The sequence below is a fragment of the Rhodothermales bacterium genome, from assembly GCA_040221055.1.
Lineage (GTDB): Bacteria > Bacteroidota > Rhodothermia > Rhodothermales > UBA10348 > 1-14-0-65-60-17.
The window spans coordinates 403,357-461,027 of the sequence record JAVJVN010000014.1; the positions used below are offsets into that span (position 1 = coordinate 403,357).

Annotated in this window: 40 protein-coding genes (2 of these 40 only partly in view); 30 read left to right on the forward strand and 10 right to left on the reverse strand. The window is 60.5% G+C overall.

Annotation, left to right across the window (positions count from 1 at the left end):
* The 7 genes from RIE53_09315 to RIE53_09345 form a co-directional block, all read left to right on the forward strand.
* Positions 1-1,629 carry the 3' portion of a class I SAM-dependent DNA methyltransferase gene (locus tag RIE53_09315; GenBank protein MEQ9104886.1) on the forward strand. The gene continues 399 nt to the left of window position 1, outside the view, so the window shows 1,629 of its 2,028 coding nt (coding positions 400-2,028); its start codon lies beyond the left edge, outside the window; the stop codon is at positions 1,627-1,629.
* Positions 1,626-2,543, forward strand: a complete 918-nt coding sequence (locus RIE53_09320; protein MEQ9104887.1) for a DUF5655 domain-containing protein — start codon at positions 1,626-1,628, stop codon at positions 2,541-2,543. The genes RIE53_09315 and RIE53_09320 overlap by 4 nt, the downstream gene beginning before the upstream one ends.
* Positions 2,544-2,629: 86 nt before the next feature.
* Complete coding sequence (locus RIE53_09325) at positions 2,630-3,850, forward strand: restriction endonuclease subunit S (protein MEQ9104888.1); 1,221 nt, start codon at positions 2,630-2,632, stop codon at positions 3,848-3,850.
* Positions 3,847-7,290, forward strand: a complete 3,444-nt coding sequence (locus tag RIE53_09330) for a type I restriction endonuclease (protein MEQ9104889.1) — start codon at positions 3,847-3,849, stop codon at positions 7,288-7,290. The genes RIE53_09325 and RIE53_09330 overlap by 4 nt, the downstream gene beginning before the upstream one ends.
* A gap of 68 nt (positions 7,291-7,358) precedes the next feature.
* Positions 7,359-9,869: a putative DNA binding domain-containing protein gene (locus tag RIE53_09335; GenBank protein MEQ9104890.1), complete on the forward strand. Its 2,511-nt coding sequence runs from the start codon at positions 7,359-7,361 to the stop codon at positions 9,867-9,869.
* Positions 9,870-10,234: 365 nt separating this feature from the next.
* A complete protein-coding gene (locus RIE53_09340; protein ID MEQ9104891.1) occupies positions 10,235-10,579 on the forward strand; it encodes an HNH endonuclease in 345 nt (114 codons plus the stop codon).
* A gap of 134 nt (positions 10,580-10,713) precedes the next feature.
* Positions 10,714-11,157, forward strand: coding sequence for a helix-turn-helix domain-containing protein (locus tag RIE53_09345; protein MEQ9104892.1), 444 nt, complete (start codon positions 10,714-10,716; stop codon positions 11,155-11,157).
* 199 nt (positions 11,158-11,356) lie between these two features.
* On the opposite strand, the gene RIE53_09350 is transcribed toward RIE53_09345, so the two are convergent.
* Positions 11,357-13,051, reverse strand: coding sequence for a multicopper oxidase domain-containing protein (locus RIE53_09350; protein ID MEQ9104893.1), 1,695 nt, complete (start codon positions 13,049-13,051; stop codon positions 11,357-11,359).
* Positions 13,052-14,106: 1,055 nt separating this feature from the next.
* Here RIE53_09350 and RIE53_09355 point away from each other — a divergent pair.
* Positions 14,107-14,418: a hypothetical protein gene (locus tag RIE53_09355; GenBank protein ID MEQ9104894.1), complete on the forward strand. Its 312-nt coding sequence runs from the start codon at positions 14,107-14,109 to the stop codon at positions 14,416-14,418.
* A gap of 127 nt (positions 14,419-14,545) precedes the next feature.
* Here the strand turns inward: RIE53_09355 and RIE53_09360 are convergent, their stop codons facing one another.
* Positions 14,546-18,604, reverse strand: coding sequence for an ATP-binding protein (locus RIE53_09360; protein ID MEQ9104895.1), 4,059 nt, complete (start codon positions 18,602-18,604; stop codon positions 14,546-14,548).
* A 162-nt stretch (positions 18,605-18,766) separates the two neighbouring features.
* On the opposite strand from RIE53_09360, the gene RIE53_09365 reads away from it, so the two are divergent.
* A complete protein-coding gene (locus RIE53_09365) occupies positions 18,767-19,600 on the forward strand; it encodes a hypothetical protein (GenBank protein MEQ9104896.1) in 834 nt (277 codons plus the stop codon).
* Positions 19,601-19,650: 50 nt separating this feature from the next.
* Here RIE53_09365 and RIE53_09370 read toward each other — a convergent pair whose 3' ends face one another.
* Positions 19,651-21,804, reverse strand: a complete 2,154-nt coding sequence (locus RIE53_09370; GenBank protein ID MEQ9104897.1) for a TonB-dependent receptor — start codon at positions 21,802-21,804, stop codon at positions 19,651-19,653.
* Between the two features lie 144 nt (positions 21,805-21,948).
* Here RIE53_09370 and RIE53_09375 point away from each other — a divergent pair, with 144 nt between their 5' ends.
* On the forward strand, positions 21,949-22,347 hold the full coding sequence (locus tag RIE53_09375; protein ID MEQ9104898.1) for a DUF2384 domain-containing protein: 399 nt from the start codon (positions 21,949-21,951) through the stop codon (positions 22,345-22,347).
* A gap of 646 nt (positions 22,348-22,993) precedes the next feature.
* A complete protein-coding gene (locus RIE53_09380) occupies positions 22,994-24,424 on the forward strand; it encodes an ATP-binding protein (GenBank protein MEQ9104899.1) in 1,431 nt (476 codons plus the stop codon).
* 3 nt (positions 24,425-24,427) lie between these two features.
* On the opposite strand, the gene RIE53_09385 is transcribed toward RIE53_09380, so the two are convergent.
* Complete coding sequence (locus RIE53_09385; protein MEQ9104900.1) at positions 24,428-25,903, reverse strand: SulP family inorganic anion transporter; 1,476 nt, start codon at positions 25,901-25,903, stop codon at positions 24,428-24,430.
* 164 nt (positions 25,904-26,067) lie between these two features.
* Here RIE53_09385 and RIE53_09390 point away from each other — a divergent pair, with 164 nt between their 5' ends.
* The gene (locus tag RIE53_09390; GenBank protein MEQ9104901.1) at positions 26,068-28,752 is read left to right on the forward strand and encodes a protein kinase; all 2,685 of its coding nucleotides are present in this window, start codon (positions 26,068-26,070) and stop codon (positions 28,750-28,752) included.
* 1 nt (position 28,753) lies between these two features.
* Here the strand turns inward: RIE53_09390 and RIE53_09395 are convergent, their stop codons facing one another.
* Positions 28,754-30,244 (reverse strand): Xaa-Pro peptidase family protein, encoded by a 1,491-nt coding sequence (locus tag RIE53_09395; protein ID MEQ9104902.1) that lies wholly within the window; start codon positions 30,242-30,244, stop codon positions 28,754-28,756.
* Positions 30,245-30,555: 311 nt separating this feature from the next.
* Here RIE53_09395 and RIE53_09400 point away from each other — a divergent pair, with 311 nt between their 5' ends.
* The 7 genes from RIE53_09400 (at position 30,556) to RIE53_09430 (ending at position 39,113) form a co-directional block, all read left to right on the forward strand.
* Positions 30,556-31,035 carry a hypothetical protein gene (locus tag RIE53_09400; GenBank protein ID MEQ9104903.1) on the forward strand — a complete coding sequence of 160 codons (480 nt, stop codon included), beginning with the start codon at positions 30,556-30,558 and terminating at the stop codon, positions 31,033-31,035.
* A 118-nt stretch (positions 31,036-31,153) separates the two neighbouring features.
* Positions 31,154-32,167: a hypothetical protein gene (locus RIE53_09405; GenBank protein MEQ9104904.1), complete on the forward strand. Its 1,014-nt coding sequence runs from the start codon at positions 31,154-31,156 to the stop codon at positions 32,165-32,167.
* A gap of 98 nt (positions 32,168-32,265) precedes the next feature.
* A complete protein-coding gene (locus tag RIE53_09410) occupies positions 32,266-32,604 on the forward strand; it encodes a helix-turn-helix transcriptional regulator (protein ID MEQ9104905.1) in 339 nt (112 codons plus the stop codon).
* Between the two features lie 37 nt (positions 32,605-32,641).
* Entirely contained in the window at positions 32,642-33,835 is a 1,194-nt protein-coding gene (locus tag RIE53_09415) for a HipA domain-containing protein (protein MEQ9104906.1), read from the forward strand.
* A gap of 92 nt (positions 33,836-33,927) precedes the next feature.
* Positions 33,928-34,800: a hypothetical protein gene (locus RIE53_09420; GenBank protein MEQ9104907.1), complete on the forward strand. Its 873-nt coding sequence runs from the start codon at positions 33,928-33,930 to the stop codon at positions 34,798-34,800.
* 114 nt (positions 34,801-34,914) lie between these two features.
* Complete coding sequence (locus RIE53_09425; protein ID MEQ9104908.1) at positions 34,915-38,100, forward strand: RNA polymerase sigma-70 factor; 3,186 nt, start codon at positions 34,915-34,917, stop codon at positions 38,098-38,100.
* Positions 38,097-39,113, forward strand: a complete 1,017-nt coding sequence (locus tag RIE53_09430) for a FecR domain-containing protein (protein ID MEQ9104909.1) — start codon at positions 38,097-38,099, stop codon at positions 39,111-39,113. Before RIE53_09425 ends, RIE53_09430 begins: the two co-directional genes overlap by 4 nt.
* Positions 39,114-39,146: 33 nt before the next feature.
* Here the strand turns inward: RIE53_09430 and RIE53_09435 are convergent, their stop codons facing one another.
* A complete protein-coding gene (locus tag RIE53_09435; protein ID MEQ9104910.1) occupies positions 39,147-39,647 on the reverse strand; it encodes a nuclear transport factor 2 family protein in 501 nt (166 codons plus the stop codon).
* Between the two features lie 105 nt (positions 39,648-39,752).
* On the opposite strand from RIE53_09435, the gene RIE53_09440 reads away from it, so the two are divergent.
* The 3 genes from RIE53_09440 to RIE53_09450 are packed head-to-tail and all read left to right on the forward strand — an operon-like array spanning position 39,753 to position 41,812.
* The gene (locus tag RIE53_09440) at positions 39,753-40,079 is read left to right on the forward strand and encodes a PadR family transcriptional regulator (GenBank protein MEQ9104911.1); all 327 of its coding nucleotides are present in this window, start codon (positions 39,753-39,755) and stop codon (positions 40,077-40,079) included.
* Between the two features lie 55 nt (positions 40,080-40,134).
* Positions 40,135-40,497 carry a helix-turn-helix transcriptional regulator gene (locus RIE53_09445; protein MEQ9104912.1) on the forward strand — a complete coding sequence of 121 codons (363 nt, stop codon included), beginning with the start codon at positions 40,135-40,137 and terminating at the stop codon, positions 40,495-40,497.
* 16 nt (positions 40,498-40,513) lie between these two features.
* The gene (locus RIE53_09450; GenBank protein MEQ9104913.1) at positions 40,514-41,812 is read left to right on the forward strand and encodes a type II toxin-antitoxin system HipA family toxin; all 1,299 of its coding nucleotides are present in this window, start codon (positions 40,514-40,516) and stop codon (positions 41,810-41,812) included.
* Between the two features lie 84 nt (positions 41,813-41,896).
* On the opposite strand, the gene RIE53_09455 is transcribed toward RIE53_09450, so the two are convergent.
* From RIE53_09455 to RIE53_09465, 3 genes are all read right to left on the reverse strand, one after another.
* On the reverse strand, positions 41,897-43,687 hold the full coding sequence (locus RIE53_09455) for a T9SS type A sorting domain-containing protein (protein ID MEQ9104914.1): 1,791 nt from the start codon (positions 43,685-43,687) through the stop codon (positions 41,897-41,899).
* Positions 43,688-43,718: 31 nt separating this feature from the next.
* The gene (locus RIE53_09460; protein MEQ9104915.1) at positions 43,719-44,081 is read right to left on the reverse strand and encodes a response regulator; all 363 of its coding nucleotides are present in this window, start codon (positions 44,079-44,081) and stop codon (positions 43,719-43,721) included.
* A 133-nt stretch (positions 44,082-44,214) separates the two neighbouring features.
* Positions 44,215-48,279, reverse strand: a complete 4,065-nt coding sequence (locus RIE53_09465; protein MEQ9104916.1) for a response regulator — start codon at positions 48,277-48,279, stop codon at positions 44,215-44,217.
* A gap of 381 nt (positions 48,280-48,660) precedes the next feature.
* On the opposite strand from RIE53_09465, the gene RIE53_09470 reads away from it, so the two are divergent.
* Genes RIE53_09470 through argH form a run of 8 tightly spaced genes read left to right on the forward strand, consistent with a single transcriptional unit; the run spans position 48,661 to position 57,320 of the window.
* Complete coding sequence (locus tag RIE53_09470; protein MEQ9104917.1) at positions 48,661-49,857, forward strand: argininosuccinate synthase; 1,197 nt, start codon at positions 48,661-48,663, stop codon at positions 49,855-49,857.
* Positions 49,854-50,942 (forward strand): hypothetical protein, encoded by a 1,089-nt coding sequence (locus tag RIE53_09475; protein MEQ9104918.1) that lies wholly within the window; start codon positions 49,854-49,856, stop codon positions 50,940-50,942. The genes RIE53_09470 and RIE53_09475 overlap by 4 nt, the downstream gene beginning before the upstream one ends.
* Positions 50,923-51,936 (forward strand): N-acetyl-gamma-glutamyl-phosphate reductase, encoded by a 1,014-nt coding sequence (gene argC / locus RIE53_09480; protein ID MEQ9104919.1) that lies wholly within the window; start codon positions 50,923-50,925, stop codon positions 51,934-51,936. Before RIE53_09475 ends, argC begins: the two co-directional genes overlap by 20 nt.
* Positions 51,933-53,150: an aspartate aminotransferase family protein gene (locus RIE53_09485; GenBank protein ID MEQ9104920.1), complete on the forward strand. Its 1,218-nt coding sequence runs from the start codon at positions 51,933-51,935 to the stop codon at positions 53,148-53,150. The genes argC and RIE53_09485 overlap by 4 nt, the downstream gene beginning before the upstream one ends.
* Positions 53,147-54,154, forward strand: coding sequence for an N-acetylornithine carbamoyltransferase (locus RIE53_09490; protein ID MEQ9104921.1), 1,008 nt, complete (start codon positions 53,147-53,149; stop codon positions 54,152-54,154). Before RIE53_09485 ends, RIE53_09490 begins: the two co-directional genes overlap by 4 nt.
* Positions 54,154-54,909, forward strand: coding sequence for an acetylglutamate kinase (gene argB / locus RIE53_09495; GenBank protein ID MEQ9104922.1), 756 nt, complete (start codon positions 54,154-54,156; stop codon positions 54,907-54,909). The genes RIE53_09490 and argB overlap by 1 nt, the downstream gene beginning before the upstream one ends.
* Positions 54,910-54,911: 2 nt before the next feature.
* Positions 54,912-56,003: a M20/M25/M40 family metallo-hydrolase gene (locus RIE53_09500; protein ID MEQ9104923.1), complete on the forward strand. Its 1,092-nt coding sequence runs from the start codon at positions 54,912-54,914 to the stop codon at positions 56,001-56,003.
* A 12-nt stretch (positions 56,004-56,015) separates the two neighbouring features.
* Positions 56,016-57,320, forward strand: coding sequence for an argininosuccinate lyase (gene argH, locus RIE53_09505; GenBank protein ID MEQ9104924.1), 1,305 nt, complete (start codon positions 56,016-56,018; stop codon positions 57,318-57,320).
* Here argH and RIE53_09510 read toward each other — a convergent pair.
* A protein-coding gene (locus tag RIE53_09510; GenBank protein MEQ9104925.1) for a DUF5916 domain-containing protein crosses the window boundary here: on the reverse strand, positions 57,317-57,671 show its 3' portion. 2,000 nt of this gene lie beyond the right edge of the window; 355 of the gene's 2,355 nt are visible here — the last part of the coding sequence; its start codon lies off the right edge, out of view; it ends in the stop codon at positions 57,317-57,319. The genes argH and RIE53_09510 overlap by 4 nt on opposite strands.

A 57,671-nucleotide genomic window follows, 5' to 3' on the forward strand; every position in this document is an offset into this window, starting at 1 on the left:
CTGGTGGTGGAGAAGTTCAATACGGTGGACCTCCACCCCGACCGGATTGACAACGCCACCATGGGCACGGTTTTCGAGGAACTCATTCGCAAGTTCAACGAGGCCCTGAATGAGAATCCTGGAGAGCACTTTACGCCGAGGGACGTGGTGCATCTCATGGCAGATGTCCTGCTGACAGGTGACGAGCAGCGCATCAAAACCAAAGGTCGCGTGGTGACGGTCTATGATCCCTGTTGCGGATCTGGCGGAATGCTGACCATCACCAAGAACCACATCCAATCCGTCAATTCGACGGCCGATGTCCACGTGTTTGGGCAGGAGGTCAATCCCGAGACGTACGCCATCTGCAAGTCCGACTTGTTCATGAAGTCGACGGATGGTCGGGACGGTGAAAATATCCGGTTTGGTTCGACGCTGCGGACGGACGAGCACTCCGGAATGACATTCGATTACCTTATTGCCAATCCGCCGTACGGGAAGGATTGGAAGGGTGACAAGCAAGCGGTCGAGGGTGAAGCCGAGCGGGGCATGGCAGGTCGGTTTGGTCCCGGAACGCCGCGGATATCGGACGGGCAGATGCTGTTTCTGCTGCATCTTGTGCACCATATGAAGCGCGGCGACAGTGGCTCGCGCACGGCCATCATCATGAATGGTTCTCCGCTGTTTACGGGCGATGCCGGGAGCGGCGAGAGTGAAATTCGGCGCTACGTCATGGAGGAAGATCTGGTAGAGGCGATAGTCGCCTTGCCAGAGCAGCTCTTTTACAACACGGGCATCGCCACGTACGTGTGGGTGCTTACGACCCGCAAGACGGCCGAGCGCAAAGGAAAGGTTTTGTTGGTCGACGCCACGTCGTTCTGGACGCCCATGCGCAAGAGCTTGGGCGACAAGCGCCGTGAGATTCCGCGCGAAAAGGCAGAAGAAATCACGCGGTTGCTATCTGCATTCAAAGAAGGCGAATACTGCCGCGTGTACCCGACGACCCATTTCGGATTCCGAAAAATCACAGTCGAGCGTCCGCTGCGACTCAATTTTCAAGCATCGGATGATCGGAAAGCCCGAATCCGGGAAGAAAGGACGTTCCAGCGCTTGGCAGAATCCAAAAAGAAAGGGCCAGCAGCAGAAAAGGAGATACTTGAGGGACGCCTGATTCAACTGCAAATTGAGGCCGCGCTTCATGATCTGCCGGACACCCTCTTCAAGAGTCGAAAGGCATTTCTCAAGGAATTGAATTCAGCGGCGAAGCGCCACGACGTGAAGCTCGCGGCTCCCATCAAAAAGGCAATCCTCTCGGCCCTTTCTGAGCAGGACGATACGGCCGACATCTGCCGCGACAAGAATGGCGACCCCGAACCGGACACCAATCTGCGCGACACGGAAAGCGTGCCGTTGTCTGAAGACGTTCAGGAGTATTTCGAGTGCGAAGTTCTGCCCCACGTCCCAGATGCGTGGATTGATGAGTCCAAACGGGACACGCGCGACGGCGATGTCGGCTTGGTGGGCTACGAGATCAACTTCAACCGGTATTTTTACAAATACACGCCTCCAAGGCCACTGGAGGAGATCGAAGCAGATATCAAGACCATCGAGCGGGAGATACTTGAATTGCTTCGGGAGGTGACGGGATGAGCGATATCAAACTGTTTGCAACCAATGGCGGGAACGTCAGGGAAATACCTGGAACATCCACGGCCCTTGAAAAATCGCTCCAGACCCTCATCGAAAACCATCTTGCGACGTTTCTACAGATGCGCTTCGTGGCATCGGAATACTCAACGGGTGTCCGACACGGCGGACGCATTGATACGTTGGCGCTCGACGAAAACGGCTGCCCTGTGATTATTGAATACAAACGAGCCACGAACGAAAACGTGATCAACCAGGGCCTGTTCTATCTGGATTGGCTCATGGATCACCAGGCCGAATTCGAATTGAAAGTCCAGAAGGAACTCGGGCAAGAAGCGATGGACTCCGTGGATTGGTCTGCACCACGACTGGTGTGCATTGCCGGCGGATTCACCAAATACGATGAGCACGCGGTCCAGCAAATGAATCGGAACATTGAGCTCATCCGGTACCGGCGTTTTGGAGACGAACTGCTGGCCTTCGAAATGATAAATGCAGTCACAAGTACAGGTCAGGGCGTCGATGCCGTTGGGAAATCTCCCAGCTCAACTTCCAGTAAGCCGAAGACGGTGCTCGATAATCTAGCGATGATGGACCAGGAGCGTTCCGACCTGTTCGATGCGTTGCGCTCGTATGTCTTTGCTCTCGGAGACGACGTCCAGGAAAAAACACTCAAGCATTACATCGCATTCAAGCGGCTGTCCAACTTCGTCTGCGTTGGATATTGGCCAACTACGAGGGCGTTGACGATGTGGGTGAAGGTAAACCCAGACACCATTGCGCTTCAGGAAGGTTTCACGCGAGATGTGCGGTCAATCGGACATTTAGGCACTGGAGACCTCGAAATCACGCTTCGAACCATGTCCGACCTGGAACGTGCGAAGCCCCTCATTGAGAAATCGTACGAGGGGAGCTGATGGCGCTACGTAGCTTGGCTAAATATCCTGAGTACAAGGAGACCGGATTAGAGTGGTTCGGGGAAACACCGGCACACTGGAGTGTCATGCGCACTGATTCCTTATTCCGCGTAAATAATATCCGGGTGCAAGCGGATGACATGTCAGAATCTGAAGTATTTCATTACTCCATTCCCAATGTTCAGCAAACCGGGACCGGTGCTGTTGAAGACGGCAATACCGTTGACTCCGACAAAGTGCTGATAAACGGCGTTGCGTTACTCGTATCAAAGCTAAACCCCCGAAAAGGCGTAGTCTGCAAAGCCGCTCCCAAACCAGGTTTATTGACGGTAGCATCCTCCGAATTCGTTCAATTGGAGGCGCAGGGTGTCGAACTTGACTGGGCGTACAGGCTCTATCAGTCAGAAAATATTCGGTCATATCTTTCATCAATCGTCCAATCAGCGACAAGAAGTCATCAGAGGGCAGCGCCATCCCAAATAGCCAAGTTATGGATTGTCGTACCACCTGACTATGAGCAACGCGCCATCGCCTCCTTCCTCGACCGCGAGACGGCCAAGATTGACACACTGATCGCCAAGAAGGAAAAGTTGATCGAGCTCCTTGTTGAAAAGCGCACGGCGCTCATTACGCAGGCTGTCACGAAGGGACTTGACCCCAACGTTCCAATGAAGGATTCCGGTGTGGAGTGGCTCGGGATGGTGCCGGAGCATTGGGAGGTGTCAAAGATAAGTTGGCAGTTCCGAACTGGTAGCGGAACGACGCCGTCTGGGGAGCACTGGTATGGAGGTGACGTCCCGTGGATTACCACAAGTGAGCTTCGGGAAAAAACAGTGAGCGAGACGACTAAATACGTAACGCGCGATGCCGTCAATTGCGTTTCCGGCCTGCGTATTCATCCCAAAGGAAGCTTGGCTATAGCTATGTATGGAGCAACAATAGGTAGACTAGGTTTCCTGGGTGTGGACGCAGCGGTGAACCAGGCTTGTTGTGTACTCACAGCAACTGATACGATGAAAGAGAGGTTTACGTATTATTCGTTTCTCGCAGGTCGGTCTTGGATTGTTGCGCAAGCATACGGTGGAGGACAACCCAACCTTGGGCAAGACTTCATTCGACAGCTAAGAATGCCACACCCTTCAGATCGAGAACAGGAAAATATTACGGCATTTCTCGATCGCGAAACCGCCCGTATCGACACGCTTACCGATAAAGTCCACGAAGCCATCGATCGCCTGAAGGAATACCGCACGGCGCTGATTTCAGCAGCAGTGACCGGCAAAATTGACGTGAGGAACGCCGCATGACGGTGAGCACCAACGAAGCTGCTTTGGAATCTGCCATTGAGCGGATGTTGGTGCACGGTACGGCACTGGGGGGCACGGTTGGTGAGCCAAGACTGGAGTACGGTGAATTCGGTTCGCCGGGTGGATTTGAAAAACGCACACAGGCTGATTACGACATCAACCGAAGCCTCATTCAGGATGACCTCATATCTTTTGTACAGGGAACGCAGCCCAAGGAGTGGGCCAAGTACAAGCAGCATCATGCGGAGTCGGCGCGGACGAAGTTCTGCCAGCGCGTGGCGCGTGAAATCGATCGGCGTGGAGCAGTCGAAGTGCTCCGGAAGGGAGTTAAGGACACGGGCTGCCACTTCCACTTGGCCTATTTCCCGCCAGCCAGTGCACTGAACGAGGAACTCCAGAACCTCTACGCGGCGAACATCTTCGCGGTCATCCGCCAGCTGCACTACAGCATCAAGAACAAGAACCACAGCCTGGACCTGGTGCTCTTTCTGAACGGCATCCCGTTATTTACGGCCGAGCTCAAGAATGCCATTACCGGTCAGACGGTGAAGGATGCCATGCGGCAGTACCGGGAAGACCGCGATCCCAAGGAACCCCTGTTCGCCTTCGGGCGGTGCCTTGGGCACTTTGCGGTCGACACGGACCTTGCCTACGTGACGACGCGTCTGGATGGCGTCAGGACACGTTTCCTGCCCTTCAATCGCGGCTATGCCCTCGGCGCGGGCAACCCGCCGTCGAAGACCAGTTATTCCACGGCGTATCTGTGGGAATCCATTTGGACCAAGCGAAGCATCCTGAATCTGATTCGGCATTTCATCCACCGGGTGGAGCTCTTCGATGAGAACGGCAAGAAGACGAAACAGCACGCACTCATCTTCCCCCGGTATCAACAGCTGGATGCGGTTCGAACGCTGGTAGCCGACGCCAAGAAGCACGGCGCGGGCAAGCGATACCTAATCCAACATTCCGCCGGTTCCGGCAAGTCAAACACGATTGCGTGGCTGGCGCATCAGCTGTCTACGCTGCACGGAATAGACGATAAGCGGGTTTTCGACTCCATCATTGTGGTAACCGACCGACGTGTCCTCGACCGGCAGCTCCAGCAGACCATCCAGCAATTCGAGCAGACGCTGGGCATCGTCCAGAATATCGACAAGACCAGCAGCCAGCTGGGTAAGGCCCTTGAGGACGGGAAGACCATCATTGTCACGACGCTCCAGAAGTTCGGCGTAATCGTGAATGCGATCGGAGAGTTGAAGGGCAAGCGGTTTGCCGTCATTGTCGACGAGGCGCACTCCTCCCAGTCCGGCGAATCGGCCAAGAGCCTGAAGAAGGTGCTTGTGAAGGACGGCATTGCCGAGGAGGAACTGGAGGAAGATGAAGTGGACAACGCCGTCCTGAAAGAGATAGCCGCGCGCGGACGGCAGGACAACCTGTCTACGTTTGCCTTCACGGCCACGCCGAAGCCCAAGACGCTCGAGCTGTTTGGCGTACGGCAGCCTGATGGCCGTTTTTCAGCGTTCCATTTGTACTCCATGAAGCAGGCCATCGAAGAGGGCTTCATTTTGGATGTGCTGAGGAATTACACGACGTATACGGCCTACTGGCGTCTTTTGAAGACGGTCGAAGACGATCCTCGCTACGACACGGGGAAGGCAACGTATCTGCTAAAGAACTTTGTGGAGCTGCACGAAGAAGCCATCCGCCAGAAAGTCGGCATCATGGTGGATCACTACGCGTCCCATGTAAAACATCGAATTGCGGGCAAGGCCAAGGCCATGATTGTGACGCGTTCCCGGCTTCACGCCGTCCGCTACAAGCTAGCCATCGATGCCTACATCCAGGAGAAAGGCTACAGTTTCAAGACGCTGGTGGCGTTTTCCGATAAGGTGGATGACGGTGGAAAGACGTACACCGAGGCCGGAATGAACGGCTTTTCCGATACGCAGACGGCAAAGACGTTCAACCAGGATGCGTACCGCATTATGGTGGTGGCCAACAAGTTTCAGACCGGGTTTGACCAGCCGCTGCTGCACACCATGTACGTGGACAAGAAGCTGGGAGGGGTGGGGGCCGTCCAGACGCTGTCCCGGTTGAACCGGACGCATCCGGACAAGGTCGATACCATGGTCATCGACTTCGCGAACGAGGCCGAAGACATCCAGAAGGCGTTTGCGGACTATTTCGAAACGACCATTCTGACGGAGGGTACCGATCCGAATCTGATTTACGATGTGGAGGCGCGGCTTGAAGAGCACGGCGTGTATGAGCGCGCCGAAATCGAACAGGTCGCCGGGTACGTATTCGGGAAGAAACGGGTCGATTCCAGCAAGGTGTATGCGGTGGTCGGCAAGGCGGTAGCGCGGTACAAGATGCTGGAGGACGAAGAGCAGAAGGCATTCAAGAGCCAGCTGAGCGAGTACATCCGGCTGTACAGTTTCCTGGCGCAGGTCATGCCGTTCAAGGACATCTCCCTGGAGAAGCTTTTCGTGTTCGCCCGCTTTTTGCGGCCGTTGATTGCCGGTGACAAGGAGGTCTTGCCGGTCGAGGTCACGAGCAACGTGGATATGGGCACGTACCGGCTGCACGAGACGTTCTCTGGCGCGACGTCCGTAGAGCAGGGGGAAGGCGCGTTGCAGCCGCAGGGGGCGAAGGAGCACCATGTGAGCCCCGCCGCGGATGAGGAACCGTTGTCGCAGATCATCAAGTTGCTGAATGATCGGTTCGGGCTGAAGTTGGGGCCGGAGCACGAGGAGACGATCGGTAAGGTGTTGACTACGTTAGATGGGGATGCTTCGCTCGGCACGATCGTTCAGGCGAACACGCGGGACAATGCGAAGCTGTCGTTCGACCACAAGGCGGAGGACGTCCTTCAGGACATTGTGGATACCAACTATGAGCTGTACAAGCTCATTACGAACAACGACAAGGCCGGGCGTGTGCTGAAGGACTTCCTGTTTGACCAGTTCGCGTCCAAGCATCGCCGGGCCGCCGATCTGGTCAAAAAGCATGAGTCCAAGACGCTGGAGTTCAAATCAACGCTGCGTTGGGACGTGAAGCTGGGTCAGAACAACCCGAAAGTGGTTACCCACGCGGTGCTGAAGACGCTGGCAGCGTTCATGAATACGGACGGCGGTGACCTCCTGATTGGTGTCGATGATTCCGGAAAGGTGCTGGGCCTGGACGCCGACGGATTCGACAGCGAAGATGCGTTCATGCTCCACCTGACCGAGCAAACCCGCAATGCGCTGGGGGATTTGGCCGCGACGCTGATTGACCCCGCCATGCAAAACGTCGGAGCACGGCGTGTTTGCCTGGTTTCGTGCAAGCGCAGTTCCGTGCCGATTTACCTCAAGTGGAAGGGCACAGAGAAAGACGAGGAGCGGGGAGACTTTTACGTTCGGCAGGGGCAGGGGCCGGGGACGGTGTTGTTGCAATGATACACGATCTTGCACCAACTATTTGCGAAGCTCTATACATAGTTGTTGACCAAACATAAAATGTGACCATGATAAGCGTACGGGAGTCAATTTATCAGCATATTCAGGCTGAGTCACTTGATGAGAATATTATTAGTGCAATCCAAAATAGAGATGGATCATTTGCCATTGAAAGCGCCTTGTGGGATTATAAAGAGTTTATTCCAACTGATGCAGAAGGTATGGCAAGTGTTGCAGATGATATCGTCGCAATGCATAACACTTACGGTGGGTATTTATTTTTCGGCATTCGAGATGAGAGTGAAAGCAGCCTATTTCAGCTCGTGGGTATTTCGGAAGATCTAGAATTTGTACAATTGAAAGATAAGTTGTACGGATGGACAAATCGGCGTCTAGATATTAAGTATAAAAGTTTTATTGTAATTGGGAAAAAAATAGGTGTATTATTTGTGCCAAAACGTACCCCTTCGGACAAGGTATTGAGTTACAGAAAGGATGGTCCACAGAAAAATGGCAGGCCTATTTTCCGTAGGTCTCAGGTTTCTATTCGGGAATCTGACTCCACTGTCCGTGTAGTAAGTCCAGAGCAATGGGAGTTTGTAAATGGGCATAGGCGACTTGACGGTACGAGTAACAATACAAGCACATCCGTTTTAATTCTTTCGAAGCTGCCGCCGAGAGATTTTATTTGTCAAGAATTTGTAGGCAGAGCAGAGGTGATGTCAAGTCTGTGGCAATGGTACACTGACATGTTCCGTAATGTTATTGTGCTTTCCGGAGAAGGTGGCATCGGCAAGTCTTCAATTGCATATGAGTTTTTGACTCGTCTGGTGTCTACGGCGTCTGTTGGCCATGTTGCTTGGATGACAGCTAAGAATCAACAATTCTGGGCCGAGTCAAATGAATATGTCTCCACGCCTGCCACAGATTACGTTTCGACTGAATCATTCATCGATGTATTGTTGACCCAATTGCTTACTCCAGACGAAATAATTACATCTCTTGAGGATGCAGACATATTCGAGAAAACCGATGCTCTTAAGAAGCAGTTGGTCGATGCTGGGCGGATCGTAGTGTGTGTTGATGATGTTGATTCACTTACTGTCGATGAGCAAATTCTGATAGGGCAGACTATTTCTACCTTATCCGGTGCCAGTAATGACATTATGTTTATTGTGACAACGCGAAGGGTTCAGCACTTCTCACATTTGTCAAGAATCGTAATTCCTGGTTTTCCGGAGAAGGAGTTCCAGGATTATTGCCAATCATTGTGTCAGAAACTTGACATAAGGGAGATAAATGATGATGAGAAACGGCAATTACACTCGGTGTCTAAAGGATCACCTCTTTATGCCGAGTCGATTCTCCGGCTCGTGCGCCTCGGAAGTACGATGGGCGTCGCTATTCAGAATTGGAAAAGTGACAGCGGTGAAAATGTACGTAAGGCAGCATTGGGTAAAGAAGTCGCAGAGCTTGGAACCGACGCCAAGAAGGTTCTGCTCGCAACAGCAATATTAGGGTCGTCGTCTAGTTCCGAAATCCGACTGGCTACCGGTTTTGTCCAGTCCCAGGTTGATGCCGCTATTCAGCAGCTCCAAGCGTTCTATCTGTTCCCAAGTCCTACCTATGTTGACGACGAGCCCCGCTTTACTATTGATGATAATGTCGTACGTTTCATCCATGAGAAGGCAGAAATGTATTTCGCAAAGAATATGATCGCTCAGGTTCGGGAAAACGTATCTACAATCGTAAATAATGGATCAGGTGGTCCCACTCAAGTTGCCCTTATTGTTAGGCAGGCTCGGTCACACATACAGCAAGAAGAGTACCAGAAAGCCCATGATGCAATATTGTCAGGGTTGAATAGATATCCGGAAAACCCCAGATTAATTATGACGCGATCGGAGTTGTGGATTTCCGAGTATGATGCTACTCAGGATGGTGAGTTGCTATCGAGGGCTACGAATGAGCTTGAGAAGCTGACAAGTCAAAGGTATCGGGATGAATTAGTTTGGGAATACCTCTATTTGGCGCGTACAAAGGGTGGTGACAAGGATTATCTAATGGTTGATCTATTTAGAGATGCATATGAAAATACATCAAATATAAAGTGGGCACGGAAGTACGTTGAGGCGTTAATAGTTAGGTCAAGATCAAACCTAGATACGGATGGCTATGCAATCGGGCTACACGATCTCAGAGATGCGGTCATTCTGTTGCAAGATATCCGACCGTCACACAGTGACGTATGGTTGCAACGTATGATAAATGAAATAGCGATTGTATTCCTTCGTATCGCTAAAGCAAATAGCAAATCAGATCCGACGCACAAACTCGAGGTGTCTCTTGGCCTCATAACATTGTTAAATCACACTCCAGACATATTGTCAACAATGTTGTTCTCGGCTGGGGAATTCTTGGATCAAGTACAAGATCAAAATAAGAATCTTAGAAATGCGAAGTATGAAATATTGCATTCTGATTTCGAAAGTGTTCTTGATCTTAAGAGAGGTATATTTAATGCTGCGCAGCAGGAGCAATATGCTTCACTAAATCAACGGTGGAAGGGAATGAAATAATAGTATTGAAATATCAGATGAGGAGCGACTATAGGAACGTGATATATCTATATCATGTCAGTAAAAATAATAGATGCATTATACTAAATAGTAGTTTCGGTTACTGTGTAGGATATATTGGCCAAGGACACCATTACTACGACGACAGGTGGTCCGTACAACGACAGTTTAAATTCCAACGGTCTGCTTTCGTACCGGTATTTGGCGACGATCCCGGCCGAATGACATTCACTGTGGCAGCGGACGATCGTGTGGCTCTGGACGCATCGGCGAATCGGACTGCGCCAGATCCGATGCCACGCCGCGAGTACATCACCCGGTCAGTGCGTCAGCGACTGCATCAAAGGGGATTTCAAGAGCGCGTCTTGCGCGCGTATCGTGAGCATTGCACGATTTGTCGGCTGAAGCACCGGGAATTGCTCGATGCGGCGCACATCATTCCGGACAATGAACCGGACGGCCATCCGGTTGTGACGAATGGGCTGGCGCTGTGCAAGATCCATCACGCGGCGTACGACCGCGGTGTGCTGGGGATTTCGCCCGACTACACGGTTGCCATCCGCGAGGACGTGTTGGTGGAGATTGACGGCCCCATGCTGAAGCACGGCCTGGTCGAAATGCACGGTGTGCGGCTTCTGCTGCCGAGATCACGGGCCGATTGGCCGGATCAGGAGCGCCTGGAGCGGCGGTTTGTGGCGTTTCGGGGGTGAGGTAGCTCAGTTGTCATGGAATCCTTGACAGCTGGTTGCGTTGTCCGGGCAGCGCTATCGGAACCGGCTATCCCGATTCAGGTTTTAGTGGATATAGCGTTTATTAACCATGCGGCATTTGTCTCCACCCATCCATGGATCAGAACGGACTCAGACCATCCGACTTCAGCCCCGACGTGCTGGACAAGTTGGCCGCCGTGCTCGCAGAGCCCGACCACGTTGCCCTCGTAGATGACAAGGGTCGAAAAGTTGAACTGCCTGCAGCACTGGCAGGCTTTCTGCTGCGGATGGCCCGGCTACTGGAGGAGCGCAGAACGCTGGTTCTCATCCCGGAAGACGAGGAGTACACCACGCAGGCGGCAGCGAATTTCCTGGGTGTTTCAAGGCAGCATCTCGTTGGACTGCTTGAATCGGGACAAATACCGTTTCACAAGGTGGGCACACACCGCCGGGTTGTGTTTCGCGATTTGTTGGCGTTCCAGAAAAACCGTGACAGGGCGCGCCGGTCTGCGCTTGACCAGCTTGCAAAATCCGTTGACGAAGCCGGGCTGTATGATGCCTCATTTAAGGCGGACTGAAGATCTGGAGGATGTCCCGGTAAGGCCTGTGCACTCGACGATCTGGCGGGATCTCGAGACCTCCTACGCTACATCCATGCAAGGTCTTGCCCGTATGACTGCATCAGTGGGGATTCCTGGGGCGTCTGCAGCGCCTGTCGATGATCTGGCTTGCTGAATGTCGTTTCTGTCGCATGATGCTCTCTGTTTAGCGCCAACCCTACTTTCGGATATGAACAGGATGCGTTACCGCAGTACCATCAACGTCCAGTTGAATGAGATACGTTCCCGATGGAACGTTGTCAGCCTTCCAAATCGACTCATTCGGACCTGCGTCCCTGGACCCATCGAATAGCATGACCACTTCGCGCCCCAGCGTATCGTAAATGGTAATTCGCACATTGGACCTTTTCTCAAGCGAATAGGATATGGTGGTCCAGCCCACAAACGGATTTGGGTAGATGGAGACCGTAAAATCGCCGTTGGGTAGCTGGGATGGTTCGATAAACGTTGCACTCGGGTCCAGAACGATGAACTGACCCATCATGCCTCCGTCTTCATGCCCAAGGAAATGGCAGTGGTACATATACGGCGTATCGGGGTCCGCAAAATCCTCAAATTTGGTAATAAACCGTACTGTTTCTCTTGGATAGACCAATACCACGTCCTTCCAACCGCGCTCGTTCAGCTCTGGGCTTACCCCATTCCGGTCCAGAATTTGAAATTGAACGTCGTGGATATGGAATGGATGAGGCACGGGTGTTTCATTGGAGACATACCATATTTCAGTGTCTCCGAGGGTCACGACTTCGTTGATCACATTGAGATCCATCGCTACACCATTGATAATCTGCTGTCCTCGAATTCCAGGCCGTTGGCCTAAAATCATTTGGCGAGTTCGATTTGCAGCGGACTCTGGTATCGATTCAATTTCAACCAAAGTGGCAGGGATCGACGAAATCGCGGTTGATCCTGCAATTCGGATCTGCATAATTGAAAAATTGGTTCCATCGATGATTCCAGGCTGAGGCGGCGGCCCGCCAAGTGCCTCAGCATTTCCGCCTGGTTCTGCTCGGATCAATTCGGAAGAATAGCTCATCAACGTTTTCGTTTGACCTGCTTTTCCGCTTAAATCCAGCAACACTTCAGCTCGCTCTCCGGGAGCCAATTTCAACCTGTTCATGGCAACAGGTGCATTCAGCAATCCTCCATCCGAACCTATTTGCCAAAAGGAACTGCCGTCGTCCAGCCCCAATTGATAGACTCTGGCATTCGACCCATTAAGTATTCTGAATCGGACCACACCGGCGCCAACTTCGACAAAAGGCCTGACCGTACCGTTGACGATGATCGTGTTTCCAGATGCCCCAACCCCACCGCCATCAAATACAAGCTGTCCTTGTGGATCAAAATCTCGATCTTGAATGATCACTGGAATATCATCAACCCCATAATCGCGAGGCAATGCAAGTAGCGCTTCAACTGGATCTCGCACAATGATCATCCCGGCTAATCCGCGATAAACGTGCTCATCTGTTTTGTGATGTAGATGTGGGTGGTACCAGAACGTGGTTGCACGGTCCATCACTTCGAATGAAGGTCTCCACGTGGTGCCATCGGCTATAACGGTGTGTGGTCCACCGTCGTTTTTGGGTGACACGTGCATTCCGTGCCAGTGGACCGTGGTTGGTTCTCCGATCTGATTCGTCACATTGAGCTCAACAAAGTCGCCCTTGTTGAAAATCAGAGTCGGCCCCAAAAAACTTCCATTGAAGGCCAGTGTTTGGGTCAGTTTGCCTGGCGAAAACTCATGGGATCCAGGCGCCATATTCAGATTGAATGTGGTGCCGGACAATGTCTCCGGAATAAAAAGTCTGTTGGTTTGCGCCTGTACGACAGATGTTACCAGGAGCAAGATGAGAGCGAATAATCGAAAGAGCATTCCGGCACCAGACTTTTTATTTGACAACCATCCCGGGCAAATAGTACAGGTAGGTTACGCGCGCTTGACAACGAGTAGACGAACCCGTGTGGCTTGCTGCCCAAGCTACGCAATTTGAGCCCTTCTTCCTTCGAGCACGCGCGACTTTGAGACACTCGGTACTCGTCGATCAGGTGCTGAGCCAAAAAGCGCCGCTGTGGTGGCCTTAGAGCTTTTTATCGGCTGTTGAGAATCGCCGTAACGTCCTGCGCAATCGACAATCCAGCGGGATCTCGAGACCTCCTACGCTACATCCATGCAGGGTATTGCCCATATCGACGCCGCGTCGTGGAAAAAAAGCGCGGGGAGCGGCGGTTTGTGGCGTTTTGGGGGTGAGACAGCTCAGTTGTGAAGGATTCCCTGACAGCTGGTTACGTTTTCCCGGGCACCGGGTCTTCATCTTTCACAGGAGGTAGTGGAAGTAAGGGGGAGACTGGCGTGACATCCATCATCGAAGAAGAGGACGGGTTCTGGAAGGAGGTCTTGGACGTTATCATCGAGGAGTTCGTCGGGCTGTTCTTTCCAGACGCTCCTGATGGTTCACGTTGAGGTGCAGAGTCAGCCCGATCCGGACTTTGCACAACGCATGTGGGTGTACTATTACAGGCTCTTTGACCGATATGGACCCAATATCCGCAGTTTGGCGCTTCTCGCGGACGATGTAGCTGCTTGGCGGCCGAGTGCGTTTCGTGTCGAACGGCAGGGGTGTTTGCTGCACTTTGAGTTTCCGATCGTGAAACTGCTTGACTTCCGCGATCGTGAAGCGGAACTGCGTGCAAGCTCGAGCCCATTCGCGCTTTTGATCCTGGCCATTCTCAAGGCACAGGAGATGGCCGCGGATTCGGACGAACGTATCCTGAGACGCAGCCGCTGGAAAAGTCAGGTCCTTCGAAGTTTATATGAACGGGGATGGTCCGGCCTGAAAGTGCGGCATCTTATTCGGTTCCTGGACTGGGTCGTGCGGCTCCCTGAGGAAATTGAAGATCAGGGTGCACGTAGAACTGACCAAAACGGAAGAGGCAAAACACATGGCTTACATCACAAGCTTCGAGCCTTACGGCATGCGGAAGGGCATGGAAAAAGGGATGGAAAAGGGCATGGAGAAAGGCGCCTTGACCAATGCCCGGGAGAACGTGCTCGACGTGCTCGAAATCCGTTTCGGGGTTGTGCCTAATGAAGTTCGGAATGCAGTCCAGTTGGTAAACGACCTGGATGTGTGCAAAAAGCTGCACCAAGACGCCATTCGGGCGACCTCCATGAACGATTTCGTGTCGGAATCGCTGAAAAATCCGGGACGTTGATCACCCGGCCGTAGTCTTCTCTACAGTGCCCAACCTGCAAGCCAAATACTAATTTGACACGGATTAGTATTTGATTAGTACTTGGGCCCGATTCCGGATCATGCTCGACGCTCCATCGAGCGAAAAACTACACCACCTCCTGCCACTGGGAGGGGGGGACGCCGTACTGGTCCTTGAATGCTTTCCGGAATCCGGATTCGCTTTTGAATCCGACGGCGTATCCGATTTCCTTCAGCGACTTGAGGCCCTCGTGGAGCAGGCGCACGGCTTCGTCCAGGCGTTTCTGACGGACCAGGTCGGCCGGCGTCGTTCCGGTAATGGCTTCCAGTTTGCGACGGAATTGGCGGGTGCTGAGGTTCATTTCCGCCGCCAGGTCCTCGACATTGAAACCCGGATCGTCCAGGGAAGCGGAGATGGCTTGCAGCGTGGAATCCAGGAAATCCCGGTCCAGGCGCGACAGCGATGCATGGTATCCGTCGTCCGCCGGCGGGCCCAGTAACGCGTTCTGCAGGCGTCTCCTGTTCTGGAGCAGACTGTTTATGTAGGCGTGCAGTTCGCGCGTTTCAAAAGGCTTGGTCAGGTACACGTCGGCGCCCAGCTCCAGCCCGTGGGATCGTGACTCGATATCGGTCCGGGCGGTGAGCATGATGATCGGGATGTGGGAGGTCGACAGGGTGCTCTTCAGGATTTCGCAGAGTTCGGTGCCGCTCATCTCCGGCATCATCACATCCGTGATGACGAGGTCGGGAATGACCTCCTGGCACACGGCGAGGGCCTCCCGGCCGTCCGATGCGCGCAACACGTTGTAGTCCTGGACGAGACTGGTGGCCAGGAAGTCCCTCAGGTCGGCATGGTCTTCCGCAATGAGGAGCGTGGGTCGCTCGTGAGCCGGACCGGTGAGTGTGTCTGCGCCTGATTCCGGATTGACGTGCGTCTCCGTGCTCGATGCCGGACCGGGCGAAGCGTGGGTGGACACCGCCGGAAGGGTAATCGAGAACGTGGAGCCGACGCCGACGCGGCTTTCCACCCGAATCCGCCCGCCGTGCATTTCAACGACTTCCCGGCACAGCGACAGTCCGATTCCCGATCCTTTGGCCTCTTCCTGGTTCTGTCCGCGGAAAAACCGATCGAAAATGTTCGGAAGGTCCGATTCCGGAATGCCACGGCCGGTGTCTTCAACCGTCAGTTCGATTTCCCGATCCGTGGGTTCGCCCAGACGAACCCGGATGCGTCCGCCGGAGGGCGTGAATTTCAGGGCATTGCCAATGAGGTTCACCAGCACGTGCTCCATCCGGGGGCGGTCAAAGGTCCAGTAAATGGCTTCGGACGGCGTTTCGACGTCCAGCGAGACGCCTTTTTCGAGGGCGGCGGCTCCGTAGATGGCAGCAATCTGCTGCACGAAGGCCGTGATGTCGTTCATGCGGGCGTTCAACTGGAAGGAGCCGGATTCAAGCGCGGTGAGGTCCAGGATTTCGCTCACGAGTGACGTCAGCCGGTCCACGTTCCGGTCAACAACGACCAGTTGACGCTGCCATTCGTCGTCGGCTCCACTCCGGGCGCGGTCCAGCAGATGGGAGATCGGGCCCTTTATCAAGGTCAGCGGCGTTCGCAACTCGTGGCTGATGTTGCTGAAGAAGCGACGCTTCAGTTCGTCCAGTTCCGTCAGGCGAAGCGCCTGATGCGCAATGGTTTCCGTCCGCTCCTGGACCTGTCGTTCCAGCTGCTCATTCCGGCGTTTGATCAACGCAATGCGACCCCACACCAGGAGGATGCCCGAAGACGTGCCCAGTCCCAGCAACACCAGTATGAACCAGAAGGACTCCGTGAACGCCGCCTCCCGATCAATCCACAGGGAGGTCACGTCGGTGCTCCACCGCCCGGAAATACCGGCCTGCAGGTCCAGGCGCCGGGTACCCGGGGGGACATTGCCCAGGGGCAGCAGCGGATCGGTACCCAGCAATTGCCAGTCCTGTACCCCGTCCGAGAACCGGTACCGGTACGACACCTCTTCCGAGCCGGTGAAATACGGCGCACTGAACTGGATGCTGAGCGACCGCTGATCGGCGTCGAGCGCGACGCGACCGTCCGGGTCGTCCAGCGGTTGCCCGTTTGCGGTAATGGAGAGCAGCGTGACACGCGGTGGCACCGGGTGTTCCACGAGGGTGGGATCGACGATGGCAACACCACGTTGCGTCGGAAAATGGATCCTGCCGTCCGAGCCCAGGAATCCGGCCGACTGGATGCCACCGTTTCCCTCGCGGCTGCGCATTCCTGCGGCATCGTCAATCAGCGTGGCCAATACACCCGGCTGGTCACCCCGCACGACGGCGCGGACATCGTCGGGGTCCAGCCGGTAGATGCCTTGATTCGAGTTGATCCAGATCATGCCCTCCCGGTCGCGAACCATGGCGTGTACGCTGTTGTCGGGCAGACCTTTGGACAAGCCGATGACCGCGACGCCGCCTGAAGTGATGACAATCAGCCCGACATCCTCACTCCCGACCCACACTTCGCCCGCTTCGAACGGAAGGATGGACCGGATGTTGTTGCTCGGGAAACCAGCCGCTTCATCCCGGAAAACGAGCGAATCGGCGTGAAGCCGTCCGAGCCCCTGGCCGAACGTGCCGAACAGCAACGTGCCCTCAGGGGTCTCGGCTATGTATCGTACCCACACGGTTCGGTCTTTCGCGACGGGGACGCGCCTGAACGCGTCGTCCAATTCGCCCCGGACCCAGAGTCCGCTCTGCGTTCCGATCCATAGCCGATTCCGGTCGTCAAAATAAATGGCCCGCACGGCCGGGTCCATGCCAGGCGGGTTTTCCGCAATGCACGCGCTGGCCTCCATGCGACACAGCCCTGTCCCTCCGAGCCACACGGTGCCATCCGGATCCCGTCCGGCAGACCACGGGGTAGGGGCCGGAATCCGGTCCGTAACGCGCCCCTCGACAACGCGGACGAAGGAACTGGCATCGAGCAGGCCGGCCCAGAGGCCGCCATCGGCATCCTCCATGAGCGCGTACGCATTCTCGCCCGGCAAGCCCTCGGGGATACCGAGCGTGGTCACCGCAGAGGACCGGATGAGGAAGAGTCCCAGCTTGTTGTGCGCTACCCAGATTCCTCCCGACCGGCTGGCGTGCAGCTGGTTGATGGTGCCGCTCGACGCCAGGACGAGACGGTCGTTCCTGTACACGTTGCCGTCAATGGCGTGCCAGAGATCGCCTCTGGTGTCCATGACAGGCGCTGTGCGATAAGCGCCCGGACCGTATGGAGGAGGTGCAGTCTGTGGGAAGAGGGGCACCAGTCCGGTGGCATCCAGACGCCTCCAGCCCCGGCTCGTGACGAAAACCATCTGTCCATCGAGTTCCAGCGCCGACCATGAATCGACGGCCATGCCGGGCGCGTCGGCGTGGTACAGGGCCGTGATCCGGTCTCCTTCCTTTCGCGCGACGCCCTCCTGAGTCAAGAGATACAGGGCATTGCCTGACGGCTGGAGTCCGCGGATGTCCCTGTCTGGAAGACCATCCTCTTCGGTGTAACGGGCAACCATGCCGGTGTCTGACCACGCGATCAGGCCATCCACGCCGGCAATCCAGAGCGTTCCATCTTCCGCACGGAATCCTCCGTAGGCATCGCGTGGCAGGTCGGTCCTGAGCACGCCGGTACCGTCGGGCGCCATATCCAGCGTTCCACTGTCCGTGAAAATCCATGCGTTCCCGTTGGAGGTGCGCAGGTACCCGGTCCCCGATGTGAAACCGAATTTCCGGGACAGGTCGGTGAACGCGCGGCCGTCGAACAGGATGACCTCCCGCGATTCGGTGAACAGAAGATAGCCGATTCCCTCCAGCCGGGAGATGGAGATGAGGCGATTGCTTGGAAGGTCAGGATGACTGCTCTTGTCGAACAGCGCCACGGATCGTCCATCGAAACGCACCAGGCCTCCCAGGGAGGTGACCCACAGGAAGCCGTCATCGTCCTGATACATACCGGTCACACCGGAGACAGGAAATCCATCGTTGGCTGTCCACTGGCGGAAGACGAAATCCGGGTGGATGGACCAGGCGGAAGGGTCGGTCTGACCACGGGCCATCGTACTGCAGGTTACGGCCAATAGCAGCGCGGAAACCAGCGGAAGGCAGCGCCGGGCGGCGCTGGATATGCGGCAGGGTTGGAGTCGACCTGACAGCATGGAGACGGGGTGAGCAGGAGGGGGGACGGCTACCCTCAGAGTACGAAAGAATCCCGAATTGTCCGGTCTGTAGCGGAGGATGTCCGGTCCGTGGCGGTGCGATGTTGCTAGACTGGAAGTGAACCGCCGTTCCTCATTGCTCTAATCCCAAATCACGATACCATGAACCCCTCACGCTCCATATTCGCGGCGCTGTTTGCCGCACTTTTTCTGGTTGGTTGCTCGGAAGACTCCACGCTGACGTCGCCGGAACATCCGGATACCTCCATAGCTCTTGAAAACCAGGTCCTGCTGTCAAAGAAGGGTCAGAAGTACGACGTTTGCCATGTTGATCAAGACACGGGCGCCGTCACCTTGATCTCTGTCGGTTCACAGAACGCCGCGGAGAAACATATCCAGAACCATGGCGATGGTGTGCCAGGCGCTGGCTACACGGCATTGTGCGAGCCGGATGCGGATTCCGATGGCGTGTCCGACGCGAACGATGCATTCCCGAACGATCCGACCGAGACCGCTGACTCGGACGGTGACGGACTCGGCGACAACTATGAAACCGCCAACGGTCTGGACCCCAACAATCCCGACTCCGACGGCGACGGAATTCCGGACGGCTTGGATGAGTACCCAACGGACCCGACCAATGGCCAGGGAGACGGGGGCTGTCCGATCGCACCGGAAGACGTGCAGCGCGTGAATGGCAACGGCCCGATTCCCGTTTTCGACTACACGGAGAACGGCATCACGTTGAGCTACGGACCACTCGGAACGGGCTACGGCTTGGTGTCTTCACCGTTCGTATACACAGGATCTGACCCGAACTTCGTCGGCAAGACCGTCTACTACCGGGCAACCACAGGAGACTACGTCTTCCAGGCGGAGTACGGCTGCGAAATTCTTGGATACAACCCCAACTTCGAGTACGTCCCCGGCACTCCTCCTCCCTACGACAGACTGATGGATGTGTACACGTCCGGCTACCTCTTCGAAGTGAACTGATCCGGGCGGACAGACGATCATGACGTAGGCGCGGGCCCTCGGGCCCGCGCCTACAAATCCACGATCACACCACCGTTGGCAATGAATCCGTCGGTGGGGCCCCAGATGGGCGGGAAGGTGGGGTTTGTGCGGAGGCCCGTCACGAGGGGCGATGTGCGGCTTTGACGCGCATCCAGCAGGTTCTCGAGGTTGAGGAAGGCGCGAACCGCGCCGAAGCGCCACTGGGTCATGATCCCCGTAATCAGGTACCCCGGGGCCGATCCTCCGTCCGGGAGGGGCTGCCGGCCGGTGTAGTAGGCCTCCAGGCCCACGCGGCCCCGTCCGTGCTGCTCCCACACGAGGACGGTGTACGTCCGGTGCTGCGCCGTGAGCGGAAGGGCGGTTTTCTGTCCCTGTCCGCGGGTTTCTTCTTCGGCCACCAGATACACGTACCCCAGGAACAGCTTCAGGTCGCCGCGCGATATCCGGGCCGTGGATTCCGATCCGCGCACCACGACGGCTCCGTCGCCCAGCGATGCCGCGTGGTTCACGCGCGTCACGTACACGGCCTGGTTCAGCGACAGCGCAAACGGACCGATGACCGCGCCGTAGTTCACGTCCACGTTGGCGCCCACCGAGCGTTCGGCATCCAGGCTGTCCGCCACGGGACGGACGCCCCGGAACGATCGCGCCTCGGCCTCTTCCACGAAGGGCGTCGGCGCCTTGTAGCCGAGTCCGCCGCCCACGCGCGCCGCAAGCCCGCTGTCGTGCTTGAACAGCAGCGCGGCCCGTGGCAGCAGGAAGGCCCCGAATGCATTGTGGAGGTCCAGACGCAGACCGCTCTCGAGGGCAACCCGGCGCCCGAGGCTCCAGGTATCCTGGCCGAAGACGCCCACCGAGCCGTACGCGTAGTCGAGCGGCTCCGCCTCGCCGTCGCTCTGCGTGAAGGCATCCGTGCGCAGGTCTACGCCGCCCACCCATTCGTGCGCGCCGCGCTCGCCATGGGCCGAAGCCTCGGTGTAGCTGGCCAGCTGGCGGCCGGCAAACCGGAATCCGGGCACCGCGACGGATCGCCCGAAAACGCTGCCACTGGAACGGAGCGTGAGTCCTACGCCACTCGGCAGCGGACGCTCGTATCCCGTGGCCACGGACACCCGCCCGGAGCGGTTGTGCTCGGTGAATCCCGCCCCGTCCGCGCGGACCGCCGCCATGTCGCCGCCCTCGCGGTCCTCCAGGGTCGTGGATACACGGAGCGTGAGCGTTCCCTCGCCGTACCGGTACCACGTGGGCGATACGGTGAGACGGCGCGTGGACGGCAGATTCGTAAAATCGTCCTGTTCCGCATCGTAGGCCTTCTGGAAATTGGCCGATGCGAGCAGCGTGTAGCCTGTGCGCGCATCTCTTTCAGCCAGGTACAGCGCCGCATCGAGCCCGCCGGCCGTGGTCGTGTTCACCAGCAGGGAGCGTTCGCCGGCTTCCGTGGGCCGCTTGGATACCAGTTGCACGAGACCGGCAATGGCGTCGCCGCCGTACAGCGTGGAGGCGGGGCCTTTGATGACTTCCACCTGGGCCAGGTCCAGCGGTGGAATCTGCAACAGCGAGAGGCCGCCGGCCAGGCCGCCGTAAAGCGGGAAGCCGTCCCGCAGCAGTTGGGTATATTCACCGCCGAGCCCCTGTATCCGGAACGAGGCTGACGCCGACACCGCGGACGTCTGCTGGACCACGATTCCCGGCGACTCGTTGAGCAGCATGGAGATGCCGGACGGATCCATGGCAATTTTTTCCTCGATTTCCTCGCCGCCAATGACCTCCACGCGCGTCGGGATGTTGGCAATCGTGCGACCCGACCGAACGGCCGTGACCGTGGTTTCGCCCAGTTCGATTTCCTGTTCTTCAAGGAGCACGTCGATGACTTCCTGCTCGCGCGGGAAGGTGAGCTCCATACGATGCGCGCGGTATCCGATGAAGGTGAAGGCGACCGTGTACGTGCCGTCCGGAATGGACGAAATGCTTATGCGGCCGTCGGTGTCCGTCACGCCGCCGATTTCCGTGCCTTCCACGAGCACGTTCACGCCCGGGATGGGCTCGCGCTCGTGCCCGTCCAGCACACGGGCTTCGAGGATGTTCTGGGCGGCTCCGGGGCGGCTGATGAACGCGAGCAGGAGAGCGAGTACACTCACGACACGGATGGCGAGTCGGTGTTGGCCCTGAAAACGGACGGACATGGTATCGGAAGGACAGGGTCAGTTGCAACGGCGCGGCCCGTCTGTACCGTGAGTTCCGTTCTTGGTTCTGGCCGTTGGCGTTCCGGTGAACTTTCGGGCGGACTGGAAGTATTAAACGCCAAAAGGCATAAATAATATTGCCAAATGGCCGAATCGTACAACTATCTGGACTGGGATCTGCCCACGGCTGCCCGCAAGGTGGCAGAGGGGCTTCCCACGTATGCGTTGGAGCGGGTTCGGGAGAGGCTGAGTGTATCCAGAAAAGAGTTTTCGGATATCATCCAGATATCCGAGCGAACGTTGTCGCGCCGGGCGAAGGAGCGCGCGTTGCCGGTCGATGAGTCGGAACGGGTCTACCGGTTGTCCCGGCTCATGGAGCTTGCTGCGCGCGTACTGGGTAGCGAAGACGATGCGCGGGACTGGATGAAGGAGTCGAATTTCGCACTCGGGGGAGCCATCCCGCTGGAATATGTGCGAACAGAACCCGGAGCGGAGCTTGTGGAGCAGATTCTGGGGCGCATAGAACACGGCATCCCCGTCTGATTGCGGATTACGGCCTGGCGCATATCGCATGCCCGTTTTGCGGACTCCATGTTTTCCGGGGTCGGCGCGGAGGCGGTGGGCGGGCGGTTCAACAGCCCGGGACGGCGCGCGGTATATGCCGCCGGATCCTTGTCTCTGGGTATCCTTGAGTTGGTCGTACAAGGCAATGCGCGACACAGGCTGCACGGGTTGGTTTGCGCATCGGTTTCTTTTGATGAGCGATTTCTGCACTGCCTGGAGATTCGAGATTTGCCCGCGGGCTGGAATTCGCGGCCGGCATCATCCGTCTCGCAGTGTATTGGAGACGCTTGGCTCGACAGCCAGGAGTCATTGGTCATGCGCGTACCGAGTGTCGTGGTGCCAGGGGAGTACAATTACCTGATAAATCCGGGTCATCCAGGCGTCGGCGCGCTGAAGGTGGGGGAGCTGCGGCCGGTGGACCTTGACCCGAGGCTATAATCATGGCATACGACGAAGGACTGGCTGAACGGCTCCGGGATCAATTCCGCGGACAGGCAGGCATCGAGGAGTAGATGACCTCGCCTACTGGGTTGGCGTATGTCAGGAGTTTGTGGATACGCTGCCGTCGCGGTGACGACGTAACTAACACTTGTGTTACTAACAAAAATGTTAGTATATTGCGCAAGTGGCCGGAACGACGAAAATAGCGACAGACAGGCTGCCCCCGCGCAAGCCGGATGATCTGCTGGACAGGGACCGGGAGTGGATGCGTCTCTCAGACGAGGTCCTGGCACCCGGTCCGGGACTGATTCTCGTCTTGGGGCGCCGGCGCGCCGGCAAAAGCTTCCTTTTGACACGGTTTGCACACGCCGCGGGCGGTTTTTATTACCAGGCGACGCGCAAGTCGGACCAGGAACAGCTCAAGACGCTGTCCCAGCGGCTCGCTGATCATTTTGACGACGCTTCGCTCAAGCACACGGTGTTTCCGGACTGGGATTCGCTGCTTGGATGGCTTCGTCAGAAGGTTGCCAACGAGCCGTTTACGCTCGTTCTGGACGAGTTTCCGTATCTCGCCGACGCATCCCCTGCGCTGACATCCATCCTGCAGAGCTGGTGGGATCATGACTTGACCGATTCCCGCATCACCCTCATCCTGAGCGGAAGTCACGTATCGGCCATGAAAAAGCTGGTGGACGTTGACCAGCCGCTCTATGGGCGCCGGACCGCCCGGCTGGACATTCGCCCGTTTGATTTTCATGATGCGGCGCGGTTCGTGCCCGATTGGTCACCGCGGGACAAGCTTCGTCTATACGGCATTTTTGGCGGTATGCCCGGGCATTTGGCGCTGGTCGATGCCAGCAGATCGCTCAAGGAGAACGTGGCCCGACAGCTACTGGACAGCACGGGCCGCTTGCACGACGAGGCCATCCATGCGTTCGATGCGTTTGTATCGGACGCGGACGTGCACTATTCGATTGTGGATGCCATTGCCGGGGGCGAACGACGTTGGAGCCGGATATCGAGCCGGGTGGGACGGCAGACCAGTGCGCTGTCGCGGCCGCTCGATTGGCTCGTGGACATGGAAATCGTGAAACGGACCGCGCCGCTTGAGGGAGGCAAGAAGCCGAGTCCCAAGCGGAGTCTGTATCACGTTACCGATCCGTATTTCAACTTCTGGCACACGTTCATTGCCGACATCCGGCAACGGGGTCTGTCTGAATTGGTGGATCCGCAGGACCTGTGGGACCGGTTCATTGCACCCCGGCTGGATGACTACATGGGGGGCGTCTTCGAAACGGCGTGCCGCCAGTTCGTCATGCGAGGTGAACACGCGTTGTTGCCCTTCCGGCCCATGGAAGTCGGAAGCTGGTGGAACAGCGATTCAACCGAAGAAGTGGATGTCGTGGCCGTGGACGGCCAGGGAGCGCTGCTTGTGGGCGAGTGCAAATGGGGCGCGGCCAATGCACGCGATATCGACACGCTTCGTCGCCGCGCTGACCTCGTCGCCGCGCAATCCAAGGACATCCGCGCCATGCATCTGGTGATGTTCGGGGATGGTCCGGCAGCGGATGGGGTCATCCATGTACCGATGGAGGCGCTGTTCGAGGGCGCCTGACCCCTACGGCAGCGACAGCTCCATCTTCGGGCCGCTGACGTTCACGCGGTCCAGCAACGTCGCGCTGGCGGCGTTCAGGCCGATGACGTCCACCTGGATATTGCGCTTGCGGAATTTCAGGACGGCCTTGTCGATGGCGGCCACCGCGGACGCATCCCAGATATGGGCGGTGGTCAGGTCCAGTACCACGCGGTCCACGTCCTCCAGGAAATCGAAGTGGGCAATGAAGCCGGTGACGGTCACGAAGAAGAGGTCGCCGTTCACGGTGTAGGTGCGGACTCGGCCGTCGGCGCTGAGCGCATCCTCCATGAATGCCAGGTCGGCCACTTTGCGGGCGAATAGCAGGGCGCTGAGCACGACGCCGGTGAACACCCCGATGGCCAGGTCGTGCGTGTACACGACGGTACCGACGGTCACGACCATGACCATGGTTTCGCTCAGCGGCATGGTCCGCATGGTGCGCAGCGACGCCCAGTCGAAGGTGCCAATCGACACCATGAACATGACGGCGACGAGCGCCCCCATGGGGATGAGCACCAGCCAATCGGCCAGCACCAGGATGAAGAACAGCAGGAACACCCCGGCCGAGAGCGTGGACAGCCGGCCGCGGCCGCCCGAGTTCACGTTGATGACCGACTGCCCGATCATGGCGCATCCGGCCATGCCACCGAAGAACCCGGTCACGATGTTGGCTATGCCCTGACCCGTGGATTCCCGGTTCTTGTCGCTCGGCGTATCGGTCATTTCATCGACAATCGATGCCGTGAGCAGCGATTCAATGAGTCCCACCATGGCCAGCGCCAGCGATATGGGGAAGATGATGCGCAGTGTATCGATGGAAAACGGAATGGACGGCAGGCTGAATGCCGGCAGGGCCGTGGGCAGCGCGCCCATGTCACCGACGCGGCTCAGCCCCTCCGGCAGGAAGAGCGAGACCACCGTCAGCAGCAGGATGGCCACGAGCGGCGACGGTACGACGTTCGTCACGCGCGGCAGGAGATAGATGACGGCCAGGCCACCCGCGACCAGGGCGTACATCATCCACCCGGCGCCCACGAACAGCGGCAACTGCGCCATGAAAATGAGGATGGCCAGCGCGTTCACAAACCCGATCATGACGGATTTGGGGACGAATTTCATGTACCGGCCCAGTTTGAACCAGCCGAACAGGATCTGGATGATGCCGGTCAGGATGGTGGCCGCGAACAGGTATTCCAGTCCGTGATCCCGCACGAGTACGATCATGAGCAGCGCCATGGCGCCGGTTGCCGCCGAAATCATGCCGGGGCGGCCGCCTACGAACGCGGTGACGACGGCAATGCTGAACGATGCGTACAGCCCGACCTTCGGGTCGACACCGGCAATGATGGAGAACGCGATGGCTTCGGGAATGAGCGCCAGGGCCACGACGACCCCCGCAAGCAGGTCGCCCCGGACGTTGGAGAACCACTGCTCGTGGAGCGTGCGGGTACTGGGAATGGACAGCCCATATCGGCGGTCCCCAAGAATGGAACGGAGATTCAAGTATATTCGGGGGTCAGAATGAAGCGTATGAAAGAGCCCCCGAACCCGGTCCGGCACATACAGATCCGTACGATGCGCCGGAAGCGCTATCATTCACGGTAACCACATCCCCCACGGTCATGATTGACTCCATGCTTTCCCATTACCGCATTGTCGCCGAACTCGGGCGGGGCGGCATGGGCATTGTCTACAAAGCCCAGGACACCAAACTGGACCGCGAGGTGGCCATTAAAGTGCTTCCTGCCAACGCGCTCGCATCGGACGATGACCGCGCCCGCTTCCACCGTGAAGCAAAAGCCGCGGCCGCGCTGAATCATCCCCACATTGCCGCCATCTATGAAATTGACCATGCGGACGGGGAGCATCCGTTCATTGCCATGGAGTTCATTGACGGCGAGACATTGGATGCTCGCGTCAAGAAGGGGCCGCTGAAGCTGAAGGATGCGGTGGACATTGCCTGGCAGATTGCGTCGGCGTTGGGGGCCGCCCACGAAAAAGGCATCGTGCACCGGGACATCAAGAGCGCCAACATCATGCTCACGTCCAAAGGCGTGGTCAAGGTGCTGGATTTCGGGCTGGCCCAGACGTCCGCATCCACGAAGCTGACGCGCATGGGGTCGACGCTCGGGACGGTCGCCTACATGAGTCCCGAGCAGGCGCGCGGGGAGGAAATCGATGCCCGGACCGATCTTTGGGCCCTCGGCGTGACCCTCTACGAGCTCGTCGCGGGCCGCAATCCATTCCACGGGGACTACGAGCAGGCCGTGGTGTACGCCATCCTGAATACGGAGCCGGAGCCGCTGACCGCCGTGCGCACGGGCGTTCCCATGGAACTCGAGCGTATTGTGAACAAGCTGCTGTCCAAGCAGAAGGAATACCGGTACCAGTCGGCTGCCGACTTGCAGGCGGATCTGAAGGCGATGGATGTGCGGGGGAGTGGTCTGAGTCAGCGATCCATGCCGGCCCACACCGGCGGGGTGGCCGCGCCCCTGCCCGGCCTCATGTCCGGTCCCCTCTCCGGATCCTTGCCCCGGTCGAACCGCGGGTTGGCCATGGTGGCGGTGGGCGCTTTGCTGGGCCTGGTGCTGGCCACAGCCGCGTTCCTGGCGCTGTCCGGTTCCGGTACGCCTCTGCCCGCGACGAAGACGGTGGTGGCACAGATCAATCTTCCGTCCGGCATGACGCTGGAACCGGGGCGGTCCGCTCCCCTGGAACTGCACCGGAAGGGGATCGCCCTGTCGCCGGACGGCAATACGCTCGTTTTGGTAGGCTCCTGGCGGGAAACGACCGCCCTGTATCGCCGCGACATGGCCTCGACCGTTTTCGACCGGATTCCCGGCACCGAAGATGCCTACGGCGTGACGTTTTCGCCCGATGGATTGCGCGTGGCCTTTTACGCGAACAACCGGTTGAAAACCGTGCGTCTGGACGGGGGCTCGCCGCGTGATGTGGCAGACGTTTCCCTGCCCTACGGCCTGGTATGGCTGCCGGACGATCAAATCATGTTCCTGAATGCGGAAGGGGGGCGCCTGGAAGTGGTCCCGGCCTCGGGAGGGGAATCCCGCGTGATGGATATCCGATTGCGGGATGACCCGTCCATATCCCTGACAAGTAGTTTCGATCCGATTGACCTGCTGCCGAATGGGCACGTGCTGGGTGATACGGAGATGGGTGTATTCGAATTGGATCCGACCGATGGGACCGCCCGACGGATTCCCGTTGCGACCGCATTCGCCTTGATGGGCGCCGATGGGTCGTTGGTCTACCAGGATGGTAAAGGGTTGTCCGTCGTCCCTTTCGACGTCACGTCAGCCGCTCCTCGCGGTCCGGCCGTGACCCTTTCGGACAGCTTGCTGTCCTTCCGATCAGCACAGTCCCACGTGACAACGGACGACCACGGCAACCTGGTGTACGTCCGGGGGGCGGACTTGCGGCGAACGAAGCTTGGCTGGCTGGACGTGGACACGGGCCAGGTGGAGGATATTGAGGATTTCGCACCTGAAGCGTTCCACGCGTTCATGATCGCCCCGGATGGACGCTCCGTGGCCATTTCCGTCGGGGGTATTTCGTCGGATGAAATATGGAACTACAACCTGGAACGGGGCACCCGGACCATGGTGTCGTCGGGCGGATTCAACAACACCCCGGTCTGGTCGCCTGACGGACTGCACATACAGTACGGAAGCTCATTGGAGGCCGGTTCGGCTGTGCTGGGCGTTTCCGCGGGGGGCCTGTCTGCCCCCGACACGCTGCTCGGGTACGGTCGCGCACCCGAGTGGATGACACCCGACGCGTCCATCCTGGGGGTGATCTATATGACCGGCCGGCAGTGGGGCCTGGGTTACGTCCATCTGGATGACCCCGAGACGGTCCTGCCGATTGCCGATCAACCCGATGTGACGCAGGTGTTGTCGCGTCTTTCCCGCCGGGGCGATCGGGTCGCCTACACCTCGAACGCCAGTGGGGATTACCAGGTCTATGTCCAGCCTTTTCCGCCCACGGGCCAGGTCTGGCAGATTTCGGTTGGCGGGGGCGAGGAGCCCGTTTGGGATCTGGACGATTCCGCCATCTTCTACCGGAACGGCAACGAGCTATTCCGGGTGGATGTGACCGAAACCGCGACCGGCCCGGCGTTTTCCCGCCCGGAAAGCGTGTTCCGCGGCGCATTCCAGAACGTCGCCGGCTACTCCTACGACATTTCCCCGATTGACGGGCGCTTCCTCATCTTGCGCACCGCTTCCGAGGAGCGGCCCATCACGCGCTTGGATGTCATATTGAACTATCCGGCGCTGGTGGAGGAATAGCTCAACGCAGAAACGCCTCCATGTCTGGAAACGCCTGTAGGATACCGTCCTGCGCCATCCAGGCTTCAATGGCGTCGATGTCCATGGGCACGAAGTCCGAGACGATCTCCGCACGGTCCTCGTGGATGATAATGAGGTCCTCAAGCCGGATGTAGATCTGCTCCTCCGGCACGCGCAGCGCCGGCTCGATGGTGAAGACCATGCCGGCCTGCAGGACGCCGCTGTAGTCGCCCACGTCGTGCGTGGCCATGCCGACACCATGACCGAGGGTCGCCCCGTCGCGCGTGGCCCGCTGCTCATAACTGTTCACGTACGACTCGGCGGCCGCGCGGTAGATGTCCTTCGAGAAGGTCCAGTCGTCCAGCATCTGCCGCATTTCGACCACGGCCTCGCGCATGATCTGATTGGGGGTCACACCGGGGCGTATCCGAAGCAGCACCGCCCGGTACGCGCCCAGGTAGAACCCGTAGAGCTCCCGTTGCCAGGTGTTGAACGTGCCGTTGACGGGCATCATCCGCGTCACATCCGACATGTAATACTCGACGTCCGGGGCATAGTCCATGAGAAGGAAATCGCCGTCCTGCATTGTCCGCTGCCCGGCGTTGTAGTGCGGGTAATAGGCGTTGCCGGCGCTGGCCACGAGCGAGTAGTAGGCATCGCCCTGGGCGCCGTTGCGCCAGTAGTGGTACTTGGCGACGGCATCGAGCTCCATTTCTTTCTGGCCGGGAGCCACGGATCGCATGGCTTCCATGAGCGCGATGCCCGACAGACGGGTGGCCTTTCGGATGATCTCCATTTCACGCGGGCTCTTGATGAGGCGCAGGTCGTCCAGGATGGGATTGATGCTTTCCATGTGGAACGTGGGGTACCGCTCGGCGATGAGGCTCATGAAGTGGGCTTCGCGTGAGGGGCGGCCGTCCCACGGGTCGCTCAGCCGGTCCGATACGTGGCGCAGGCCCAGATCGCGGCTCTCGGCCAGACCTTCTGCCGGCTGGAAGAGCGTGTACAGCGTGGGGACCGTGCGACGACGCATCTGGCGTCCCAGGTCTTCGGCGAACTGTTCGGTCGCGGCGACACGGTCCATGCCGGAGAGCTCGCGGACCAGCGTCGCATCTTCAGCAGACAACACGTGGCCTTCGGAGCGCTCCCGGCCTTCGTTGCGGTGGGGGAGGTACAGGGTAGTCGTGCGACTGGCGCCATCCATGATGAGGAGCGCGTGTGCGACCTCTATGCCGGTCAGATAGTAGAACTCGTTCGACTGGCGGAAGCGGGTGTAGCCGCGCGGCGTGGGCTCGCCCTGGAGGACGACGATGGCGTCTGTTCCAATGCGGTCGAAGACGTTGGCGCGGCGCTCGGCGAATTCCGAGGGCGGGAAGTCTTGCGTGAACAGCGGCATGCCGTCCTGGGCAAGGGCGGTGCCGGGCGTGAGGGCGGCGGTGAGCAGAAGAAGGGTCGCGAAGAGGCCGAATGTGGCACGAAGTAAGCGGGTCATGGCGGCGTGTGGCAGGTGGATACGGAGGCAATGTAGCGCGATCGGTGCATGCATTCTGTAGGGAAATCCACCGCGAGGCGTGCATGGGGACTGGACTCCGGGTGTCGCTGTCAATGCAGGAGTGTTTCGCTGGCGAAACACTTTCGGGCAGGTTGTCCGGACTTCAGGCGGGAGCCGTGGGTCCGGAATGGGTGAAAACGGGCTGGAAACGACATTCTGATCGGGGCGTGCCAAAAAGTGGGCTGGGCCGGCACGCAGCTTGCAAGAGAGTGGACAGTTACCAACACACACACACCGACTCTCTCAAGACCATGAAAAACCTCTTCGCTCTCGCTTTCGCCCTGACCTTCGCCTTCGCCGCCACGACCGCTTCCGCGCAGTCCAACACGGCCACGCAGAATGTGTCCATCAACGTCGCTGAAATCGCGGTGATCGCCGTAACCGGCAACATCTCGATGACCATCAACGCAGCGACCGCCGGTCAGGCCCCGGACGCCGCCACGGCATCCAGCTCCTACAACGTGACCACGAACGGCACCGACAAGAAGATCACCGCCGAGCTCGACCAGAAGATGCCGAAGGGCCTCACGCTGAACGCCACGATGGCTGCTCCCGAGGGCGCCGAGTCGGAAGGCAAGCAGGCACTCTCTGACAAAGCAGTCAACCTGGTCACCGGCATCACGCAGGTCCGTGGAACGGGTCTCTCGCTGAACTACGAAGCCGTAGCCACGGTCGACGCCGACCCGGACAGCTACACCCGCACGGTCACCTACACGATCACGAACAACTGATCCATCAGGCACCAGACAGAAAGGGCGGCACCCGCGAGGGTGCCGCCCTTTTTTCGTATTCTTTTTCTTTCGAGAACTTCGAACAACACCGCACACGTCGATGACACTGCATGCTTCCATGGGCCGCAAGTTCGTCCCCTTGGCGGCGCTGCTGCTGACTACCGCGTGCAGCACGCCGCCCGAGAGCCGCACTCCCGAAAGCCGGGAGGACTTCAATCTGGCCGTGCCTCTTTTCTTGCAGGAGTCGTCTGAGCGCGTATTCAAGGACGTTCAGGTGGAAGAAATCACGCCGCTCCTGTCGCCCGATTCGCTGCATTTTCCCGGCTCAACGCATCTCACGGAGCATGGCGTCTTCGTGACCGAGTATTCCGATGCGCACATCTGGCTGTTCGATTTCGAAGGGAATCTCGTTCAGACGTTCGGTGCCGGAAAGGGGGATGGCCCGGGAGAAATGCAGAATCCGCTTGACATGGTCGTGTTCGCAGAAACGCTGGCGGTACTGGATGCATACTCATTCGACGTACACCGTTTCCTGCTGGACGGCACGTTCCTGGACTCCCAGTCCATGACGAGACAAGGCTTGTCCATGGCCAGTACCCGGTCGACAACGCTGGTCTTGATGACGAATCCGGAGCAACCGCTTGTCCGTTATCCATTCGTCGAGGGCGATTCCTCCGTGGTGTTGTTCGAGGGTCTTGGAGGCATGGACATATTCAGCACGGTAGGCAACCTGACCTCGGACGATGACCATATCGTTTTCATCCATCCATTCCGTCCGTTTTTTGCCGTGATGTCGGACAATGGAGACGTCATGTACGCGCGTGCAACGGTCGATGATGGTTCGGTCGACGATCCCGATTTGACGGCGCCAGGCGGTGGTCCAGTACGATTTCCTCCCCCGTTGAACCGGCGGAGTTCGGCCTTTGAGGGGCGACTCTATATGGAAAATGGCCCGACCCGCACCGATTCCAGTTTCGTGGTGGATGTATATGACCTGGAAGACCAGGGAGCCTATCTGTATTCCTTGCGCATGCCGTTCTCGGGTAGAAGCATCTCCATGCGAGGAAATCTGATGACAGCCCGGACCGGTCCGGTCACCGCTTCGCTCTTCCGATTCGAGGTGGTGGAATAGTTTGATATGCTGCGTGTGGTGCAGGAGTTGGAACTAAACGGCACGCTATGTCTTTTGTAGACGACACATATAATCATGTGTATTACAAGTAAGACACCATGGCAGCCAATCGTACACGTTCATTGTCCCCGCCCGCCCGGTTGGCCTTGGGCATCCTGGGTAAGCTCATCCGGACCGGTCGAATCGAAAGAAAAATGACGACCGCCGAGCTGGCCGAACGTGCCGGTATTTCGCGGGACATGTTATACCGCGTGGAAAAAGGCGATCCCCGCTGCGAAATCGGTGTCGTCTTCGAACTCGCCACCATCGTGGGTGTCACGCTGTTCGAACCGGAGGTCTCTGCGCTGCGGAGGCTGGAACACAGGGTTGCGGACCGATTGACGTTGCTGCCGAAGTCCGTCCGGAATCCAGAGGAAGAGGTTTACGATGACTTCTGATCGGGAAGCATTCGTTTGGATCTGGCTGCCAGGTGCCGTGCAGCCCGTCGTAGCCGGTCGGATTTCCCACACGACGGATGGTCTGCAATTCAACTATGGACAGAGTTATCTCGAACGGGCCGAGGCTATTCCGCTCTCGTCACGGGAACTGCCATTGCGAGAAGGACTGCAGCCGCTCCTGCCCGGACTCCTCATGCCTGGATGCATCCGTGATGCCTCCCCCGATGCATGGGGCCGACGTGTCCTTCTGAACAAATTGGCTGGCAAGCGAGGACCCGATGCCGATCCCGTGTCCGTGGGAGAGTTGACCTATCTGTTGGAATCCGGATCGGACCGGATTGGGGCACTCGACTTCCAACGATCCGCTACCGAGTACACCCCCCGTTCCGGGGATACCGCCAAGTTGGATGATCTGATGGAGGCGGCCGATCGCATTGAGCGCGGCTTACCACTTCCGGAGGGACTGGATACGGCTTTGTTGCACGGTTCGTCCATTGGCGGTGCTCGGCCCAAGTCTACGCTGATGGATGGTGAGACGCCCTTCATTGCCAAATTTTCGTCGAGCTCGGACCACTTCCCGGTCGTCAAGGCCGAGTTCGTCGCCATGCGTCTGGCCGCCCGTGCCGGGCTGGATGTGGCTGATGTCCGACTGATGCAGTCAGCGGGTCGGGACGTCCTGTTGGTCAAGCGATTCGACCGTGGGCCTGTCCCGGGTGGATACCATCGTCGGCTCATGCAGTCGGCTCTGACCCTGCTGGAGTTGGATGAGATGATGGCTCGGTATGCCAGCTATGAACGATTCGCCGACGTCATCCGCCACTCGTTTGCCAATCCGCGGGCCACCTTGCATGAGTTGTTCGCCCGTCTGGTATTCAACATCCTGTGTGGAAATACGGATGATCATGCGCGCAATCATGCTGCGTTCTGGGATGGTCAAACATTGCGTCTGACACCGGCCTACGACATCTGTCCACAGCTCCGAAGTGGAGGAGAGGCAACCCAGGCCATGCTCATCCACGGAGAAAATCGATTCAGCAGACTGGATGTCTGTCTGGATGCGGCCCGGGTATTCCATTTGTCACACGCTGAAGCACGTGGAATAGTAGAGCGCCAGTTGGAAGCCATTCGGGCGCATTGGAGTGAGGTGGCGGACGAGGCCTGCCTGGCCACGGCCGAGCGCGACTTTCTCTGGGGAAGGCAATTCCTGAATCCGTACGCGTTCGGAAAATGAGCGTAGGGTAAGCGGGGGGTGTAGCCGTATTGCATGTGAAGGGCGTTGAGAATCGCCACTGCATATCAAACGAACCTACCACGCTCCGCATCATGAAATCGTTCAAGATCACGTTTTTTACCCTGTTCCTGGCCGCCTTTGGGCTCGTCGGGTGCGATACCGGCAGTGCACTGACCGACTCCATGTCGGAAGGCGCCGGTGACACGCCGGTTTCGCTTTCCTTCTCCATGGTGGACAACAGCACGCCGGCTGCCTTCGGAGCGGTCGCGCTCTCCAACGATGCCAATGTCCTCTCGAAGTCGGGAGCCATTGAGCTGACCCGCGTGCGCATGTTGCTGCGTACCATCCAGTTCCACTCCAGGGAAGACGACGATCCGTCGGACTTCAGGACGGCTCCGGTCGTGGTGGAACTGAACCTGGACGGCTTGCCGACCGAAGTGGAAGTGGCCGACATTCCTGCCGGCACGTATCACAAGGTCTCCTTCCGCATCCACAAGCCGGAAGACGACGAAGAGCTTTCGGAGGACATGGCCGATTTCCGCACCGGCGAGAGTGGCCGTGAGCGCTATTCGATGATCATTGAAGGCACGCACGGTGGCACACCGTTCGTGTACCGCTCAAGCAAGTCCATGCAGCAGAAGATTGATCTGAACCCGGATCTCGTCGTGAACGACTCGCTGGCCGGTCCGCTGAATGTTGCCATGCAGGTGGATGTCGACGAATGGTTCTTCGATCGTGATGGAAACGCACTCGACCCCGCGGATACGTCCGAGCGGAATGCGAATGCCATTGATCGATCCATCCGTGAGTCCTTCCGCATGTTCCCCGACCATGACCATGATCGCCACCCGGATCGGGACGAAGACGACGACGATGACGACGACGACGACGATGACGACGACGACGACGATGACGACGACGACGATGACGACGACGACGATGACGACGAAGAAGACAACGGATGATGAACCGGGCGAATGGATCTGCCCTTCTTGCCATGAGTAGTGACCGTATTCGCTACTCGGCCAAGCAATCCACAAGCGGCAGGGTGCACGGGCATCCTGCCGCTTCGCTCGTAAATGACCCCCAGCGCATTCCAGAATTTCTTCCGGGAAATGTATCCGCAGGCGGTGCGCTTCGCACAGAGCCGACTGGGGGACCGCCAGCAGGCCGAGGACATCGTGCAGGACGTGTTCGTCCGGATGTGGGAAAATCGTCGGCGAATTGCGACCGACAGATCGCCGAAGGCCTACCTGTTCAAACTGGTCGCGAACGCGATCATTGATCATTACCGGCACGAGAAAGTGAAACAGCGTCACGCCGAACATATGCTTGCAGGAGGGCCCGCCCTGACGCCGGCCCACGATCCCACGCAGGAGGAGGATATCCTGCGTGCCATCGATGACCTGCCCGAGAAAGAAAGCACCGTGTTCCGCCTGAACCGGTTTGCCGGAATGACCTATGCCGAGACGGCCCGCTACCTTGGCGTATCCCAGAAAACCGTGGAAAAGCACATGTCACGCGCCCTGGCCCGTCTGGGCACGTCGCTCCGGGACTTCCTGGTGGTGCTCATCGCGCTCCTGACGCTGGCCGTGGCCGGCGCGGCACACGGTCAGGATCGGACGGCGGAGTTCGCCGCATCCAGCGTGGATATCCAGCTTGAAGGCATGTCGCTTCGCGATGCCTTGAGCGCGGTGGCTGCCCGGACGGGTGCGGGTCTTGTTTTTGATGATGCGATGGTGGAATCCAGGATGGTCGGCCCGCACTGTTCGACCTGTCCGCTCAAGGAATTGATGCGTGATGTGCTCGCGCCGCATGGTCTCGCCTTCGAACTCATGGGTGGCCCGGTCATCGTCGTCGTGCGTGGACGGGGCCTTCAACTCACAGGCCGTGTCGTGGATGCCGAAACCGGGGAGTCGCTGCCGCTCGCCCAGGTCTGGACGGGATCCACGGGAGGGGTCGCCGACGAGGACGGGTGGTTCTCGCTCACGGTTCCGGCGGATGGAGCGACACATTTGACGGTCAGTTACATGGGATACGAGCACCGGATGGTCCGGGTGGAGCCGGGAAACCTGGGCACGATCGCGCTCCGTCCACGCACCATCGTGGTGGGTGAGGTGACGGTGATTGCGGAGCCCGTCATTCCCGTCTCCGGGGACGGCTCCGGGGCGCGACTCATGCGCGGCGGAACCATGGACCGCATTCCGACCATTGGCGGCGACGATCCGCTGCTGGCCATGCAGATGCTCCCGGGCATGGACAACACGGGCGAACGGGCCGGTGAAATGTTCATCCGCGGGGCCACGCCGCGCACGAACCTCGTGACGTGGGATGGGATACCGGTATTCAGTGCCGATCATTTTTTCGGAATGATTTCCACGTTCTCACCGCAGGCCGTGGGCGAGGTCAAGACGTATCCCCGGGGCGTCCCGGCGCATCTGGGGGGACGCGCGGGCACGGTGGTCGAACTGGCCTCTCCGTCCGGGTTGGGGCATCCCCAACTCCTGGCGCATTCGTCCGTGCTCGTGTCCGGAGCCAGCGTGCGCATTCCGTTGGGTCCGCGCATGGGGGGATGGATTTCGGCACGCCGGTCCACGCCCGCCATTGAACAGCAGACCGCCTACAGCTCCTTCTTCGACAAGGCCATCGGCGAGGAATTCGAGGCGAATCGGCCGGGCTTCACGTTCAGCGATGTGAGCGCCCGGTTGGACGTGCTGGCTGCCGCGCGGCATCATGTCTCGTTCAGTCTCCATACGAGTGACGACGGTTTGGACCGCAATACGAGTGACGTCTTCCGGCAGTTGGAACTGGTGAACGAGCAGACCGAGGAAGAGGAGGAGGAAAACGAGAATCGCGGGCGTGGACAGGGCCGCGGGCGCGGCGGCGATGACGATGATGATGATGACGGAGAAGAGGATTCGGACGCGGACGACGATGAAGGCGATGCGGAATTCGTGGAAACGGTGGTTACCGAGCGCGAGCGCACGAACAACGATTGGAGTCTGACCGGTGCGGCGCTCAACTGGACGGCGAATTGGGCGGCCGGCGCGCCCATGCATGTGCAGGTGACCCGGTCCCGGTCCCGGAGCAGTTATGCCGCTGACCTGTCTGAACTGGCCGCCGATACACTGGCGTTCTCGGCCGTGGAAGACCGCCGGCACTCCATTGAGCAACAGGCCATTCGCGTGCGGCAGGAACTGCCGTCGGCACTGGGCAGCACGACGGTCGGGGCATTTTTTGAGGGGTCCCGTTCCCGGTTCGCTGCCTCCACGGTGTTCAACACGGTGAATGCGTTCGATTCGACGTCGGTCCGGGACATGACGCTGGCCGGCGGGCATGTGGCGCAGGAAATGCGTCATGGACCGGTACGACTGCAGGCCGGCATCCGGCTCACGCGTCTTTCGACAAATGGCGCCTGGTACACCGCTCCGCGCGTGGCCGCGGACGTTGCGTTGACGGGCCGCCTGTCGGCGCAGGTATTCTGGGGCCAGTATCATCAGTACATGCTCCGGTCCCTCGACTCCGATATCCTGGTGGAGCGCCGGGACAGCTGGGCGTTGGTGGACGCCGGACAGGATCCGGCCCGCTCGCGTCAGGCGGGGGCCTCGCTGGAAATGAGCGGTCGCGCGTGGAGCCTTTCGGCCGACGTCTGGCGCCGGACCAGTCTTGGTGTTCCTGTGCTCCCGGAAGCCACACCCCGGGCGGATGTCCGTCCGTTCAACGGGGATGAAACCCATACGCTGGGTATGGACGTGGGCGGCCAGGTGCGAATTTCGGGCGTCGTCGCGTTGGTTTCCTACACGTACACGGAGAGCGAGGCCCGCAGTCCGGCGTTTCCCGGGTTGGGTTGGTTCCGATCGCTGTCCGAGCGGCCCCATGCCGTGAAGGGCGTGGTATCGGCGCCCGTGGGGCCGGTCACGGTCGGCGTGTCGTACTCGCTGGCATCGGGTCGGCCCGTTGGCGTACTGCTCGATCCACGGCGATTCGTTTCTGCGGACGGGTCCCAACTCCTGGGCAGTGCCGCGGCATCCCTGGACGGCGAGCAGCTGCCGCCGTACCGCCGACTGGATGTCGACGTGGAGTGGACGGGTCGGATAGGCGGCCTGAACATGGCTGCCGCCGTGTCCGCCGTGAATGTCCTGGACCGTCAGAATGTGCGCTACCGGCGCATTGTCACTGAAGGTACATCGGTGCTCCTGCGCGATGTGACCATGCTTGGCTTTACGCCCACGGCCTCACTCCGGATTGGACTCAACCGGCCATGAACATGAACGAATACAACCCTACAGAGCAGGAATTGCTGGCGCGACTCTTCGATGGAAGCCTGTCGGACGCCGACCGGAATGCCCTCCGGACGCGCATGCGCCTGGACGCCGACCTGGCTTCGACCGTCCGGACCGTCGAGCGCCTGGCCGCCATCATCCCGCCGGTGGATACGGGTTTGGTTCAGCAGGCCGTCACGGAGGACGATACCCGAGCCGCCTGGAAACGGGTCGAGGCGCGGATTGGACGTGGACTGGATATTGGGCTTGGGCACCCGGTTGCCACCCTGTACCGGCTTCGGTGGGTGGCGGCGGCCGCAGCCGTCCTGGTCGTGGCGGTCGCGTTGTCGGTCGTGCTCCGGCCTGCATCCACGCCGGACTGGGAAACCGTACTGGCTGCCCGGGGCGAGATCCGGACCGTCGTGCTGGATGATGGGTCCACCGTGACGCTCAACGCCGACAGTCGATTGGAACACGCGGTGTCGGAAGGAGCAGATCCGCGGGTCGTGCGCCTGGACGGGGAAGCGCGTTTCGAGGTGGCATCCGACGGTCGGGCCTTCGTGGTGGAGACGACCGAGGCACGCGTTCGCGTCCTGGGCACGCAGTTTACGGTGCGAGCACGGGGCGAGGCGACCGCTGTGGCCGTACACGAGGGGCGTGTGGCGGTCGAAGCGGGATCCGATGCCCGGGAATTGACCCGGGATGAGGCTGTTGAGGTCCGCGCTGGCGCTCCGGTACGCGTATTGCCTCCGGACGTGGCCCGCTCGGCCGATGATTGGACCCGCGGCATGTTGACGTTCCAACGCGTCCCCCTCACCCGGGCACTGGTGGACGTGGAACGCCGATTCGACGTGGAGATTGCCCTCACGGGGTCATGGACCGGGTCTGAATCTGTTTCAGGATCCTTCCCCGATCAGGACGTCCGGGAGGTCCTGGACAGCCTGTGCCGCATTTACGCGTGTGAGGTCCGGGAGCGTTCAGCCGCCGCCGGGCCCGGGTACGACCTGGCTCGGTAACCACGTCCCATCCCCAGCGTCCGGTCGCTGATATCAGTCGGCTGAGGCGGCTTCCCACTCCGCTTCGGTCGCCACGCTCTTCTGGTATTCCATGACCATGAGCCAGGCGCCGTCCTTTTTCACGAACAGCGACTCCAAGTGGATGAGGGCCACCTGGGGCTCGGCGGTGCCGGATTGCGAAACGTATCGGAAAATCCCGGTGTCATGGGCCGTCGTCGCATCGGCAAGGCGCTGCGTTATCCGGAATTCCACCGAGGCCTTCATCTGGCCGTTGCGCGTCGCATCGAACCCAGGCTTCCAACCGGCAAGGGCCGATGCAATGGGGTAGGATTCGCCGGAAAGTTTGTTCACCAACACGGCATCCGGATGGTAGAGAGCGGAATAGCCCTCGAAATCGCCTTCCTGGACGGTTCGGGACATTTCGGCGTAGGCCGCGTCCAGTTCCGGGTCGGCAGGATGGTCTGGGCTGATGGGGGCCGGAGAAAGCGTCACCGCGGCAAAGAACAGGGGCAGGAGCAGGTTGAGTGCGTGCATGGGTATGGTATGTTCGGTTGATGCGAAGCGGGGGACGCGCCGGCAGTATACCGTGCATCCCGCAATTTTGTTATACTGGCAGGCCCGTTCATTCCCTCTCGTTCCATGCCACCACCCAAACAACTCTCCCGCGCCGATGAGGTGCTGCTCCTGTGCATTGCCGTGCTGGGAGACGATGCCTTCAGCACCACCATCCGGGCCGAACTGCAGGAGCGGGCGGGCAAGAAGGTGACCGTCGGCAGCCTGTGGGTATCGCTCGACAATCTGTCGGAGCGGGGGCTGCTACGCAAACGCAGCGTCCCGAATGAAACCCGTAAGGGTGGACGGCCGCGGGTGTATTACCGGGTCACGCCGCGAGGCATCCGCGCGTTGCAGCGCGCAAGGGAGTTCCAGGAGCGGCTTTGGAAGGGGGTACCGGACCTGGAAGGCTGAAACAACTCATCAAAAGTGATGTATTAAGCCTTTGAATCAGGTTAATCCATCAATAATGATGAATAATAAATTTGTGGGTTCGGATGCCGATGTGCTGGCGGAGCTCGGCCGTCGGGTGGAACGCTTGCGACTGGATCGTAACTGGACTCAGGAACAGCTGGCCCGGGAGGCCGGCGTATCGCGCCCGACCGTGGAGCGCATGGAGGCGGGGGCGTCGGGCAGCATGACGTCGTTCGTCCGGGTGCTCCGGGCGCTCGACCGGTTGGAGGCGCTGGACGACGTGGTGCCTGTGCCGGACGTGAGGCCCATGGAGGTACTCCAGGAAGGGGCCCCGAAGCGACGAAAGCGCGCACGGCCACCGGGACCGGCGGATGAAGCGTCGTCAGCGTCCGCGTGGACCTGGGGCGATGAGGAATGACCATGCGTGAGGTTTGATGATGGGTACCCTTGCCGAAGTGCGATTGTGGGGCACCACGATCGGCGCCGTGTTCATGGAGGATGTAGAACGCGTTGCGTCGTTCGAGTATGCCTCCGGTTTCCTGCGAAGCGGGATCGGGTTGTCGCCCGTGCACATGCCGCTCCGGGAAGGCGTATTCCGTTTCCCGGAACTGGACAGCGGGGCGTTCCACGGATTGCCCGGAATGCTGGCCGACTCACTGCCGGACCGGTACGGGCACGCGCTCATCAACGCCTGGCTGGCTCAACAGGGGAGGCCCCCCGAATCGTTCAACGCCGTCGAACGCTTGTGTTATGTAGGCCGGCGCGGGATGGGTGCACTGGAATATGAGCCGTCCGTGGGGCCTGACGCGTCCGAATCGCACGTCATCCAGGTAGGCGCGCTGGTCGAATTGGCCGGGCGCGTTATCCGGGAACGGGGGCGTCTCGACACCCGATTGGATGTCGGAGAGGATGCCATTCGGGACATCCTTCGCGTAGGAACCTCCGCCGGTGGGGCGCGGGCCAAGGCACTGATTGCCTGGAATCCGGAGACGGATGACGTTCGATCGGGCCAGGCGCATCCCGGGGACGGTTTCACCCACTGGATACTGAAGTTTGACGGCGTGACGGGGGATGCACGGATTGAGGTGGGGCAAAGCGCCGGATACGGAGCGATAGAGTATGCGTACTCGGTCATGGCCCGACGCGCCGGTGTGGCCATGCCGGAGACGCGTCTGTTCGAAGAAGGCGGTCGGCGCCATTTTATGGCACGCCGCTTCGACCGCACGGACGACGGCGACAAACTCCACATGCAATCACTTGGCGCACTCCTGCATTTCGATTACAATCTGGCGGGCGCGCACGGGTATGAGCAGGCCCTGCAACTCATCCGCCGATTGGGAATGGGTATGGATGCGGTGGAGGAGCAGTTCAGGCGCATGGTGTTCAATATCGTTACGCGCAACCAGGATGACCACGTCAAGAATATTGCCTTTCTGATGGACCGGAAGGGGAAATGGTCGCTGTCGCCTGCCTTCGATATCACGTGGAGCTATAACCCGGAGGGCGATTGGACGAGCCGCCACCAGATGTCCGTGAACGGCAAGCGGGACGACTTCCTGACAGCCGATCTGGAAGCCGTCGCCGAGGGAGCCGCCATGAAGCGGGGACGGTGGCGCGAAATCCTGCATGAGGTCGTGGAAGCGACAACCACATGGAACGACATTGCCTGTGATGCCGGTATTCCCGAAAGCGACGCAGCCGCCATTGCGCGGACGTTCCGGACAGCGTGGTAAACGGCCGGCTGCACCGAAACGAATCCGCCCCCGGCCGCGCCAGCGGCCGGGGGCGGATTCTCAACGTCGTACGTCGGATGATGCCTATTTAATGAGCGACATCACGCGGGTCTGGACAACGGCACCTGCCTGCAGGCGGTACAGGTACGTTCCCGAGGAAAGACCCGATGCAGCGTTCCACGTCACACGATGGGCACCGGCCTGCATGGGACCGTCCACCAGACGGCTGACTTCACGACCCATGACGTCGTAGATCGTCAAACGTACGTGCGTATCGGCCGGCAGGGAGAATCCAATGGCCGTGCTGGGATTGAACGGATTCGGATAGTTCTGGTCCAGCGCAACCTGCTCGGGCTGGACACCCTCGGCAACGGCGAACGCAGCGGCGGCACCCTTGCCCAGGGAAGGCTGCGTGAGCGCGCTGTAGTAGATGTACCGGCCGTTGTTGCTGTATGCGGGGGTTCCGTCGTTCGAGCCCACAACGCCCGTTACCGGAACGCGATCGCCACCGGAGGCGGACACGGAGAAGAGGTCACGGTCCGAATTGGCGCCTTCCCGGAAAGCCGAGTACACGATTTCCTTGCCATTGTTGGACCAGCTCGGGTTGGCGCTGCCGAATCCGAAGCCGCCACCCAGGTTCACGGGGGATCCTTTCGGCTCACCGTTCTGCTTCACGGCAACCGTATGGATCTTGAAATCGACAGAGAAGGCAATCGACTTCCCGTTCGGTGACCAGGACGGCTCGAATCCGCGCGCCGCGACCGTGGTTTCTTTCTTGCTTTTCAGGTCGATGGTGCGAACCGTGAGGTCCGTTCTGTCCGTGAAGGCCAGACGCTTGGAATTGTTGTTCCAGGACGGCTGGAAGGCATTCTCCCGGATGAGTTCGGGTGTGCCTCCACTCGCCGGTACCACGTACACCGAGAAATCGCCGACACGGGAACGATCGAAAGCAATCTGCTTGCCATCGTTGGAGAACTCCGCATGGCTTCCCCCTTCGCCGCCGGCCAGCGGCGTGCTGACTCCCGTGGTCAGGTCCATGAGGTACACATTGTTGATGCCGTCGTCACCGACGACGTTGTACGCCATGGTCTTCCCATCTGGCGAGAGCGACGGGCTGAATTCGTTCGTGGTCATGTCGAACGTAACGCGCGCCACGTCTCCGGTCCGGACATCATACCGATAGATGTCCACGCTGGGCTGTGGCGGCACCGGGCACGGGTTGTCCAGGATCTCCTGAGCCGAATTGCACTGTCCGGCGGGCGCATTGCCCGCGACAATGAAACCGTCCGGTGGCGTGAACACGCCCGCGAAGGCCGGAGGATCACCGGCAATGAGGCCCTTCAGGCCACAGGAGCAGGATTCGAGCGATGCGTTGTCTTCAATGGCAAAGAAATTGCCGCCGCCGACCGTGGTGACGCCCTCGAGACCGTCCAGCGATGGCAACACCGCATTCCGTGCAATGATGAGGTCGGATCCAACCTGCACCATGTTCTCCAGCCCGGAGAGGCTGGCCAGGAGCGGGTTGTCGGTGATGTACAGCCATGCATCCGTTCCGGACAGGCCCTGCAGGCCATCCAGGCTGGTGAGGGAGGTCCCGGTAATGGTCAGGTTTTCAACCTGCGACAATCCCGTCAGTCCGGCCAATGAGGTGATGCCCGGGCCGGAGACCTCGAGAGAGCGGACTGCGCTCCCACATGGCCACGTGTCCAGGAAGGTCTGACTCGTAGCCACGATCGGCTGGCCATCATATGGGTCGGTGATGTTGCAGACATTCTCCCAAGGCTGGGCCTGGGATGTCTGGGAGATTGAAAGGGAAACGCCGAAGACCATCAAGACGGTCAACAGGCGCAGGAATGTGGTAGATGTAGCGGTCATTTCTTTGGAAAGGGGTTGTTCAGGGGATTCGTCATCGTCCCACCAGGGGACTGGTTGCCGATGCCAGGACAAGGGCATTGAAGGGTTTGCGCAGGACCGGCCCATCCCTGGACCGGACGGCATCGCCTGTCATCAGCAAGACGGGAATGTGCGCGAGTCGGCTGTCCGCCGCCATGGCGGCCTTGAGGGCGCGACCATCCATGCGAGGCATGTTGATGTCGGCGACCACAAGGGCAATCCGGCGGGTCGGAATCGAGGTGAGCACGTCCAGTGCCTCCGCGCCGTCGGCGGCCTCAATGGACCGGTATCGGAACGCCGAGAGACACTGGCGGACGTAGGCCCTCAGGTCGGCATCGTCGTCCACAACAAGGATGATCGGTTCAGCAAGGGCCATGGCACGTCGTCTGGTTGAATGACGTCGCCAATCAACGACAGGGCCGTTTCCCTGCGCTTTTCCCTGCGTTCCGAACTGTTGTCCCTGCGTTCAAAAGGGACAAAAACACACCAATCCACGGCCTGGCGAGTGGCTAATGCGTGGCTCCGGAGTGGACCGCCGACGGAGGCACACCGTACGTGTCCCGGAACCGGGTGGAGAAATGGGCCACGCTCTTGAAGCCGACACCATAGGCCACTTCACTGACCGTTCCGGAGCCCGTCGAGAGCAGATCGTGTGCCCGGGACAGGCGCCGCTGCCAGAGGTAGTCCATGGGAGTCTGGTCCAATGCATCCTTGAAGCGGCGAAACAGGGTGGTTCGCCCCATGCCGACGGCTTCGGCCAGTGTCTGGACGGAGAAGTCGTCCTCGGACAGGCGCTCCTCGATGATGTCCAGCGCACGCTCGACGTCCGGGTCCGAAGCCCGCGGACGCGGCTCGGAAGCCGCCGCCGTGTAGTGCCGCTTCAACCGCTGACGGCCCACGAGGATGTTTTCCACCCGGATGAGCAGCTCGCGCATGTCGAAGGGTTTGGTCAGGTAATCGTCGGCACCCGTTCCCAGGCCCTCCAACCGGCTGTCCTGGGAGGCCCGGGCCGTCAACAGGAGAACGGGAATGAAATCGACGTCCGGATCCTGTTTGATGGCATCACACAGTTCGAATCCGTCCATGTCCGGCATCATGACATCGCTGATGACCAGATCCGGCAATGCCTCATGGACCATGTCCAGGGCCTCCTGCCCGTTGGATGCCTCGATAATCCGATAGCGGGGCGCCAGGTGGGTACGGATGTATGCCCTGACGTCGGCGTGGTCATCCACGACGAGAACGGTCGTGTTGACATCCGCGTCTGGTGCCAAGGGCGATGGAAGCTGGCTGAGCGCATCGTCCGGCTCGGCCATGGCGTCGTCCACGATGGGGAGCAAGGTGAAGGCGGGCGGCGCATCATCCTCTTCATCCAACACTTCATGGGGTGCCAGGTGCGCATGTCCGAACGGCAGCCGGATGGTGAACGTGGATCCTTCTCCGGGTGAACTGGCCAGCGAAACCGTGCCTCCGTGGTGGTCGACGAGGCTTTTCACGAGGGCGAGGCCAATGCCGGTGCCCTCACGTCGACGCGTCGAGCTCGTGTCGGCCTGATAGAATCGATCGAAGGCGCGTGCGGCTTCGGCCGGCTGCATCCCGGGGCCTTCATCGGAGACTTCAAGGATGGCTCCATCCGCGTCCGACCGGACCTGAACCGCGATGGCCTTTCCGGACGGCGTGAATTTGAAGGCGTTGCCCAGGAGGTTCGTCAACACCTTCTGGAAATGCTCCGGATCGATGTAGACCGTCACGGATTCATCGGGAATGCTGACATGGAACGGATGACCGTTGCGCTCGGCCTGCACCCGGAAGGCGGCACAGACGTGCCCGGTGAACCAGCCCAGGTCCACGGGGCGGGCCTCCAGGCGAAACTGGTCCGTTTCCATGCGCGAGACGTCCAGCAGCTGGTTGATCAATGTCAGCAGGCGTTGCCCGTTGCGGACGGCCGCTTGGATTTGCCTGCGCGCCGACTCGGTCAGTCCACCGTGCATGCCGGCCCGCAGGTCTTCCAGGGGACCCAGGATGAGGGTGAGCGGTGTTCGGAATTCATGGGAGATGTTGGCGAACAGGCGGGACTTGGCCTCATCCAGGCTGCGGAGTTCTTCGGCCTGGGCGGCGACCGTTTCTTTTTCGCGCTTCAGGTCCTCCGTCCGCTCCCGCACAATCCGGTTCAGATGGATCTCCCGGGCACGCAGCTGTTGAGTCCGCACCCGGTAGGCCGCGAACAGCAGCAGCCCGCCAATCAGCATCATCAGCGACCAGAACCACCGGGTTTCAAAGAACACCGGTGCCACGGAAAGGAGGGCCACGGCCTCTTCCGCTGACCAATCTCCCGCCCCCGAGCCACGCTGCAGTCGGAACACATAGTCTCCAGGTGGGACGTTGGTATAGGTGGCTTCCCGTTGTTCGCCGGCGTCCACCCAGTCGGGGTCGAACCCGTCCAACCGATAGCGGTAACGTTGGCGCTCCGGGTTGCGCAGGCTCATTCCGGAATACGTGACGGTGAAACGCTGCTCGTCCGGCCTCACGCGGGCGTGGCCGTCCCGTTGCAGGATGTTCACCCCATCCACCATGACCGCCTTTATCAGGGGCGGACGGGCGACCGGGGGCGTGAGGAGCGGCTCGTCCGGATCCACGACCGCCGCGCCGAAGAACGTGGGAAACCAGAGGGTGCCGTCGCTCGCTTTCACGGCCCGTGATCCCGTTGATTCCGGATTCACCAGACCGGACTCGGCGCCGAAGGACGTCACTGGGACGGTTGGCGCCGTTCCCTCGAAGAAGGCCTGCAGGTCAGCCAGGGCCACGCGTTGGATGCCCTTGTTGCCGTTCATCCAGAGGTTGCCATGGTCGTCTTCCAGTATGGCGGAGATGGCATTCTCGAACAGCCCGTCGGCTTCGGTAATCGCCTGGAACCCGTCGCCATCGAAGCGCAGCAGCCCCTGCCCGTAGGTACCCGCCCACAGCGTGCCACGGCTGTCCACATGGAGACTGCGGAAGTGGCTGGACGGCGCGCCGGTGTCGCGGGCGAAGCGGGCTTCCGACGTCCCGTCCACTCGGAAAAGTCCCGATTCCGTCGCGGCCCAGAGCACCCCGTCCGGCTGCAGGAGCACATCCCGGATGCCGAACTTGCCCTCTGTGAGCATTTGGAACGACGGTGCGTCGCCGAACGCATCCCGGAGGAGCACGGCGTCGTCCGACGTCCAGAACAACAGATCGTCCGAAGACCCGGCGACCGCCTTGAAATAGCCGCCAATTCTGGATTGGCTGGAATACTCGGCCACCCTCAGGGGTGCCTCGTCCGGACGATGTCGGACAATCGTAATGCGTACGGAGCCGTCCGGCAGTGGGACGCGCTCCGCCGTCAAGCGCTCCGTCCGGCTTCGTTCATGGATGGATTCTCCAGTCAGGAATGGTACGGGCTCGACCGTCTCGGAGTGTTGCGCTCCGGCCCCCCGGAATACCCGTTTTTTTACGTCGACCAACAGGACCGATCCATTTGCGCCGGGAGCCAACAGGGTCACGGCATCGTCTGCAATGGACGTCGTGGTCACGACCCGGACCGGATTCTTCCGGATGCGGAAAAGGCCTTGCGTGTACGTGCCTACCCACAACGTGCCTTCACTGTCCACGAACATGGGGGTCGCAGAGCCAGTCCGAAGGTCAAGGTCCAACACGTCCTTCGCCCCGATTCCGTTTTCCGGATACTTGACGAGTCTCGAACCTTCGCGGACCCACAGTGCCTTCTCGGCGGTCAGCACCTGTGGGCACGAGGACGCGGGGATATCGAAGTTGGCAACGACACGACCATCCATGGATCGGAGGATGAGTCGCGTGCCCTGCCGCTCCATGGCCACCACGGATCCTGCCCCGGCGTCGTACATGATGTACTCCCCGGCAGTTGGCAATGCGGGTTCGGGGCCGGATTCTTCCAACTTGTAGATCATCCAGGAGGATGCCCCCGTGTTTGCGCATACGCCGGGTACGCGCGCGGTGGCTTTGCCGGCCGACATCCACGCCTGGCCGGACCGGTCCACCCTGAACATGAAAATGGACAATCCTTCGTCCATCGGGAGGCGTCGGGGCACGCCGTCGTGCGTGTCGAACCGGTACAGGCCCCCGCTGCCAGCTGGGACGCCCCACAGGCGACCCGCCCCGTCGCGGGTGAACGTGTTGAGGGTCATGACGCTGTCGTCGACGCCTCCGTGCCGGACCAGACTGTCGCCCCGGACGAACAGGATATCGGAGCCATCGGCACTTCCACCGCGGGCGACGGCGGCCACGGAATCGGCGGTGACCGCGCTCAATCCGATGAACAGCGGGGAGTTGAGGGGCGGGTGGATGCGCTGCGTGAGATCTTCGAACGCATAACCGTCGAACCGGGCGAGACCATTGTTGGTGGCCACCCAGAGGTATCCATCCGGGGATTGGTCCACGCCATAGATCTGGTTTCCCGGCAATCCGTGGCGCCCGTCGAACAACGTGACGTTGTACCTGGGGAGCTGTTGGATCTGCGCCGTGCCGTCAATCGGAAACAGCACGCAGAAAAGCGCTATGGACGCGAGTAATCGCGGCATGGAGGGGGAAAGTAGTAGCCTGTGGGCGACGAGCCTGGAATCGGGAGGAATCGCAGGTCATCCTCAAACTACGTTTCCGCGGACTTCCAATGCGAAGGAGATCCTGGTGGATCCACACCGTGGTCAGGTTTTTGAAGACCCGGCGTACGCGTTGCTATCCAGGAACGCATCCCGTATTATTGCGCCCATGTTCACGAACCGCACAGAGCGCCGCCGACTTCCCGTCCGACGTATGACCCCGATGGGCCATCCGGCAGTCCGTGCACGCGTGTAGTGTAGACCATTGACACCCATGTTGCAGCGCTGATCCGGATCCCGGGTCGGCGCTTTTTTTTGCCCGTACTTTCCCTGTTCCACTTCGCCAACTCCTGATAATTGCCCATGTCCATTTTGGTAGCCTTCAGCGGGGGACTCGATACGTCCTTCTGTGTACCGTGGCTGAAAGAAGAATACAACCTGCCCATCACGACGGTGACCGTCGACACGGGTGGCCTGTCGGCCCGCGAGCGCGCGGCCATCGAGAAGCGCGCACTGGAACTCGGCGCCGAGCGCCATATCCTGGTCGATGCGCGTCAGGATCTGTTCGAGACACAGATCCAGTACCTCATCAAGGGAAATGTGCTGCGCGGTGACGTGTATCCGCTGAGCGTGGGCCCGGACCGGGTCGTACAGGCGCGGCACGTGGTCCGCGTGGCAAAGGAATTGGATGCGAAGTACGTGGCACACGGCTCCACCGGGGCCGGTAACGATCAGATCCGGTTCGATGTGGCGCTGTCGGTGCTGGCGCGGGGCCTGGAAGTGCTCACGCCCATCCGGGACGGAAACCTGTCGCGGGCCGATACGACGGCGTTCCTGAAGGCCCGGGGATTCGACGTTCCGGCCTCCACGACCACCTATTCCATCAATACCGGCATGTGGGGAACGACCATCGGCGGGCGCGAGACGCTGGGCACGAAGCAGCCGCTGCCGGATGATGCGTATCCGGGCACGGTCAACCCGGCCGATGCGCCCGATGAGGCCCAGACCATCGAAATCGCCTTCGAAAAGGGCGTCCCGGTGGCACTCGAAGGGGCGCCGCTGGATCCTGTAAACCTCATTGAAGCCCTGAACGAAATGGGCGCGGCCCACGGGGTGGGCCGCGCCATCCATGTGGGTGACACCATCCTGGGCATAAAAGGCCGCGTGGCGTTCGAGGCACCGGCGGCGCTCGTCCTCATCCAGGCCCACCGGGAGCTCGAAAAACTGGTGCTCACCCGCTGGCAGCGGTACCACAAGGACCAATTGGCGGATTTCTACGGTATGATGGTGCATGAGGCCCAGTACTTCGATCCCGCACTCCGGGATATCGAGGCGCTGTTCAATGCTTCGCAGGAGTATGTGACCGGCACCGTGTCGGTCCGGCTGTTCAAAGGCCACTCCAGCGTGGAGGGTGCGGAGAGCCCGTATTCCATGTTCAATACGTCCGTCGCCACATACGGTGAGACCAACACCCTCTGGGATGGTCGGGATGCCCGCGGATTCGCGCGTATCCTGGGTGTCCAGTCCATGTTGTCTCCATCCAATCGGGACCAGTCATGATGAAAGACACCAAGCAGATTCACGCCACCTACGTATCGTCCACCGCGGCCGTGACGGGCATCACGAAAGACGTCACCGTTTCGGACTACGTGGTGGCCCAGGAAGGCTACTGTCTGGTGGTCGAGGCGCTTGAATCGAAACCGCATTACAACCAGATCGAGTGCGAGGACGGCGAGTTCCGCACCATCGCCCAGGGGGACATCCTGGTCGGCGTGCTCGGCGAGCGGAAAGCGCTGAAGGGATACAGCGGCGTGGTGCCGCGCTCGGCGCATCCGGGAGACACGCTGCACGTGTTGAACATAGGCGGCGTCATTGGCACCTGCACGTCGGATCATCCCGATCTCGGGCCGGCGCTGCGTGTGAAAGTCATCGGGGCGGCCATGGTGGAGCTCAACGGTCGTCTGGTCCATGCGCGCATCCAGGACTTTGCACTGCAGCCCATTGAGCGCCTGGAGCAATCCGTGCCGCTCGTGTTCATCAGCGGGACGGCCATGAATACCGGCAAGACGTGGGCCGCGTGCGAGCTCGTGCAGCGCCTGACGGGGCACGGGCTGAAGGTGTGTGCGGCGAAGGCCACGGGTGTGGCGCTCATGCGCGACATCAATACCATCAAGCGCCACGGGGCAGTACGCGTCATGTCGTTCACTGACGTGGGGCTCGTATCGTCCACCTCGAAGGCCATGTCCTCGTACGTGAAGGCCATCATCAAGGAGCTCTCGCGGGAGGAGCCGGACGTGATCGTGATTGAGCTCGGCGACGGGATCATCGGGTATTACGGCGTGGATGAGCTTTTGCAGGACAAGGAATTGCAGGCTTTCGCGGCAGCGCACATCGTAGCCGCCGTGGACCTTGCAGGCGTGTGGGCTGCCCAGCAACTGTTCAAGGAGCGGTACCATGCCGAAATCACGTGCATCACGGGACCCGTGACGGACAACGGCGTCGGACAGCAATACATCCGGCAGGTCATGGGCCTTGCGGCCATCAACGCCCGCGAGGAACCGGCCCGCATGGGCAATGTGGTAGCGGCGCGTTTGAACAAGAAAAAGGGACTCATGGAGTTGGCCAATGAATCGGACATCGGATAGCCCCGTCCGCGTCGGCATCCTGCACGGCGCCGGTTACGTGGGGCGCGAGGTCATCGGCCTCGTGCTCCGGCATCCGGGCCTGCGCCTGGTGGCCGTGACCAGTTCCACGTTCGCCGGGCAGCCGCTGTGGGTGTCGCATCCGTCGCTGCGCGGCGTGACTGATCTGCGCTTCAGCGACGTACTGGATGAGAGTGTCGATGCACTCTTCGTGACCGCCGGGCACGGCCAGAGTGCGAGCGCCATCGGGAAGGCCCGCGACGAGGGATTCGACGGCGTGATCGTGGACTTGAGTGCGGACTTCCGGTATCCGGACGTCGCCTCCTACGAGCGGTGGATCGGGGCGCAGCATACGCGGCCGGACCTGCTGCCGGGGGCCATCTACTCGTTGCCCGAAATCACGGGCGATCTGCCGTCCGATGCGCGGCTCATTGCCAATCCGGGGTGCTTCGCGACCGCCCAGGCCCTGGCGCTCTGGCCGCTCTCCCTGAACGTACCGGACAGCCCGGTTGCGGTTACCGCGCTCACGGGAGCCTCCGGGTCGGGCGCCACGCCGAAGCCCGGCACGCACTTCCCGGACCGCGACGGCAACGTGAAGGCCTACAAGGTGTTCGAGCACCAGCACGCGGCCGAAATCAGCCAGTTGTTTCCGCCCGGATACGACTTCTCATTCGTACCGGTCTCCGGTCCCTGGACGCGCGGCATCTGGGGGACGGCGCAGGTGATGGTGCCGGAGGGCACGACGTCCGACGACGTGGCGTCCTGGTTTCGCCAGGCCTATGGCGAAGCCCCCCTCATCCGGCTCTTGCCCGGCTCGTTGCCGGAAATGCTTCACGTTGTGAACACGCCATTCGCCGATCTGGGGTGGGTCCTGTCGGACCGCCACCTCGTGGTCGGCTTCAGTATTGACAACCTCATGAAGGGAGCGGCCTCCCAGGCCATCCAGAACCTCAATCTTGCCCTTGGTTTGCCCGCGGAGGCGGGCCTGCTGCCATGACCGCAACCACATCAACCCATCCCGCTGCCATGACCCGCGATGAATTGATGGCTCTGGAGGATCGTCTCCAGCTGCCTACCTACAACAAGCTTCCCATTGTCGTGGACCGGGCCGAAGGCTCCTGGTTGTGGGACCTGAACGGCAACAAGTACCTGGATTTCTACGGGGGGCACTGTGTGGCGCTCCTCGGACACACCCATCCGCGGGTCGTGAAGGCGCTCCAGGAGCAGAGCAAAAAGATCCTGTTCTATTCGAACCTGGTCTACTCCCCGGTGCGGGCCCGGGCCACCGAGAAGCTCATGCGCCTCGCGCCGCCCGAAATGCATCAGGTGTTTTTCTGTTCGACCGGCACGGAGGCCAACGAGACGGCCCTCAAACTCGCGCGCAAGGCCACCGGCCGCGGCCGCGTGGTGGCCGCCGATGGCGATTTCCACGGGCGGACCATGGGGTCGCTTGCCGCAACGTCCTTCCCGAAATACCGCGCCGGCTATGAAAAGGTGTTTCCCGATACCGTTTTCGTGCCGTTCGGCGACGCGGAGGCCCTGGAACAGGCGCTGGCGCATCCCGATGGCGTGGCCGCCTTCATCATTGAGCCCATCCAGTCCATGGCCGGCGTTACGACCGCACCGGCATCCTATTTCCGGGCGGTCCGTGAGCTGTGCGACCGGGCCGGCACCAAACTGGTGTTCGACGAAGTGCAGACCGGTGTCGGTCGCACGGGGACGTTCTCGATTTCGGACCACTTCGGCATGCGGCCCGACATGATTACCCTGGCCAAGAGCCTCGGCTCCGGGATTCCGGTCGGTGCGGTGCTGGTGAACGAGGCCGTCGCATCGTCCGTCTCGTTCGGCGACCAGGGCACGACATTCGGGGGCGGCATGATGCCCATGGCCGCCATGGAAGCCACCATGGACGCATTGCTGGAGGACGGCATCATGGAGCGCGCATCCATCATCCATGACCGCATCCGGGACGGCATTTCATCCTACGGGGGTACGCTCCGCGGGGCCGGTTGCCTGATCGGCCTGGAGGCCTCGCGGCCCGTGGGTCCGATTGTGGCCGGGCTGCGCAAGGAAGGGGTCATTGTGGGCGGGTCGCTCGATCCGAATGTCATGCGCCTCATGCCGCCGCTTACGGCGACGAATGAGGAAGTGGACTTTTTCATTGATGCGTTCTCCCGCGTGGTGGAGCCCATCCTGGCCGCGGACGCATGAACCACCTGCTGGACTGGCCGTCAATACCCGATGCGATCTGGGAAGCCTGCCTGGACCGTGCCCTCGTGCACGCTTCGGACCGGTACGGAAACCGGGACCGGGCACGGGAGCAGGCGCTGGCTCTCGTGTTTTTCAACGATTCGCTGCGTACGCGGGTCTCCATGGAGCTTGCCGCGCAGCAGCTCGGCGCTGACGTGACCACCGTCGTCCCGGGTCAGGGAACGTGGGGCTTCGCCTGGGGCGACGGACGAATGGATGGCTCCGAGGCCGAGCACATCCGCGAGGCCGTGGCCGTGCTGTCCCGCTACGCCACGGCGATTGGCGTGCGGTTGTTTGCCAGCGGGACGGATCTGGAGGCCGACCGCACGGAGGCCCGACTGAAGGCGTTCGCCGCGGCGTCGTCCGTTCCGGTCGTGAACCTCGAGTCGGCGTACGGGCATCCGTGCCAGGCGCTGGCCGATGCCGCCGTCGTGCGGCGCCATCTGGGCGACCCTCGCGGTCGACGGTTCGTGTTGTCCTGGGCGCCGCATCCGCGCCCGTTGCCCATGGCGGTACCGAACTCGGCGCTCCTGATGGCGGCCCGATTGGGGATGCACGTCACGGTCGCCCGGCCCGACGGCTTTGCCCTGGATGAGGCTGTCATGCAGACGGCCCGCTCATTGGCCTCCGCGTCCGGCGGATCCGTCGAGGAAGGCGCGGACCAGGATGCGGCTGTGGCAGGGTCGGATATCGTGTATGTGAAGGCGTGGGGCGGGCTGGGTCGCTACACGGACCCGGCGGCCGAAGCCGCGCTACGTGCGCGTCACGGTTCGTGGACCATGACGCAGGCGAGGATGGACACCACCCGCGATGGCCGGTTCATGCATTGCCTCCCCGTGCGGCGGGACGTTGTCGTGGAGTCGGCGGTGCTCGAAGGAGGAGCGACGCTGCATCTGGACCAGGCCGAGTTCCGGCTGCACGCCCAGAAGGCCATCCTGGAATACGTCTGGGGGCTCCTGCCGTGATGACCGTCGTCAAAATCGGGGGTGCACTGCTCGGCGCCGATCTTTCGGGGTTCTGGGAGCAGGTTGCGGCGCTGGAAGGACAGGTCGTCATTGTGCACGGCGGCGGACCGCAGTCCACCGACATGGCGCGACGGCTGGGGCACGAGCCCCGGATGGTCCGTGGTCGGCGGGTGACCTCCGATCTGGACCTGGCCATCGTGAAATGGGTGCTCCGGGGAGAGCTGTCCACCGATCTGGTGGGCTCGGCGCTGCAGGCGGGCGTCCGGGCCGTGGGTATTTCCGGGGCCGATGCGGGCATGGTCCGCGTGGATCGCCGCCCGCCGTGGACCGTGGACGGTGAGGACGTGGATTTCGGCTGGGTGGGGGATGTGACATCGGTGGATGCGCGCTTGGTCAGCGATTTGCTGGATGCGGGCTGGGTGCCCATTGTGACGCCCATGGGGACCGATGCGTCCGGGCAGGTCTACAACGTGAATGCCGACACGATCGCGCTCGAACTGGCCGCAGCGCTGAAGGCGGACACATTCCTGCTGGCCACGGAAGTGGGCGGGGTGTTGGGCGCCGACGGCCAGCGCATCGAGCGCCTGCCGGGCGCCGTGGCCGACGCCGGTGTCCAGGGCGGCTGGATTGCCGGTGGCATGCAGGTGAAGGTGCACGTCGCCCGGCAGGCGCTGGCGCGCGGCGTCGGCGCCGCCTGGGTTGTCGCCGCCGACGACCTGGTCCACCGGGAACGCGCCACGCAGGTGGAGGAATAGCCGTGGTTGTTCAACTCCATCGCGAACTCGTGGCCATCCCGTCGCTCAGCCGGGAGGAAGCCGCCGCGGCCGATCATCTCGAAGCCTGGTTCCGGCGCCACGGGGTAGACGTGGTCCGGTACGGCGACAATGTTGTTGCGTCCGTTGATCTGGGTTCTGGTGCAGGTTCAAACTCAGGCGCAAATCGTGCGGGAAAGACCTTGCTCCTGAACTCCCACCTTGATGTGGTCCCGCCGAGCAGCAATCACCCGTTCGACCCATTCGATCCGGTCATTCATGAGGGCGCCATCTGGGGGCGTGGCAGTGTGGATGCCAAAGCGTCTGTGGCGGCCATGGCGCACGCGCTGGTCCTCACCGCGGGGCGGGCAACGGCCGGTCGGGTCATCGGCGCATTCACCGTATGCGAAGAACTCGGCGGCACGGACAATGGCCTGGAAGCCACGCTACCCGAACTCGGCCCCATCCATGCGGCCCTGGTCGGTGAGCCCACCGAAATGCAACCGTGCATTGCCCAGAAGGGCCTGCTCATCCTGCGTCTGACCGCGCGCGGCCGCACCGCGCATGCTGCCCGGGCCGGAGAGGGTGACAACGCCATCGTGCGGGCCGCGCGCGACATAGCCCGCCTGGAGAACCTCGATTTTTCGCCGCCGCATCCCGAACTGGGCCCCGTTACGTGCAACGTGACGATGGTGGAAGGGGGGACCGCCCGGAATGTCATTCCCGACGCCTGCACGTTCTGGCTGGACATCCGATCGACCCCCGATTGGCCGCACGACCGACTTGTCCGGTTCATCGAAGACCAACTCGAAAGCGAGGTCCACGTGCACAGCACGCGGCTGGTCCCCACGGGGACGGACGTGAACGAAGCCATCGTGCGGGCCTGCCTGGCCGCCGACCCTACCCGGGTACCCTTCGGATCGCCCACGCTCTCGGACTGGATCCATCTGAAAGGCATTCCGACGGTCAAGATCGGTCCCGGAGACAGCCGCCTGTCGCATACACCCCGCGAACATGTGCCCGTGGCCAGTCTTGAGGCCGCCGCCGAGGGCTACGCACGCATCATCCAACAGTATTTTGAGCAGATCCAACCCTGACCGACGCCAACCATGAAAGACACTCCGAATCGCCCCATCTGGTTCAAGGGTACGGGCGCGACCGACTGGGTGACCCGGTTCACGGTCGGCGACGACCCCTTCTGGGATACGCTCCTCATCCCGTACGACCTGGCGGCCAGCCGGGCGCACGCCCGCGGGCTGGTGACGGCAGGCGTGTTGACCGAACAGGAATTCTCCGCACTTTCTGCGGAGATTACAGCGCTGGAAAAACGGACAGACCTGGTGGTTCAGGTCGAAGACGAAGATTGTCACACCCTCATTGAGCGCCTCTTGATCGAAAAAGTGGGCGACGCCGGTCGCAAGATCCATACCGGCCGGTCCCGCAACGACCAGGTGGTGGCGGCCCTCCGGCTCTGGCTCATGGATGCGCTCGACGGCACGGCCCGCGCCACCGCGCGCGTGGCGGGCCACCTGTTGGACCACGCCGATGCCGGCGCGGACCAGTTCATGCCGGGATATACCCATTTGCAGCGGGCCATGCCGTCGAGCGTGGCCGTCTGGGCCCTCGGATACGCCGAGAACCTGGTGGACGACGTCCGCGCACTGCGCGAAGCCACGGGCCACGTATCGCAGGGACCGCTCGGCAGCGCCGCCGGATACGGCGTCCCGTTCCTGGATTTGCCCCGGGAGGCTACGTCGGCGGATCTCGGGTTCGCCCGCCTCCAGGAACAGGTCGCGGCCGTGCAATTGTCCCGCGGAAAGCTGGATCTGCATGCCGTCCACGCCCTGGTGCAGGCGGCCATGACCATCAACCGGCTGGCCTCGGACCTCGTCCTGTTTGCCACCGCCGAGTTCGGCTTCATCACCCTGCCCGTCGAATACACCACCGGCAGCAGCATCATGCCGCAGAAGCGCAACCCAGATGTGCTCGAACTGGCACGGGCCACGCTGCATCGGATTACGGCGGAAATGCAGGTCCTGATCGGCGTACCCTCCAATCTTCCATCCGGATACCACCGGGACCTGCAGCTCACGAAGGAAGCCGTCATGCGGGCGTTCCTGCGTGGAAAGGACCTTTTGGACGCCATGGATGCCATGCTCCCGGAAATCGCCTTCAACCCCGACAAGCTGGAGGCGGCGCGCACGCCGGACCTGTATGCCACGGCGAGCGCATTGGAACGGGTAAGCAAGGGCGTACCCTTTCGCACCGCCTATGTGGAATCGGCCAGCGACAAGGCCGACTGGGAACGGCAGCGCCAGCAGGCCGCCGCCGAACAGTACCGGCACGCAGGGGCGCCGGGACAAACCCGCACAACCGTGCTCCGCGCCGAGCTGAAAGAGCTGACGTCCTTCTAACCCACCCGGAACACGTAACTCAGCTTCATGAACAGGCCGTCATTCAGGCGGCGCGTATTCCGCAGCTGGAACGCCTCGGGCTCGCTCATGGTGTTGCCGTATCCCAGGAAGAACACCGTCCCGGGCGACGGGCGGTAGGACAGGAGCCAGTCCACATGGATGACGTTCCGTTCGCGTTCCTGCGTCCGGTGGTAGGTGCCGGTTTCGCGGTCCAGAATGAGGATGGGGTCGTCCGTCCGGGAATTGTCACGGAGCTCATCCCGGAAGTTGGAATCGTACTCGCCCACCAGGCGCACGAAGAAGGAGGGGGTGATCTGGTATTCCACGCGCAGCCGCGGCACCCGTCGCAAG

Excerpts from the sequence above, each read along its gene's own strand:
- argB (MEQ9104922.1), top strand. The coding sequence starts at position 54,154 with ATGACCGTCGTCAAAATCGGGGGTGCACTGCTCGGCGCCGATCTTTCG.
- RIE53_09440 (MEQ9104911.1), top strand. The coding sequence starts at position 39,753 with ATGCCACCACCCAAACAACTCTCCCGCGCCGATGAGGTGCTGCTCCTG.
- argC (MEQ9104919.1), top strand. The coding sequence starts at position 50,923 with ATGAATCGGACATCGGATAGCCCCGTCCGCGTCGGCATCCTGCACGGC.
- RIE53_09325 (MEQ9104888.1), top strand. The coding sequence starts at position 2,630 with ATGCGCACTGATTCCTTATTCCGCGTAAATAATATCCGGGTGCAAGCG.
- RIE53_09475 (MEQ9104918.1), top strand. The coding sequence starts at position 49,854 with ATGATGAAAGACACCAAGCAGATTCACGCCACCTACGTATCGTCCACC.
- RIE53_09320 (MEQ9104887.1), top strand. The coding sequence starts at position 1,626 with ATGAGCGATATCAAACTGTTTGCAACCAATGGCGGGAACGTCAGGGAA.
- RIE53_09435 (MEQ9104910.1), bottom strand. The coding sequence starts at position 39,647 with ATGCACGCACTCAACCTGCTCCTGCCCCTGTTCTTTGCCGCGGTGACG.
- RIE53_09425 (MEQ9104908.1), top strand. The coding sequence starts at position 34,915 with ATGACCCCCAGCGCATTCCAGAATTTCTTCCGGGAAATGTATCCGCAG.
- RIE53_09485 (MEQ9104920.1), top strand. The coding sequence starts at position 51,933 with ATGACCGCAACCACATCAACCCATCCCGCTGCCATGACCCGCGATGAA.
- RIE53_09375 (MEQ9104898.1), top strand. The coding sequence starts at position 21,949 with ATGGCCGAATCGTACAACTATCTGGACTGGGATCTGCCCACGGCTGCC.
- RIE53_09330 (MEQ9104889.1), top strand. The coding sequence starts at position 3,847 with ATGACGGTGAGCACCAACGAAGCTGCTTTGGAATCTGCCATTGAGCGG.
- RIE53_09405 (MEQ9104904.1), top strand. The coding sequence starts at position 31,154 with ATGGGCCGCAAGTTCGTCCCCTTGGCGGCGCTGCTGCTGACTACCGCG.
- RIE53_09450 (MEQ9104913.1), top strand. The coding sequence starts at position 40,514 with ATGATGGGTACCCTTGCCGAAGTGCGATTGTGGGGCACCACGATCGGC.
- argH (MEQ9104924.1), top strand. The coding sequence starts at position 56,016 with ATGAAAGACACTCCGAATCGCCCCATCTGGTTCAAGGGTACGGGCGCG.
- RIE53_09445 (MEQ9104912.1), top strand. The coding sequence starts at position 40,135 with ATGATGAATAATAAATTTGTGGGTTCGGATGCCGATGTGCTGGCGGAG.
- RIE53_09400 (MEQ9104903.1), top strand. The coding sequence starts at position 30,556 with ATGAAAAACCTCTTCGCTCTCGCTTTCGCCCTGACCTTCGCCTTCGCC.
- RIE53_09455 (MEQ9104914.1), bottom strand. The coding sequence starts at position 43,687 with ATGACCGCTACATCTACCACATTCCTGCGCCTGTTGACCGTCTTGATG.
- RIE53_09345 (MEQ9104892.1), top strand. The coding sequence starts at position 10,714 with ATGGATCAGAACGGACTCAGACCATCCGACTTCAGCCCCGACGTGCTG.
- RIE53_09465 (MEQ9104916.1), bottom strand. The coding sequence starts at position 48,279 with ATGCCGCGATTACTCGCGTCCATAGCGCTTTTCTGCGTGCTGTTTCCG.
- RIE53_09360 (MEQ9104895.1), bottom strand. The coding sequence starts at position 18,604 with ATGCTGTCAGGTCGACTCCAACCCTGCCGCATATCCAGCGCCGCCCGG.
- RIE53_09490 (MEQ9104921.1), top strand. The coding sequence starts at position 53,147 with ATGAACCACCTGCTGGACTGGCCGTCAATACCCGATGCGATCTGGGAA.
- RIE53_09430 (MEQ9104909.1), top strand. The coding sequence starts at position 38,097 with ATGAACATGAACGAATACAACCCTACAGAGCAGGAATTGCTGGCGCGA.
- RIE53_09410 (MEQ9104905.1), top strand. The coding sequence starts at position 32,266 with ATGGCAGCCAATCGTACACGTTCATTGTCCCCGCCCGCCCGGTTGGCC.
- RIE53_09420 (MEQ9104907.1), top strand. The coding sequence starts at position 33,928 with ATGAAATCGTTCAAGATCACGTTTTTTACCCTGTTCCTGGCCGCCTTT.
- RIE53_09470 (MEQ9104917.1), top strand. The coding sequence starts at position 48,661 with ATGTCCATTTTGGTAGCCTTCAGCGGGGGACTCGATACGTCCTTCTGT.
- RIE53_09460 (MEQ9104915.1), bottom strand. The coding sequence starts at position 44,081 with ATGGCCCTTGCTGAACCGATCATCCTTGTTGTGGACGACGATGCCGAC.
- RIE53_09390 (MEQ9104901.1), top strand. The coding sequence starts at position 26,068 with ATGATTGACTCCATGCTTTCCCATTACCGCATTGTCGCCGAACTCGGG.
- RIE53_09395 (MEQ9104902.1), bottom strand. The coding sequence starts at position 30,244 with ATGACCCGCTTACTTCGTGCCACATTCGGCCTCTTCGCGACCCTTCTT.
- RIE53_09370 (MEQ9104897.1), bottom strand. The coding sequence starts at position 21,804 with ATGTCCGTCCGTTTTCAGGGCCAACACCGACTCGCCATCCGTGTCGTG.
- RIE53_09365 (MEQ9104896.1), top strand. The coding sequence starts at position 18,767 with ATGAACCCCTCACGCTCCATATTCGCGGCGCTGTTTGCCGCACTTTTT.
- RIE53_09335 (MEQ9104890.1), top strand. The coding sequence starts at position 7,359 with ATGATAAGCGTACGGGAGTCAATTTATCAGCATATTCAGGCTGAGTCA.